This window comes from Saprospiraceae bacterium (assembly GCA_026129545.1).
GTDB lineage: Bacteria > Bacteroidota > Bacteroidia > Chitinophagales > Saprospiraceae > M3007.
The window spans coordinates 457,875-515,545 of the sequence record JAHCHX010000003.1; the positions used below are offsets into that span (position 1 = coordinate 457,875).

Sequence of the window (57,671 nt, forward strand, 5' to 3'; positions counted from 1 at the left end):
CAGGAAAAAAGAGAAAAAATCAGCAGAAAAAGCGGGAAAAAGGGTTTCATCGTCAAAGCAATTGTTTGTGTGTTGCCAACACGAAAACAACGCCGTTCTTAGAAGGTTGAAGAGATGAACTACCTTCGCACGATGCGTCGCGTCCTACCCACCGTCGAGACATTCGTGCAAGGCATCCGCGCTGGCAACCGCGTCGTGCTGGGGCAAGCCATCACCTTGGTGGAAAGTGCCCGCCCCGACCACCAAGCACTCGCCCAAGAAGTCATCGCCGAACTGCTCCACCCCACCAACAGCAACCCCATCCGAACGGATGTTCATCCGGGCGGGCAACAACCAGCAACCAACAACCCTACCCTCCGCATCGCCGTCACCGGAGCGCCGGGCGTGGGCAAAAGCACCTTTATCGAGGCGCTCGGCACCCACCTGACGCAGCAAGGCCAGCGCGTGGCCGTGTTGGCCATTGACCCCACCAGCTCGGTAAGCAAAGGCAGCATTTTGGGCGACAAGACGCGTATGGAACAGCTCTCCGCCAATGATATGGCCTTCATCCGCCCCTCACCATCAGGTGAGTCGCTGGGAGGCGTGGCACGCAAAACACGCGAGACCATCTTACTGGTGGAAGCGGCAGGTTACGGCACGGTCATTATTGAAACGGTGGGAGTGGGTCAATCCGAAATCGCAGCGCACAGCATGACGGATTTGTTCCTGTTGCTGCTATTGCCCGGAGCAGGCGACGAGTTGCAAGGCATCAAACGCGGCATCGTGGAAATGGCCGACATCTTGGCAGTGAACAAGGCCGATGGCGAACGGATGAAATTAGCCAACCAGGCCCGCGCCCACTACCTCAACGCCACCCATCTTTTCCCTCCCAAGCCCAATGGATGGACACCCAAAGTGCTGACTTGCAGCGCCGAACAAGGCACCGGCATCGCGGAAATCTGGCTGACCATCGAAGCCTTCAAGGCACATATCCTCGACAACGGTTTTTTTCAGGAAAACCGAAAACAGCAGGCGAGATATTGGTTCAAAGAAACCCTGCAAGCTGGCATCCAAACGGCCTTTTTCAGCCATCCGAAAGTCAGAAAACAACTGGAAACGCTCGAACCCGCCGTACTCGCCGGGCAGATGTCGCCCTTTGCGGCAGCCGAAGCCGTGCTAAAATCGTGGTCGGAAAAGTTTTAACACACTACCCGACACAAAAGCCGCCGCGTCGCGTTACCTTTCCATTTCAAATTTGCGCTGACACACTCATCATGGCACAAATGGGCTGGGTTTTTCTAGACGACCGAGGCGGTCGGCATCGCGTGGGCTTATACCACGGCGACGAGAGCGGGCATTTGTTGATACACTGCAATATGCGCGTGGTGCAGGTGGATTTTTCGGTGAAAGAGCCGCGTACCTACTCGTTTTTCATCGAAGATGAATTTTGTGAAATTCACCTGCACAAGGAACCCGACGGGCGTTTCGGCTACGAATTCACCGTGAACAAAACGGTGGACACCCCGCGCAATCGTATCCGACGAGTGGACGAGCGCCGCATCCGACGACAAATGGCCTTGTTTCTCTTGGGTTTCGTGGCATTGGTCGGGGCAACCGTGTACGGCTTTCGACAACTCGACCGATGGAACAAGGCCGAACGCCGCTCCCAAACAAGCCTTTTCAGCAGCCTGACCGAGGAGAACGTGCAACGCCTCGCTTCCGAGGGAAAAACAGACACCGCCCAACTGTTCATCGTGCGTGAAGCCATGCAGCGAAAGGTCTTCTACGGCTTCACCACCAACAACAGTATCCGCATCAGCGGTGCCTTCCCGGTGGCCGACACAGGTCAAATTTTGCTGCCCAACGGCTTCCCACTCACCGACCGCGATGCCTTCCTCGTCACCTATCTGCCCTCCGACCCACGCATACACCGCCTCGATTTCTACCAGCCCACTCGTGCCACCATCTCTACCTATTTGCGCATGGCTGGCGACGCGGAACGCAATGCCCATCCCGATATTTCCGACAAACGCAGCATCTGTCTCGCCCTCTCCGCTGCCGAACTGAAAGGCTGGCCAAGTCTCGCCCATTTCATTTTCCAAACAAAATCATCCGCCGAAAACGAACGCCACAACCGCGACTCTTACCTGCGCTTGGTCCGCGACATAGAATATGCCCGCGCAGTGAAAGAGGAATGTTGGGATAAATGAGTGGAATGTGCTAATTTGGGAACATGCCAATGCCAGTTTCCACGCTTGCCGTCGCTCGCGTCCCGCAAGTCAAACGCATCAAAAACGAACAAACCTCGGAGCGGTCAAATGTTGGTAGAAACGCCCCATTTTCGAGATGTTAACGACCCCAGAGGGGTCGAATGTTGGTGGCCTTTTTTCTGTGATAGGCATTTGACCGCTCCTAGGTCATAATTGTTGTCACAAAAAACAACATCTTCCATGCGCTTCTTGCCTTCACTGGTATCCCCACCAACGGACAGCGATTCTCGCTTTGTCGGGTTCTGAGGTGTCATCCCGGAAGCATGGAGAGGCGACATCTCAAAAACAGGCCAAGGTGTCACCTTTTCCGTTCCTCAAAAGATGACACCTCTTACAAACCGAGAATAGCTGCACTGACGACCATCCATCTATTTAGAATAAACAATGGTATTTTATTTTTTTAGGCAGAATATATTTTTAACATCTACTACTTTTGCCGCAGTAAAATTTTTTCTGTTCACCTAAAATCAAAACGTTATGAATACCAAAGTTTTACTCGCAGCCTTGGCAGGGGGTGTCACCTGTTTCCTTTTAGGCTGGCTCTTCTACGGCATCCTGTTGATGGACTTCTTCGCCAACAATCAGGGAAGCGCCACAGGTGTCATGAAAGACGAAGCCTCTATGGGGTGGATTCCGCTCATCTTGGGCAACCTTGCCACAGGATTGCTCTTTGCGATGATTTACAGCCGCTGGGCCAACATTTCCACTTTCCGCACCGGCGCCATCGGCGGGTCGTGGGTAGGGCTGCTCATGGCCTTGGGTTACAACCTGTCCATGCTGGGCACCTCCAATATCATGAACGCCACCGCCGCACTCGTGGACTCCGCCCTGTGGGCCGTGTTCGGTGCGCTCATTGGCGGCGTGGTCGGCTGGACGCTTGGCTACGGCAATCGCACTTGATGCTTTGACTGCCGATTACGGGGGGCATTAAGGGTAATTAAGGGTCATTAGGGGGCATTATGGGTCATTGAGGGGTCATTATGGGCAGGGCAAACGCATCAAAATACAACCGACCTCGGAGAGGTCAAATGTTAGTAGAAACGCCCCATTTTCGCGGTGTTTACGACCCAGCGAGAGAGTGTTTAGAAAACTGTGTCATCCCAAGGGAGACGATAAGAAAACACAGAGGCACGAAGGGCACAGAGTTTTGGTTTTCAATAATTTACATTCCTTTAAGCGCGGCGTGTATTGCGTAAAAAGAAAACATCCGGTATGGTTTGACACACTTTTCTGAACACTCTCCCCAGCGAGGTCGAATGTTGGTGACCTGTTTGCTGCGATAGACATTTGACCTCTCCGAGGTCGGTTGTATTTTGATGCGTTTGCTGCCCCTAATACCCCTCCCAATGACCCTCAATGACCCTTAATTACCCTCAATGACCCTTAATTACCCTCAATGACTCTTAATTACCCTTAATTACCCTCAATAACCCCTAACGCCCTCCAATGCCCCTCACCAACCTTCCCACACCCACCGCCTTGCCACTCCCGCCGCGCAAAATCACCGCGTACGCCCCGGCGGCCAGCCCCTCCAGCGACACCCGCCACCGCTCCCCCGCCGCCGACACCCGCTCCGACCGAACCAAGCGACCCCGAGCGTCGTACATCTCCAGCACCGACGGCATCGCGCCCTCCCACCTCAGCCACGCCGACTCCCCCGCCGGGTTCGGCCAGATGACCAGCGTCGCCACGCCCTCCGCCTCCGTCACGCCCACCAGCGCCTTCACCTCGAACGTCCACGCCGCCTCGCAGCCCCGCGCGTCCGTCACCGTCAGCGCGTAGGTGCCCTCCGACAGCCCCGCAAGTATGGCCTCCATGCTGCCGCCCGGCTCCCACAGGTAGGCGTAGGGCGGCGTGCCGCCCGTCACGCTGTTCACCACGATGCCCCGTCGGCGCTCTGTGGGGTGGAGGGGCGGGTGACGGTGGCGGCGAACTGCAGGGTGTCCGGCTCGGGGATGTCGAAGGAGAAGGTGGCCGTGCAGCCCCAGTCGTCGGTGACGGTGACGGAGGCCGGGCCGGGAGCCGAGCGCCGTGTCCACCGAGTCGGTGGCGCCGGAGGGCGACCACAGGTAGGCGAAGGGGGCTTTCCGGTGAGCGCCCTGACGGAGAGCATGGCGTCGGCGGCGCCGAAGCAGGAGATGGGCTGTCCGTCCACCTGCAGGGTGGGCGCGGGGGCGGCAGGCACGGTGACGGAGGCCGTCAGGGAGTTTCCCAGGCGTCGGTGACGGTGAGCAGGTAGTTGCCGGGCGCGAGGCCGGAGAGGAGTCGCCGGAGAGGGGCGGACTGCCACGCCACGCCATAAGGCTCGCAGCCGTGTTGCGGGGCGATGGCAACGCTCCCGTTGCTCCCGCCGACACAGGCGGGCGACACCCCCGGCTCGGCGGCGAGGGCGAGGGCGGGGTTTCGTAGGCGCCGATGTCCACCGTGCCGTCTGGATGCGGGGGTTCCGGCGAGGTCGGTGGGGATGTTGGCGGCGTGGAGGTTGTTGCCGGCGTTGCGCAGGGGCGAGCAGGCTTGGAGGCGGAAGTCGCCCGCGTCGGGGTCGACGAACATGGGGTCGAGGCCGATAAGGGTGTTGTTGCAGGTCACGTTGGGCGGGGAGCAGTCGAGCGAGTCGAGGGCGCAGTTGTCGAAGGTCACCGACGGATAGGTGCCGAACAGGTTGAGCGGCCCGATGTCCGTGTTCGCGTGGAAGACGCTGTTGCGGTATTTGGTCGGGACGGGGGCGGACGAGCTGTGGTTCTGGCGGTAGTAGAGCCTGTTGCCGACAACGCTGAGGTGGCTGAAGTTGAGCGAGGTGGTGTATTGGGGGGCCGTTCTGTACAGGTGCATGCTGTCGTGGTTGGCAATCTCTATGTTGCGGAACCGCACGTTGGGCGTGTTGTAGCAGACGGCGAAGGCCCGTATGCCGAAGTCGCCCGAAACCAGCCTGTTGTTCCTGATGACCAGGTTGGAATACTCGCAGTCACCGCCGGGCGCGCATTGCGCGCCAATCGCGTGAGAGATGAGGCAGGAATCCACGATGCAATTGGAAACTTCTATTTTGTTCTTTCCGTCAGGAGATATTCCACCGACACAGTTGCGAACGATGCAATTCTTGATTTTGCACTCTTTTTGCCCGTAAGGTGTGAACGGTGTGCCGTTGAGGAACGTAGAGTTCGTCACGTGCGAGGTCTGGGTAAAGTTCCCGGAGGTGACATAATCGTCCCTGAAACAAAAGGACGGGTTCCCGTCGAAGAGGCAGCTGTCAATCCTGGAGTGGTTCCCGGAGAGGTTCTCCAGTACCCAGCGGGTGGAGTCGCCGTTGAGGTAGAAGCGGCAGTTGAGGTATTGCAGGGTGTCGTCTTGCGAGAGCGACTTGTACAGCACCGCCTTGCCGAAACGGGCGGCCTGATTGGCCGTGAAGGTGCAGTTGCCGAAATCCGGGACGCGCTCGACGCCCACATGCCCGGTGCAGTAAACCGCCCCGCCGTCCGCCCCGACGCTGTTGCGCTCGAACACGCAGTCGAGAAACTGGACGGCCATGGAGCCGTCGGCGGCGGCGTGCACGAACACCGCCCCGCCGTGCAGGCGCGCGTGGTTGCGCTCGAAGCGGCAGTTGCGAAACACCGGGTAGGCCACCCCGCCGCCGGCGTTGATGTGGACGGCCGCGCCGCAGGCGTTGCGCGGGAAGGGGAAGCCGGTCAGGATGGGAGGCTCCGCCCTGCCGTGGCGAAAGGTCAGCCCGTCGAAGAGCGTGCCGTCGGCGGCCTCGCCCATCACCAGTATGTTGAAGGAGTTGTCGGTGCTGTCGCCCGCCGCGCCGATGTCGCCGCTCAGCACGGTGGGGTGCGCCTGCCAGTCGCGCTGCGCGAGGTTGGCCTCGGTGCGGCGAAGCCGCCGTAGAGCCGCACGCCGCTGGGCATGAGGAAAAAGGAGTCGCGGTTGCCGTCGCCCGTGGGCTGTACTCGCCCCGGCCACCCACCTCGTCGCCGGGCTGGGCGGCGGCAAAGGCGGCGTGCAGGTCGGCGTAGGCGTCGGCCACGACGAGCCGTTGTTCTGGCGGTGGCGGCATGGTTGACGTGGAGGCGCTTTTGCGAAAGGGCGGGGGCCGAGCGCCCCGAGGAGGAGTATGGAGAGGAGGAGGATGTTTTTCATGAGAATAAAAATTGTGTTCGGTTCGTGTAAGTCATGCGAATCAAGAGTTGGAAAACCCAAAGTGTTGAAAATCATATTTTTTAAGCACCCACGTTTACGAAACTTTTGAAAGTTTCGTAAACGTAAGTCGCTTAAAATGAAGTCAATTTTCTAACCCTTGATTCGCATAAGTCATTGCACATTGAGCATTGGACATCAGATATTTAAATAGACTTGTTGCGGTGGAGGGTTTTGAGTGAAGGGGGTTGTCATTTTTTCGACTGGCGAGGCAAATTTTGCAGTCGAAATTGGGCATATTCGGCGAAAAATTTAACGAAGCCAGTCGGAAAAAGGGCTTTCCCTTCGCCAAAGGCCTCCACCGCAACAAGTCTAATAAATGCCCAATGTCGCCTTTGATTCGTCCGACGATTTCGATTCGTCGGGCGAGTGTCCTGAAAGGGATTGGCTGGCGGCCGGGCGACGCTGTGCCGCCCGGCCACTATATGCCCAAGAGCACTCACTGCCTCACCACGCGGCCCTCGGCCTCGGCGTCGCCCACCCTCACTTTCCAGAAATACACCCCGGCAGGCAGTCGGCGGCCTCCCGGACGATGAAAGAGGTGGTCGGCCCCGTCAGGGGCGTCTCGCGCCGCAGCAGCCTCCTGCCAAACGGGCCGAACGCCAGCACGACGGCCGGTCGGCGCCCTCGGGCGCGGCGATGTCGAGCGCGAACGCCCCGGATGTCGGGTTGGGGGGCAGGCGACGGCGAGGCCGGGGTCGTCGGGGGCGCGTCCTGCCGGGGCTTGGCAGGCTCGCCCAGCCGCAGGCCGTAGCGCCCGCCGCGGGCGTTGAAGGCCATGGCCGGCATCAGGTCGCGCCCGCTTGAATCACGCGCTCGCCGGCGCCGACCGCGGCGCCGGCGCAGGGTGAGCCAAAAGACGCTCTGCCCCTCGCGGGCGTGCTCCTCCGGCAGCCCGGCATACCACGCGAACCTGATTTCGCCGCGGGCGGCATCCGACAGGTTGAAGCAGGCCTCCGTCACCTGTGGCAGGTCGCCGGCGCTCACCCCCACGAACTCCCACCGCTCGGCATCGAAGCGCAGCCTGAGCTGCATGGCGGCCAGCGGCACCGCGCCCTCGTAGCGCAGCGGCAGGCTCAGGTACGCGCCGGCCGCCGCCGCGCCGCCGTCTCGCCGCTCAGGGTCAGCGTCCCCGGGGGCTGGCCGCTGGCGAGGTCGGCGTCGTGCGAGTGGTTCACGTCGCCCACCTTCACGGCCACGAAGTCCACGGACGTGTTCGACGGGTTGCCCACCCAGTTCTCGTCGGGTAGGCCAAATAGGCCGGTGGGGATAGAAGGCAGCGTACCAGTAGAGTACGCGTCGAAATATCGCCACGAGGCATTGTCGGGCAAGGTCAGGTGGATGCCCAGAATCGAAGCTTTCTTATCTCGTCAATGTCGTCGCTCTGAACCTGACCGTTATTGGTCGCGTCCGCCGCCGCGTACTGGTAAATGGAGGTGAAGGGGATGATGTTGTGGATGTGCCGGGAGATGAGCGCGAGGTCGAAGGAGGTCACGCCGTTCACCCAATGCTCGAAGCCCGTGAACCTGACCTGTGGGGTCACCTTATAGGTGGCCATGTCGCAGGGGCACAGGGGCCCACGGGGCGTTGTTGGGCATATACTGATCGGCGGGCAGTTGGGGTCCGTCATGGTACGCTGCACCCGGATGGCCGCGTCGTCTATGTCCGCCCCGTTGGCGTTGCGCACCCAGCCCGCCAGCATGGGGGTGCAAAGCGGGAAATCGTCCTCGAAGATATACACGTCGGCCACGCACCCGTCGCCTCCCGGCGGGTCGGTGGCCACGTCAACCATGGATTCTCGCACGGTGGCGCCGTTGACGCAGTTTATCGGCGCGTCGAAATTGACCGTGAACGACGAGCCCAACTCGACGGGCTGCGCCGTCACGGGAAGAAGCAGAAAGTGACCCTGTTGCCCTCAATCTTGAAACAATCGGTGAAGCCCCCGTCGGGCAGGCATTGCGGGTTGGCCGGGCACCCGAACTCGTTGTCGCTTATGCCGGCAATGGCAGACGCCGGCGGGCAGGTCGAACTCAAGGGCGACGCGGATGCGGTCGAAGTCGAGCGGGTTGGTCGGGTTCGCCCAAGCGAGCGATGCTTTCACGCCCAATTCGCTACAGGTGCTGTTCTCTTGCGCCGCCCGGACGATGACCGTGAACTGGCGGTGGGCAAGGCTCGTCCCCGTCGAACACGGCCTTGGCGCAATCGAGCGGCAGGCAGGCAGTCTTGCAATCGCTGCCGATGCGTATCTGGCCTGCGCGAGGCAAACGTTGGCGCCTGCCTCAAGAGATTCGTTGACGGGCCCATGATTTCGATGTCGAACAACCTCAACTCGTCTTGCCCGGGCACCACAATCCCCGAGCTCTCGTCAAACCTGACATAACCGCGCCAATTGTCCGTGCCCGCTATTGGCTCGATGGATTGCTCGGCGGGCGAGTGCGCGAAATTTGTCATTTTGGGCGGGTCCATGATGTTGTCGGTTTCTATCACGAAGGAAAACGAGAGGTGCCCGACATTGACGGCACCCATCCCGGTGTTGGTTGCCAACACTGGCAGCAACCCGTCGTCATGGTCAAAATCCGCGAACGACACGCAAAGCCCCGATTCGAGGTCGTTGGGGCTTGGCACCGCGAACACGTCCGATTGCAGGGACAGGTTCTGGCAGTGGATGTTGGCCAAGTCATGGTCGTAGGCGGAAAGCACGGTCAAGAACTCCAAATCCTCGCCCGGCACGCCGTCCACAGCAGGACAAAAAGGCTTGCCCGGTATTGGTTGAAGCCGTTGTTGACAAAGGTTATCGTCGGGGAAGAGCAGATACCTTGTTCGTAGGCGGCGCAGAACAAGGCAAGGGTCACTTGGTTGTCGGGGTCAAAGCCAGGCGCCTTGATAGGCTATGGGAAGGCAATTGGCCGTCTCGACCCGGTTGACCGACGACAGCCCGCCCGAGGGGATGGTGGCCACTCGCAGGGATACAATCAACTCATCGTAGCACAAGTCGAACGAGGCTGGGTTGCCCGGCACCGGAGGCTGTTGGTCAGCAGCCCGACACGGAAGAAGAAGCGATTGCACTCGCTTTCCCGCAGGCAGGGGCGGATATTGGCTCCACGAAAATCCCTATGTTGCTGCAACTCGGCGGCACGACGCAAGTCGCCGTGCCTTGCCCCTGACCTCTTCTTTCGCAACCAACAGGAGCGACACAAGGAAAAAGACTGTGCGCAGCAGGTCAAGCCACCCACCCGCATAGCGGGCGGCCGGGAAAGACAAGCGGCGAGACTGGCTGGCGCCGCCTGTCACGGCTCTTGAGACGGGGTTTTCCATGAGCGTGCCGAAAGGGGCAAGGGATTGAGATGGGGTGCCGGGCGATTCAATGTTTTGCCACCCCGTTTTTTTCGGAAGATAATTTTGTCAAGCATGGTAAAAGGTTTTTGAAAAATGAATGAATAACGGTTTGCATGATGCTCAAGGGATGATTGGCCTGCCCCTCGCCGCCGCGTCGTGTCGCGGTAGTCGCCGTGGGGTGCGCCGCGCACTCGAGCACGCGGCGCACCCCGCCGGGCGGGGCATCGGTGAGGATTAAAAAAACTGCCGGGCAAAGAGGCCGCTTCTCGGTGGCGTCGCGCAAAAACGTCGGTTTGCGAGGACGCACGCCCAGCGGTCAGGGTGAGATTAAAGCGTGCCGCCCGTCGTGCCGGGCAACGTGGTGGGAGGGGATTAGGCGCGCCAACGTCTTGGCGAGGGCTAATGTAGGGAGGGGCGGCGACGTGGGCAAGGGGGTGGGGAGATTTAACATACGGGGTGAAAGGTCACGTCGGGCCTAACATCGCAAAGCCAGTCACACAAACCGCAAAATCAACTACTTTTGTCGCCGACAACCGTTCATTTTCACCATTCAAATTGTTCATTTTCAATGAAAACAACCATCATTGCGCTTACCCTGTTCGCCACTGCCTTTCTTTGGCTCGCCTGCAAGCAAACCAAATACACCCCCGGCAATTTCCCCGACAATCAACTCCGCTGGGGCAGCGGCGGCGGCATCGTCGGCAAGGAGACCACTTACACGCTGCTCGACAACGGCCAAATTTTCAAACGCGAAATGGGCGGCGCTTTGACTGAGACCCGCAAGGCAAAGGCCAACAAGGCAAAGGCGCTTTACAAAATGGTGGAAACGCTCGGCCTCGCCCAGCGCGATTTTAAGCACCCCGGCAATGTTTATGACTTCATTGAGATACTCGACGGCGACAGTGTGCATCGCATCAGTTGGGGAGAGGCAAACATTCCCGTTGACCCAAAAATCAAAGACCTGTTCAACGAGTTGAATGGTTTGACAAAAAAGTGATTTTCCTTTCCAAACAATTGTTTTTCAAATCTTTGTAATGAAATCCACACCACTCAAATTCATCCTCCCACTTGCCTCTGTCATATTCCTGGCCTTCGCGTGCAGCCAAAAGCCGACCGACCGCTCGGCTTCCAAACCCGCACCTCCCTCAGCAGCCGGCACAGGGGCTTTCGCCGCCGAAAAGGTCGTGCTCGACACCTTCGCCGACCTCCAAATCCTTCACTACGAACTGCCCGGATGGGACAAACTCTCGCTCCGCCAAAAGACCTTCATCTATTACCTGTCGGAAGCCGCGCTGGCTGGCCGCGATATCATCTACGACCAGCACTGCAAACACAACTTGACCGTGCGCAAGATGCTTGAGGGCATCTATGACTCCTACAAAGGCGACCGCAGCTCGACGGATTGGAAAAAATTCGAGACCTACGCCAAGCGCGTGTGGTTCAGCAACGGCATCCACCATCACTACAACGAGACCAAGATACTCCCCGATTTTTCAAAAGAGTATTTCTACGCCTTGCTGCAAAACTCCGACCCGAACAAACTGCCTTTGGCGCAGGGCGAAAACGCCAACAACCTTATCGCCCGGCTGACTCCCATCGTGTTCGACCCGAACGTGTTGGCCAAACGAACCAATAAGGACAAAGGCGTGGATGTGGTGAAAACGTCCGCCGTCAATTTTTATGAAAACGTGAGTGCCGAGCAGGTGGACGAGTTTTATCAGAAAAAACTCAGTGAAGCAGGGGCCAATCCGCCACAATTCGGCCTCAACTCCAAATTGGTCTCCGATGGGAAACGCACACTCAGCGAGCAAGTATGGAAAGCCGGCGCAGGCAATATGTACGGCGCGGCCATTGACAAAATCGTCGGGTATCTCGAAAAGGCGATTCCTTTCGCCGAAAACGAGCAGCAGAAAAAAGCCATTCGCTTGCTCGTGGAGTACTACAAGACCGGCGACCTCAGAAAGTTTGACGAGTACAATATCGCTTGGGTGCAGGACACCGAAAGCACCATTGACTTCATCAATGGCTTCATCGAAGTCTATCACGACCCGCTCGGCTACAAGGGCGACTGGGAAGCGGTGGTGCAATACAACGACCCCGATGCCACCGCCAAAATGGCAACCGTGAGCCAAAACGCGCAGTATTTTGAGGACAACTCCACCATCCCCGAAGCATACAAAAAGAAAAACGTGAAAGGGGTCTCCTACCGCGTCATCAACGTCGCCATGGAAGGCGGCGACTGCGCCCCCAGCACACCCATCGGTATCAATTTGCCCAACTCCAACTGGGTGCGTGAGCAATACGGCTCCAAATCCATCAGTCTCAACAACATCGAAAACGCCTACGCCAAAGCAGGTGGCGCATTGGCCTTGCAGGAATTCGCCCACGATGCAGAGGAGGTGGAAATCGCCAAAAAATATGGAGAAGCGTGCAGCAAAATGCACACGGCGCTCCACGAGGTCATCGGACACGCAAGCGGCCAGCTCAAGCCCGGCATGCCAGAACCCAACGTCACCCTCAAGCAATACGCCAGCACCCTCGAAGAAGGCCGCGCCGACTTGGTGGCCCTATACTTCATGCCCGACCCCAAACTCGTGGAATGGGGCCTCCTCCCCGATGCCAACGCCTACAAAGCCGAGTACGACCAATACATCCGAAATGGCTTGCTCATGCAACTGCGCCGCATCCCCTCAGGTGCCGACATCGAGGAAGACCACATGCGCAACCGCCAACTCGTGGCCGCTTGGGCTTATGAAAAAGGCAAAAAAGACAACGTCATCGCCAAAGTGGAGCGCAACGGCAAAACCTACTACGACATCCGCGACTACGCCAAACTGCGCGTGCTGTTCGGCCAATTGCTCGCCGAAATCCAGCGCATCAAATCGGAAGGCGACTACCAAGCCGCCCATGACTTGGTGGAAACCTATGGCGTGAAAACCGACGCAGCCACTGGCCGGCAGGTGAAAATGCGCTACGCCAACTTGCCCACCAAGGCCTATTCGGGCTTCGTGCAGCCGCGGTTGGTGGCGGTGCGCGACGCAAGCGGCCACATCACCGACGTGAAGGTGGAGCGCGAACTCGACTTCGTGAAGCAGATGTTGCGCTACGGGAAAGAGTACTCGTTTTTGCCGGTGAACAATTGAAGCAAAAGAGATGCCTTCGTGAGAATGCCCGACCAGCCAATGTCAAAGTGCTAGCCGGGCATTCTGCGAAAAATAGCGCGACAATACTTGGCATCAGTCAAAAAACTGACCAATATCATCGCCTCAAAGAGAACATTTCGAGAGCCATGCCGTTGAATTTCCACAAAATGTTCGTTAACCTCTAAATCACTTTCGTTATGAAACGAGGCAATGTATTGTTAGGCTTTCTGGGCGGCGTAGCCGTAGGCACACTCTTAGGCATCCTGCTCGCTCCCGACAAGGGGGAAAGAACCCGCAGAAAAATTGTTAAAAAAGGCGAAAACTATGTGGACACCCTGAAGGACAAGTTCGATGACATCTTGGAAGAAGCGAGCGAAAAATTTGAGAGCGCCGTCAAAGAGGCAACCAACGCCGTAAAACGCACCAAAGCCAAAGCCAACTCAATGGCTGATGAGGTGCTCGACAAAGCATAAGCTGCGCTGAACAAAATGCTTGTGGGGTGCTCCGGGAGTTTCTTCCGGGGCATTTCTTTTGGGCGGCATGGGGCCTGCCATGCCGCATCCCTTTTAAAAATTGTTCCCAAAACCAATACGCCCGCGAATCCTCAACATACCCAAAACAACCGATACTTGCCAGGCGAATACCCCCACTAACTCGGCTGTGTCGCGACAATCTGCGTTCGGCCAGCAAACACATCCCGCCCCTGCTTGTTTTTTGTGCCTATTTTTGCCCCTCAAACATTTTCACTCTGGCATGAAACACAAATACGCTTACCTGCTCGCCCTCAGCGTTTTCCCCCTTGCGCTACTTGCCCAAAAACCCGCCAAACCCAACGCTGCCGACCTGCACCACGCCATCAAAAAACTCAACGTGCTTGGCTCGGTGCTCTACGTCGCCGCCCACCCCGACGACGAAAACACCCGGATGATTAGCTTTCTGCGCAACGAAAAACTGTACGACGTCACCTACCTCTCCATGACTCGCGGCGACGGCGGCCAAAACCTCATCGGGCCTGAAATCCGCGAGCTGCTCGGCGTGTTACGCACCCAAGAATTGCTCATGGCCCGTTCCATAGACGGCGGTCGGCAACTCTTCACCCGCGCCAACGACTTTGGTTTTTCCAAAAACCCCGAAGAAACCATGCGCATCTGGGACAAAGAAGCCGTGCTCGCCGATGCGGTGTGGGCCTTCCGGCAAACCCAACCCGATGTGGTCATCAACCGCTTTTACCACGATAAAAAATACGACACGCACGGCCACCACACGGCCTCCGCCATGCTCTCCGTGGAAGCCTTCGACCTCGCTGGCAACGCCGACGCATATCCCGAACAACTGACCTACACCAAACTCTGGCAGCCACGCCGCCAATTTTTCAACACCTCGTGGTTCTTCTTCGGAGGCCAGGAAGCCTTTGAGAAAATGGACAAGAGCCACCTCTATGCCCTTGATATGGGCGTGTATCTGCCGCTCAAAGGCAAGAGCAACGGCGAAATCGCCGCCGAAAGCCGCTCCATGCACCGCTGCCAAGGCTTCGGCATGCTGAGCAACCGAGGCTCCTCCATGGAATATCTCGACTTCGTGAAAGGCGACCGACCCAGCTCCAACGACCTGTTCGAGGGCATCAACACCACTTGGGGGCGCGTGGCAGGCGGCGAGCCGATAGGCAGGCTGCTCTACAAAATTGACCAAAACTTCCGCGCCGACCAACCCGCTGCCTCCGTGCCCGACCTCTTGCAAGCCATGCAGATGATGCGGGCGTTGCCCGATGGTTTTTGGAAAACAAAAAAATTGGAAGAAATCAAGGAGGTCATTCGCGGGTGCCTCGGCCTTTATCTGGAAGCCACAGCAGCCGAACCCATCACAACCCCGGGCGAAACGGTCAAAATCCGTTTGGAGGCCATCACCCGCGCCCCTGCGAAAACAAGTGGCATGGCCAACGGCACCAACGGACACAACCCCGAAAACGAAAGCGGTGTCACGCTCCACAGCATCGCTATCGCCCCCGGCCTTTTTGACACCGTTTGCGCCAAAAACATGGATTTGAACAAAGGATTCGTCGTGGAACGCAAAGTGACCATTCCGCACGATGCGCCGTTCACAGCGCCCTATTGGCTGCGCACCGCCTCCACCGAGGGAATGTACAGCGTGGAGGACCAACTTCTGCGCGGCATACCCGAGACGCCGCGTTTCGCCACGGTGCGCTGGTCGCTCAGCATCGCGGGCGTGCCGCTCGAATACGAGACCGACGTGGCTTGGAAAACCAACGAGCCAGCCATCGGAGAGGTTTGGCGGCCCTTCGAGGTGTTACCACCCGTGTTCGTGGAGTTCACCGAACCATCCTACATTTTTTCCCAAAACAACAACAAAGTCGCCGTGCGGGTGAAAGCCGGGCGCGACTCCGTAGCTGGCACGGTATCGGTGATGGTTCCCGATAAAAACTGGAAAATCATTGGTCAAGACCAAGCGTTCAGTTTTACCAGAAAAGGCGAGGAAAAAATCTTCAGCTTCGACGTGCAGACCAATGGCAACACCGCCCAAACCCTGCTCAACGCCGTCGTGAGCATCGGCTCAACGCGCTATTCCGACCGCCTCGTCACCATCAAATACGACCACATCCCACAGCAAAGCGTGCTGTTGCCCTCCGCCGTCAGCGCCGCCCGCCTCGATTTGCAGGTGAAGGCTCGCAACATCGGCTACTACATGGGCGCGGGCGACGATGTTCCCGCGGCGCTGCGCCAAATGGGCTGCCGAGTCACGATTTTGGAGGACAAGGACATGGAGACGGCGGCTCTTGCAAAGTTTGATGCCATCGTGGTCGGGGTGCGAGCTTACAACACTAAGGACAATTTGAGTTTCCAACACGCGCAACTGCTCGAATATGTGAAGAATGGCGGCACCCTGCTGTTGCAATACAACACGAGCCATGCCCTTGTGCGCCCCGACGTGGCACCATACCCGCTGAAATTATCGCGCGCCCGCGTCACCGACGAGGCAGCTGAGGTGCGGTTCCTACTGCCCCAACACCCGGTGCTGAACACGCCCAACAAATTGACATCCAGAGATTTTGATGGCTGGGTGCAAGAGCGCGGCCTCTATTTTCCCGGCGAATGGGACGCGGCCTTCGAAGCGCCCCTATCCATGAACGACCCTGAGGAGAAACCTGCCGATGGTGCCTTGTTGGTGGCTCGGCACGGCAAGGGTTATTTTGTCTATACTGGCTTGTCGTTTTTCCGCGAGTTGCCCGCAGGGGTGCCGGGCGCTTATCGGCTGTTTGCCAATTTGATTTCGCTGGGCAAATAGTCAAACCAATTCCAGCGACAGCTGCTCAATGGCGTTTTCCAAAAAGCCCGGAATCACGGCATCGAAGGTGCGTCGGATTTTCATCGGATTGGCCAAATCGCGTATCATGCGGTGGTAGCGCGATTCGCCGTGTTCCTCCACGATGGACTGGCGGCGCTCCTCTTCCATGAAGTATTCGAGCAAGCCTTCCGGGTCGGCTTCCGGGTGGAATTGCGTGCCGACCATTTCAGGGCTGAATCGAATGCCCATCACCGCCCGCTCGTGGTGGATGTGGGGGCGGAGCTTTTCCATGCAGAGGATACGCGCGCCCATGGCTGCGAGGCGGTCGTGATTGGGGTTCACCACCTGATAGCGGCGAAAATCGGCGATGTAGAACGGGTCGGTCAACTGCTCGAACAGCGGCTCGTCCTTGCCTCCGTGTGTTTTGTGCACCGGGTAGGTGCCAAACGACATCTTGTAGCGTTGCGTCACGTCGCCCACCTGAAAATGATGGCAAGCCATCTGGAAGGAGTGGCAGATGAAGAAGACGTGTTTCTTGGTTTCGTTGCGCAAGTTCCACTGCCAGAGCTGTCCGATGAGGTTGAAGAATGGCTCTTGCCATTGCCCTCCCGATTCGAGCGGGTCACCGGGGCCTCCGGAGAACACATAGATTTCGTAGGAAAGGTCGGGGATTTCGCACTTGGCACGCACGTCGAATCGGTCGAACTCAAGCACGTCGGCGTAGCGGTGCATGATGTTTTGGAGCATCGGAATCCCGCGATTCGACTCGCCGTTGTACATGTCTAAAAGGGCTGCACGGAGGAGCATTTGTTGCAAAAAGTAAAAATGAACGATGAACAATCGGCGGGATAACGGATAGCGAAGGTCGTGAGCCAGCGCCAAAGTTGGAGCGCGTCGTCTTGTTTTTATTTTGCAAAGCCCTGCCAACAACGTAGGTTTGCAGCCCTTTTCACCCCACGAACCTTTTCATTTTCAAAGACTTGAACGCATGAAATTTGTTTCGGAAAAAATCATAGACTCGGTCATTGAGGAATTGGAGAATCTTCCCGACGAGCAGTACGAGCAGCGCATGGAAGCCTTCGCCGAGGCGCAACCGATGCTGGTCGCGTGGTTGTTTAGCGACAACTTTGATTTGCTGAACGAGGACGAAAAAGGATACCTGCAATACCTCGCGCTGATTGCTTGGCTTTCCTTCGAAAAAGTGAACGGCCCGACGGAACCCATCTCGGAAGAACAAATCGGGCTGGCCGAGGAGAAAAACTACGAGATACTGGAAGGCTCCACGGCCAAGAAGTTCCGCGAGCGTCTCAACCCGTTTTTTGAAAACACCCCACAAGAAGACCTGCTCGCCTTTGCCGAGGATGCCGTGATGGAAGAAGAGGACGACCCGAACGCGCTGGTCACGAAGGAGGGTCGCGAGCCTATTTTTGTGGCCATCAAGACGTTGGTGGATGTGCTTGGCGAGGGTTGATTCACGGCACGTCCGCTCGCGCCATGCTCAAATCAAATCGCGCAACACGATTTTTTTCTTGAGTATCTTTCCATCGCGGCGTACCACTATTCTGAGCGTTTTCCCCGCTTTTTTTTGGAGTTTGTGTTGCAAATCCGCCAAAGAAGACAATGCAAGGGGGAACACACCCACTCGCAGTATTTCGTCGCCCTTTCGAATATCAGCCTCCGACGCTGGCGAGTTGGGCACCACGCTCTGCACCATGTATCGGTCAAAATTGGCCCCTGTTGCGATGAGGTTGAGGCCGCTCCGGTCGTAGCCATACTCGGCTTTGAAGTAGCGGGCGGGCTTGAGCCATACGAGCGCCTTGTGGTAGTCCAACACGATGATGAAGCGGCTTAGAAGCGTGTTCCCGAGCAGCCCATTTCGTTTGTTGAGATGGTCGGAGACGTAGGCAGCGGAGTCGAGTGTCTGAAAATAAGTGATGACGTTTTGCTGCGTGAATGTGCCCATCTCGATTTGGCGGATACGTCCCGTGAACCCTTCCAAATAACCGCCCAAACCCATGCCGATGTTTGAGGAAATAGTGTTGGCGGGCGGGTGTAGCATGGGGTGCGTGTCGCTGAAAAGCAGCAACGGCAAGCCTGCGCCCGTGTCGAGCAAGAGTTTTACTGGCACTGTGGAATCCGGCACTATGTTGAGGCGGGTGTTGAGATACAACTTGTTGCGATAGATTTCGACAGGCACCGCCACATAGCCTTCGTCTTTCATTTGGAAAAACTCGCGGTCGTAGAGTGTGATGATGTGGCGGTCGTAGTTGATTTTGATGATGTATTTTGAAAACACATTGGCAGACATAATGCCGTGCACGTTGATGCCCGCGTATTCCTCGAACCGAAAATAATCCTCCTGTAGCACCAAAATGTCTTCTCGCGGCGCGAGTGCTTTCCCGACGATTTCAAAACGAACACGCCGCGCCAGATACGCCACCAATTCGGTCTTCAAATCAGAACCCGTGACCCGAAACTCCCGCTCATACGTCACTTTGAGCATATCGCTGATTTCGCGCTTGCTCAAAATGGTGTGTTCCGCGCCCGTGTCGAGGATGAACCTCAAGGGCAACAAGCCATTGAAAAGCACCGTGACGATGATGAAATTGTTGGTGTATTCAAACGGTATGTCCACCTGTCGCTGCCCCTCGGGTATGTAAAACCCAGCCTGTGCCGCCGTGCGAAATTTCGGCCAGCCAATTAAAAGCAACAAGAGCAGTACGGCTTTGGACATTTTGATAAATTTGGTCTGTGTAAGGGAGTGGGTCTATGTGTGCAAACAGCAGCCATCAAAGCGATATGCCCCAAACAAACGGCAACACCGCGTAAAGAAATATCAACAACAACACAATCGCCACCGCATCAAGTATAAAACCCGCCTTTGCCATGTCGCGTGTGGTCAGATAGCCCGAGCTATACACAATCGTGTTGGGTGCCGTCGCCACTGGCAAGCCAAACCCGAACGACGCGGCCAACGTCGCGCTGAGCAGCAACCCAAACGGGTGCATACCGATGCTCACCGCCAACGCTGCCAACACAGGCATCATCATGCTCGCCGTGGCGATATTGCTCGCCACTTCGCTCAACAGCACCACCACCGTCAGCACGGTCAGCAAGATGAGCAGGTGCGAAAGGGTGCTCAGCCCCGTCATGCGTTCGCCCAGCCACGCCGCAAGGCCGCTCTGGTCGAAGCCTTTGGCCAAAGCCAGTCCGCCACCAAACAACAGAATAATGCCCCAAGGTATTCGCAAGGCGGTGTCCCAATCCAGAAGCGGCTTGCTCCCGTCGCCGGAAGGCACCAAAAAAAGCAAGATGCCGCCAGCCACCGCTACCACCACGTCGTTGCAATTGGGCACCCATTTGTACCAAACCAGCGAGCCTGTTATCCACGCCAAGATGACCACCCCGAACAACCACATCAAGCGACGCTCCGGCATGGTGACACGACCTAGCATGGCCAAGTCCTCACGAATAGCGTCGCGGCTATCGTGCGAGGTATCCATCGTCTTGCCCAGCGGGAAGAGCCATAGCAACAGGCCCCAACAAGCCACGAGCAACACCGTCGTGAAAGGCAAACCAAACAAAAACCATTGCCAGAACGACACGGCTATATCCATTTTCTGCTTCACATAAGAGACAAAAATGGCGTTGGTGGGTGTGCCGATGAGTGTCGCCAACCCTCCGATGGAGCAGGCATACCCCACCCCGAGCAACAAAGCCTTTTGAAAATGGCGCGCATCCTTGTCTATCCCGCCCGATTGCACCGCCACCGCAATCGCCACAGGTGTCATCATCACCGCGGTGGCCGTGTTCGATACCCACATCGAAATAAAAGCAGATGCCACCATGAAACCCAGCACCACCCGCGATGGTTTGCTACCCAACCACATCACCAGCCGAAGCGCGATGCGGCGGTGCAGATGCCAGCGTTCGATGGTCTTGCCAAAGAAAAATCCTGCGATGAATAGAAAGATAATTTCGTTGCCATATTCGCCCGACACGTCTTTGAGCCGCGCCACGCCAGTGAGGGGAAACAAGACCAAGGGAAGCAAAGAAGTGACTGCCAAATCCACTGGTTCCGTAATCCACCAGACGGCAATCCAAAGCGTGATAGCGGTAGTCAGCTTGGCGGCCTCGGGCATACCTGCGGGCGCAGGCAATGCGGCGATGAGCAGAAAGAGAAGCGGGCCAGCGAGCAAGGCGAGGGTGCGTTGGTTCATATCGCAAAAGGACAAAACGAACCGCAAAACTTGCGCACCAAAAGGAATATATTTTTGGAGCGGTTGGCTTTTATGCCTTGATTCGCCGAGATTTTTTGGTTCACCATAATTGATGCCCTGAATTTGAATGAGTTACATCAATCATGGGGGGAACCTGACGGCACGCGGCATGAAAGCCAACCGCTCGGCGTATTCAGCAGAACTGCTCGTAAGCCATTTTCAGGTTTTCGGCAATGCTTTCTGCCGGGCGGCCTTCTATGTGGCGACGCTCCAAGAAGTGCACGAGTTTGCCGTCTTTGAAAAGCGCGATGCTGGGCGACGATGGCGGGTATGGCAACAGGTACTCCCGTGCTTTGGCCGTCGCTTCCGTGTCCACGCCAGCAAAAACGGTGTAGAGCTTTTCCGGGCGCTTGGTGTTTTCGAGCGAGCGTTTGGCTCCGGGACGCGCCATAGCAGCCGCGCAACCGCACACGCTATTGACCACCAAGAGTGCCGTTCCTTTCTGATTTTCAAAAATTTGTTCCACTGCTTCAGGCGTTTGCAAGGCTTCAAACCCAAAATTGGTGAGGTCTTGCGCCATGGGGGTTGTGAGTTGTATCGGATACATGATGTTGCGTTGATTTGTGGATTTGTGGTTGGCGAATGTTTGAAGAGGCAAAGATAAATTGCTTCGCAAAAACAGTAGTGTCGCTACTTTGTTCAGCCACTAACTTCGCGGCAGCAAGTTTGGAGCAATATCCGCAAACAACTATCACAAAGTGAACATTGCACAAAAATCACTCATGCTCGGCTCGGCCCAATGGGGCTGGAACGTCGCCCGCGAGGAAGCTTTTCGCCTGCTCGACGCTTGGCTCGCCACGGGACGCCGCGAGGTGGACTGCGCCACCAATTATCCCATCAATCGAAATCCCGCCGATTTTAGAGGTGCAGAGAAAATTTTGCTTGAATATGTGCGGGCGCATGGGTTGCGCGATTTGCGCATCACCATGAAAATCGGCAGCCTCGACAATATGCGCTCCCCCGAAGTGAACCTGTCGCCGTCTTTCATCCTGATGATGGGCGAGGAATATCATCGTCTCTTCGAGGCCAATTTGCATTGCCTCATGTTTCATTGGGACAACCGCGATGACGTGTCGGCGATTCACGCCTCTTTGGAGAGCCTGGCCACCCTGCAAAAAGATGCGCACATCCGCCCCGGATTGTCGGGCATCAAGCATCCCGAGGCCTACCTTGAAGCCAACGCATCGCTCCATCTCTCTTTCGACATTCAGCTAAAACACAACATTTTCCGCTCGGACCTCCTTCGCTACTCTCCTCTACTCTCTGTCCGGCCAGACAACCCCTCAAAAAACTCAACCACTCTTTTCGCCTACGGCATTAATGGGGGCGGCGTAAAACTCGACCAGCACTATGCGCCCGATAGCGTTTTTCTTGCTCGCGGCGGTCAGCCAGAACAAGTGGGGGCTACGTTGGAAAAAGTGCGTGCATTGCTGCCAGACTGGAGCACCGCCTTTGTGCGCCCTCCGGTGAAGACGATGAACCACATCGGTCTTATTTACGCGGGATTGCACCCCGAATTGAGCGGAGTGCTGCTCGGGGTGTCGTCGAGCAGCCAATTGCGCGAGACGCTGGATTTTTGGCGCAATTTGGAAACCTTCGACTACGGGGATATTTTTCAGGCTTTAAACAAAATTGCCCGCTAAACCCAATATATGGGCCAGCAGGCAATCATTAGAACCATGAAAATTTTTTCTTCGCTACAAATGGAGCCGCGCTTTTCGCTCAAGCAACACTTCTTCTGACTCCACCCTATCTGGGTCTGGCACACAACAATCCACAGGACATACGGCAGCGCATTGCGGCTCTTCGTGAAATCCGACACATTCCGTACACTTGTCCGGCACGATGTAGTAGTAGTCGTTTGACACTGGGCTGTTTTTCTGGCTCGCATCCACTTTGATGCCGTTCTCCAACACATACTCTCCTTTCACTGTGTTGCCATCGGAAATGGCCCACTCCACCCCACCTTCATATATGGCGTTGTTGGGGCATTCCGGTTCGCAGGCTCCGCAGTTGATGCACTCATCGGTAATCATTATTGCCATGATGTACTCCTCCTATTGATTTTTGTAAGGAAACAAGCGGCGTTTCCGAAAGTTGGGGCAAAGGTAAACCATCATTCGTCAAGATTTTTCAGATGCCCTTGATTGATGCCCTGATTTGAAATAGATTGCGATTTCAATCATGCAGAGAGTGTATGACGGCGCGGGGCATAGAGAAGACCGGCGAGCAAGCGCGTTTCTCCACCACTTGTCATTGCACGGCACGCACAAAGGCATCAATGCCATTGTCTTCCAACCGCTTTTTGAGGATGTCAGCCTCACGGCGCGATTTGAATTTGCCCACGCTGACGGAAAAATAGGTGGAGTTGGGAAAGCGCACGATTTGAGCGGCGCTGAACCCTGCTTTGTGGATGTTGAGCAGCTGATTTTGCGCACGCTCTTCCATGAGGAACGAGCCTGCCACGACGTGGTAAGTGTCGCGCTCGGCATTGCTCACCGTCACTTTGCCGCTGGTGCCGGGCGGGATGTTGACGGGAGGCTGCGGCTGCCCTGAGGAAGCGGTGGCGGGCGCAGTAGCGATTTGACCGTCCACATACACCATAGCCGCGCCTTGCACACCTGTCAGGATGCGCACTTCGGTGCGGCGGTTGCGAGCGTGTTCTTGTTCGGTACATTGCACGCCGTCGCGACAGCGGTTGCGCGGCTCGCTTTCGCCGTAGCCAACTGGGCGCAGGCGCGAGCGTGGGATGCCTTGCGACACGAGGTAGTCCACCACACCCTCTGCGCGACGCTGGCTGAGGTCTTGGTTGTATTTGTTGTTGCCTCGACAATCGGTGTGGCTGGCAAGCTCGACTTTGATGGTGGGGTGCTGTTTCATCAGCGTCACGAGCAAGTCAAGGTCTTGCCGACCATCGGGACGCAGGGTAGCGTCGTTGAAGTTGTAATAGATGTTGGGCAGTTCGATGATGGAACCCGGCAGCAGGGGAGCGACCGATATGTTCTGCATGGTCAGTTGGTTGGGCAGCCATCCTTGCGTATCTATGTCGGTGCTGCCGATGAGCCGCCCGGCTTGGAACATATCGAGCTTATACTGCGTGTTTGGGTCGAGGAAGTGGTCCACCATGCCATTCACGTCGGTCACGAGGGTGTCTTGCTGTTTGGTGGTTTTGTTGGTCAGCACCAACACGGCGCCTGCCAAAGGCGCATTGGTCACATAGTTGAACACCGAGGGGTTCCATTGCACGCGATTGGTTTTGAGTGCCTTTTCGAGCTGGATAGCCACCTCATTGCCCGTTTTTGAAATCGGGACACGAATTTGCTTGGTCTGATAGCCCTGTTTCGTGACACTGATGGCATAGTTTCCGGGTTTGAGCTCCGTGAGGAAACGGCCTCTGGCATCCGTCTGGCCATTGATGCCTTTGTCGGGTGGCAGGGATTTCATTATTTCCTTGCCGTCAATGGTTTGGATGGTGATGAGGTTGCCTTGTTCGTCGCGTCCAATCACGTTGTTTTTGCCATAGTCGAGGATTTGCACCGCTGCTTCTCCTATGGGAGAGTTGCTGGCTTTGTCGGTCACCACCACGCGCAGGTCGAGTTTGCGGTCGGGCACTCGTTCGTTTTGAAGCAGGAAGTCATCGAGGTTGCCATTTTCCACATGGAAGCTGAAAATATCGTCGGCGCCAGCGCCTCCGTTCCCGTTGGAAGAGAAATAGCCGTTGATTTTGTTCAGGTCAACTATCAGTCCAAAGTCGTCGCCCGAAGTGTTGAAAGGCGCTCCCATGTTGACTGGCTTGGTCCATTTTGTCTCGTTTTCCGGGATGACATAATAGAGGTCGAAGCCGCCTTTGCCGCCGGGCAATCCTTTGGAAGCATAGTACAAGGTGTTGTCGGCATGGATGAAGGGGAAGGCTTCGTCTTTGGAGGTGTTGACGCTTGGGCCAAGGTTGACTGGTTCGCTCCACGATTCGCCGACGCGATATGACACATAGATGTCCATGCCGCCACGGCTGCCGGGCCGATTGGACGCAAAGAACAATTTGTCTCCGTCAATGCTGATGGCGGGGTGGCAATCCGCGTAGGATTCGTCGTTGACCGGGAAAATCGGCTTCGGCTCGCTCCATGTGAAGCCTTCCAGCGTGGAATAATAAATCCGCATCATCAGGCTTCCGTCTTTGCTGAGTTTTTCTTTGCCGTTGACGATGATATTGCGCGAAAAATAGACAGTCTCTGCGGTGCGGTCGAAACAGACAGGCCCTTCGTTGTATTGGGTCGAGATTTCTTTGGCAAAAGGTTCGGCAGCGCTCAATTCCCCATCGGCATTGCGCTGAGAACGCAAGATGGATGTGTAATGCTGCTTGTTTTTGTCGGTCAGTTTTTTCAAGCCGGCATTGTTGGTGGAGATGAAAACGATGCCGTCTTCATAGAAAGTAGGGCTGAATTCCAACTCCGCAGAATTGACGGCATATTCGTTTTTGACCTGCACGGTGGCTGGCACCACATCGGATTGAGCGAACAAAAGGCAGGCAGGCAGCCAAAAGGCCGTGAGTAAAGATGTACGGTAACGGGTTTTCATGATTCCCATGATTTTCGGTAAAAAAGAAAGAGATTACAAAATTTCAATTGACTTTAAAAGGGTTAACATTGGCTAAATGTTGTGGCTCGCGAGCATTGTTTTACATGAAAAATCGCGGATGGAACACGTCCTTCTTCTTGCCGCCGCCGTTCTTGGGTTTTTTCAGGTCGGCCTGCAAGAGTATTTCCACCGAGCCAGCGTTGTAATCCTTGATGCTCGAAAGCGTGAAATCGTAAGCAGCGCCCACGCCAATTTGGGGCGTTGCCTGCCACATGGCCAGCAAACTAACCGACTCGCCCGCGCCGTTGCCACCCACACGATAAGACAGCCCTGCGGTCACTATCTTGCGGATGTCTATGTTGACGTTCACGTCGGCATCAATCGGGGCGTGCTCGACGTATTTTACCAATACGGCAGGCATCAGGTTGATGTCTTCGCTCAAAGGCACGATGCCGCCTGTGACGGCGTAGAAGTGGGGCGATTCCTTGGCCACGAGATTGGCTTGGTCGTTGGAGAAGCCAAGCGTGTTTTTGTAGATGCGCGGTATCGAGAAACCCACATAGTATTTGCCCATGAAAGTGCCATACACGCCAGCCCCTACGTTGCCGCGCACGGAATTGACCCGCTGGTTGTCCAGCGAGGGGTCGCCGATGTTGATGGGATTGGCCTCGTTGAAGGCAAAGCTCACCGAGCGGATGGAGCCTTGAATGCCCGCGCGAACGGAGACCATTTCGGTTTTTAGCAACTCATAGGAGTATGCCAGCGAGCCATAAAAATCGCGCTGCAAGCCGATTTTCAGGCCCGAAAAAACCACGCCCACTCCGACACGCGGCGTGAGGAAAGGCGAGTTGAAACTCATCAGGGCGGAGGCAGGCGCACCGTCGAAACCAATCCATTGGTTCCGATAGATGCCTGTCACGGAGGGTACACCCCTTGTGCCGGAGTAGGCGGGGTTGTACATCAGTTTATTGTACATAAACTGCGTGTAGTGGTGTTCCTGCTGAGCAGAAAGCCGAACGCAAGCGGCCAGTATAAGCGAAAGGAATAAGAGTTTTTTCATCGTAAAAAGTTTGATGGTTGGCAGGTTTTCGGGTTAACAAGCGCTTTTCTTGCCTTGTTAACCCGAAAAAACCCTAAACCCCATTTAACGGAAAATTTCAATGAAGCCTTTGATGGCCGGCTCGCTTGGCCCTGGTTTGAAAATGTAGAAGTAAGTGGCATCCGGCAAGTGTTGGCCGGGGTTGCCGAAGAGCGTGCCGCGCCACGGCACACGGACGTTGCCTGCTTGCGGCGTGTTGTAATAAGGCGATGCCTCATAGACCTTGTCGCCCCATTGGTTATAGACCACTAAGGAATTGTTCGGATAGGCTCGCGGGTCGGCGAGGCATGGTATCTCCAACCAATCGTTGATTTCGTCGCCGTTGGGCGTGAAGATGTTGGGCAGCTTGCACGATTCTTCGCCGCGAATGGTCACGGCTGCGTCGTCGCACAGGTTGGGACACGACTTGGAGCAAACCCTGTATCTGAAAAAGCCTCCACTCTGGCCAGCGTAGGCAAAATTGCCTTCTCCCAGATAGACAAGCCCTTGCAAGCTGTCGAAGAACACCACTTCAAAATCGGATGGCGGCATCAGTTGGTCATTCTCAAACACATTGAACACTGTCGTGTCGCCGGGCGTAAAGAAGATGTTGGTGTCGTCTATGGCATCAGGCATTTTGGCCAACATCACCGTTGTGGACGATGCCGGAATGGTGCAGCCATTCACAATCGCCGACACGGAGTAAACGCCTTCGTTTGCGGAGGCAAACGACTGCACGATGTGCGTGTTTCCTGTGGTATTGAGCGGTTGGTTGTTCAGCGTCCAAGTGTAGGTGGCCCCTGCGATGGCGGTGGCTGTTATCGTGACAGGTTGGTTGAGGCAGCCAAACGTGGGTTGAGACATCACGCTGAGTGCCGGAAGCCCCAATACTTCGATATTGATGTTGCATATTGACGTATTGCCCGATGAATCCACCGCTATGTAGGTAATGGTGGTCAGACCCGGCAAGAAGGTAGCGCCCGACAATGGGCCGCTTGTTTGCATGAATGAGTCTATCCCGCAATTGTCGGTCGCTGTCACTGCATCAAGTTCCAAAATCACCCCGCTGCAGTTGTTTGTGGTGACGGCCGACAGGATGAAATCGCTGGAGTCTTGCGCAACGCCACCGCCCACGTTCACCACGATAGGGCTGATTGGGCAAGTGATATTGGGCGGTTCGGTTTCCAATATCGTCACGCTAAATGTCGCCGAGGTGGGCAATTGGGTCGTTCCTTCTATCCAAGTATAGGTCACGACGGTGGTGCCGTTAGGGAAAAAGTCGCCCGGCTGATGCGAGGAGAAGACAGTGTCGAGCTCGCAGAATCCGGTGGGTGTCGGCGGGGTCCACGATACTGTCTGCGGGCAGCCGGGTATGACGATGTTCTGCGGGATGTTGAGGAAGCCCGGCGGGTTGCCAGTGTTGACCGTGATGACGAAATGGCAAGAATCAAAGTTGCCGTTTGCATCAAAAACGATGATGACTACCGTCGTCTGACCATTGTAGAAAGTATCGCCCGGCGCGTGCGATGAGACGAAAACAAGGCTGTCCGTGCAATTGTCGGTCGCGGTGGGCGGGTCCCATGTGACGGGCGCGCCACAAGGGGTCGCGTTGGAGACGGTCACATCCGGGGGGCAAGCGCCCATTACTGGTGGCACATTGTCCCCTAGTATCACGTTGAAAGAGCAAACCGTCTCATTCCCTGCCGCATCTATCGCCGTGTAGGTCACGATGGTTATTCCTGCTTTGAAGACGGCACCGGGGTTGTGGCTGGCGATGAACGAAATCAAGAAGCAATTGTCAGAAGCAACTGGCGGTGTCCAAGTGGCGGTCGTTTCGCACACACCTTGCGGTAGCGTAATGCTGATGTCACTTGGGCATCCGAGCACAAGCGGCGGGGTGCTTTCTGTCACGGTTATTTCAAAACTACAAGTCCCGATATTGGAAGAAGCGTCAGTGGCGCTGTAAAGCACAATCGTCACGCCGATTTCAAAATAGTCGCCGGAGTTGTAGTTAGAAGTCGGAGTGAGGGTGCCATCACAGGCATCGGTGGCCGTCACGTCGTCCCAAATCACAAAAGCGCCACAAGTATCTGGGGCAGTCGTGATGGTGACATTGGGAGGGCAAGTCAATATTGGCGAGGTGAAATCCGTCACAGTCACCACGAAAGAGCAAGTGGCGACATTGTTGAAATCGTCTGCGGCGGTGTAAGTCACCGTGGTCGGGCCGGGTGGGAATATGCCGGGCGATGGCACACTTGTCACCACAACGGCATTGTCGCAATTGTCCGTCACAAAAGCCGAAGGGTATTGAACAAAAGCGCCGCAGTTGGGGCTTCCATCGGGGGGCACCGTTTGGCTGGGCGGACATTCTATCGAAGGTGCAATCGTATCCTGAATCGTCACGACGAAGCTACAAGTGCCCGTGTTGCCCGAAGGGTCAGTCACTGTGTAAACCACCTGCGTTTGGCCGACCGGGAAAAGGCTATCTTGATTGAAGTTAGAGGTCACTACCAAACCCACCTGACCGCATGGGTCGAATGGAATAGGCGGTGCCCAATTCGTTTGCCCTGCACAAACTGTGCTTAGCGCAAAACCCATCGCTCCTGTGGGACAGTCTATCAATGAAGGAGGTGTGTTGTCCTTCACCGTCACCGTCAGCACGCAAGTGGCCGAATTGCCTGCGCTGTCCGTCACCGTGTAGGTCACATTGGTCACCCCGGCAAAGAACACGTCGCTCGAAGGCACACGCACAATGGTGTCAATGCCGCTACAAGCATCCACAACGGTTGGGAATGGCACGTTCACGTTGGTGTTGCATTCGTTGCCAATGATGTCCACGGTGATGTTCGGCGGACACTCGACACTTGGCGGCGTGTTGTCGTCAGAGGCGGAAAAAAGGCCGTTCACCGTCGTCACCGGCACCACGTTGATACTGCTGTTGATGGCTTCGATGAACCCCGTATAGAAAATGGATGAGGTGCCAGTCGGGTTCAGCACATTAAAAACGATGGTGAAAATGACACTGCCATCGGGCAATATGTCGGGCCAGCCGCTGTTTGGGCCACCCGCAAAGAAAGAGAGGATGCCCAAGTCTGTTTGTGTCGTGCCAAAATCGGTAAGCATCAGCCCCAAGGCGGGGTTGAAGTTGTTCACGGTGCTGTATTGCAGCACGGCGGGGTCCCATCCTACCTGAAACTGCAGCCCCACGATGTCGTTCCAGTTTTCCACAAAAAGATTGACCGCTATTTGGTCTGGGCCGCCCTGACAGTCCACGGCGACGGTGTCAATGAGCAGGGTCAGGATGCCGGGAGCATTCACCGTGACGGTGAAAGAACAAGTGCTGGTGTTGCCAGCCACGTCTGTCGCGGTGTAAGTCACGGTGGTCACGCCGGGATTGTATGTGCCATTCGCATTGCCAGTGCCCGAGCCAGTGGTGGCACCCGTGCGGACGTAATTCAACGTCGGCACGCCGGGGCAGTTGTCGAGCAAGGCCAAGGGCTGCAAGTTGTTCACTTGCACATTCACGTTGCCCGGGGGCAGGTCAATGCTGACGTTGCCCGGGCATTCGAGAATGGGCGGGATGAGGTCGGCCACGTTGACCGCGCCATTCACCCAGATCGCGCCGATTTCTTCGGGGGTGCCGCTGGCGTTGGAGAACACTTCTCTTATCACCGGGCTATCGCCAAAGGTCAGTGGGATGCTCGCGCCACCGCCCGTCAGCACATTCAGGTTGAGGGTAAACAAAATAGCACCCGGAGGCAAAGTCACCCCTTCTGCCGCATTGGCCGTCCAGAGGAAAGCCAGCAAGCCATTGTTGGTTTGTAGTGTGTTGAAATTATCAACTAAAACAAGTTGCAAAGCGGGGTTGAAATTGCTGACAGAGCTGAATTGCAGCGCCGCCGGGTTCCAGCCCAAAGAGAATTGCAAAGAACCTATCGAATCAAAGTTGAGCGCGGTGATGTTGATGCTCACCGTTTGGCTGCAAGAGGTAGTGGCTGTTTGCGCGATGATGGTCAGCGAATCGGTATTGAGCGAAAACTCAACCGTCACATTGAAGGAACAAGTGGCGGTGTGGTTGCCCACATCGGTCGCCGTGTAGGTCACGGTGGATTGGCCGATGTTGAACGGGCTTCCGCTGGCATCGGGGTCATTGGGTTGATTTTGCACGGTAGCGCCGACCGAAGCCCACCCGACGTTGGCCAGCGGCAAACAGTTGTCAGCCAAATTTGCCGGCGCGATGCCGTTCACGGGCGTGGGGCCAAAACCCTGCACCGTCACGTTGGCCGGACAAGTGATGGATGGCGGCTCATCGTCAATCGGCAAGGTGCCACCCGGCCCCGCGATGAAAGTCAGGATGTTGACATTCACATCGGCAGCCTCAATGACGACAGGGCTATTGACAAAGGTCAAGGCGGCGAAATTGCCCGCTTTGCGCTGAAAGGCCAGATTGAAAATGACCGTGCTGTCAGGCAAGCTGGCTCCCAATGTTTTTGTCCAGATGTAGGCGATTCTGCCCGCGTTGATTTGCAGTTTGTTGGAATCGAAATCAACGCCTGCGCCCAACAGTTCGGGTATGATGGGTGTCGTGTAGGCATAATTAAGCTTAGCGGTGTCCCACGCCAGTGTGAACTGGAACGCGCCGATGCTGTCAAAATCCACGACCCGAATAGGTATCAGGAACGTATCGGTTGAGGAACAGCTGATACTGACCGTATCGGCTTTGAATGTGACCGTCTGAGCAGTGGTTTCTCGTGCATACAAGAACGATGCGAAGATAGTCAGGATTAGTAGGATATTTCTCATGGTCTTAAAATCAAGCAATTATGATAGTTGCTGTTTAAAAAATTGAGGGCTCGGAAGAGGTTGTCCCGCAAGGTTGACAAAAGCACGCAAGGGCATTGTCAATCTTGCAAGACAACCTTCTTCGAAACCATGCCTTAATCAATCAAAATCATCTTCTTCCGCGCGCTGTGCTTGGCTGTCTCGAGCTCATAATAATAGACACCCGGAGCACCGAGCTCATCGCGGCGGAATCGCAGCTCGTTGTAGCCTTGCTCAAAACTGCCCACGACGGTTTTCACCAACTGTCCCGAAACGCTGAACACACGGAAGGTGGCGCGACCTGCTTCTGGCAGGCGGAAACCGACAGCAGTCCAGCTGTCAAATGGGTTGGGTTGGTTCTGGTATAGCGCGAAGGTAGCGTTTTCGGTACCGCCTTGCCCATTCACGAACTCAAAGTCGAGCTTCAGCGCATTGCCGTCGCGGTCATAGCCCTCTGCTCGCGTGATATCCGAACCCGGACGCAACACCTCAGCAAGCGAGCTGCCATTGCGGAGCACCTTGAATCGGAGGGTGAAAAGCGTTTCGCCATCGGCAATCGTCATGGGTTCGGCTGTTACCCAAAGCGTGGTCAGCAAGCCTGCGTTCAAACGCATCGTGCCAAAGTTGGCATCGCCCATTTCAGGCAACACACCCGGCTCAATGCTTTCGAGTTTGAACACCTTCGGGTCGAAGTGCAGGGTCATCTGATAGCCCGAGCGCTCCGTGAAGTCGGTAGCCTTAAATGGCACTTCAATGATTTCGCCTGCGGAGAAGGTGCGTTCTTCGAGTCTGAAGCGGAAAGCGCCAAAGCGGTCGTCCGCGTCGTCGTCGCCCGTGAAGCTTGGCGTGATGTTGCCATTCACGTCGCCCATGCGCACCGCCACGAAGTCATCGTCGAGGAAGTCCATGTTGGCGGGCGTATGGCTGATGCTTTGCGGCGGTGCCACGCTGATTGGGTTCGGAGACGGGAAAGTGTATGATTTCGGGATAAACTTCCAGTCCGGCGAGCCAGTGATGTGGTCTTGGAGACCAAGCGCCACTTGTTGGATGCGGGCATAGTCAAGCAACGACAGCTGGCCGTCGCCGCTGACATCCGCCGCCACGAACTGGTAAGGCGAGGTCAGGGATTGGATGTTCAGCACATGACGCTTGATGAGCAGGATGTCTGCCCCTGTGATGCCATTGTTCCCCGGGGTACTTTTCTCACAGGCTACGGTCGTGTTGGAGTTGTTGGGCACCCCAAAGAGATAGGTGCCCGGGAGGCCCGTTGTCTGAGCAGCCATCACGTCGCCCGTAAGCGACACATTCACGCCCGGCACGGGTTTAGGGTTGTTCCAAGTCTGGATGTCGCCACCAATTTGCAGGTCAGCCACGTTGCAGGCTATTTCTACCTTTCCAGCTTGTGTGTTCACCATCACAGAGATAGGTGCGCCCGCGCTGTCAACGGTCACAATCAAATCTACCGGCATATCGGTGATGGATACGGCGGTCATGGAACCAATGGGCGCATCGGCATCCATCAGGATATCCACGCTGAACAATACGGTGCCGTTGGGCAAGGTGAGCGGGTTGCCCACCCAGATGATGCCCAGATTGTTGCCCGGTTGCAGCGTTGCGACCAAATCCGAAACCGCTGGGTTGAGGCTGCCTGCGGTGAGGCCAAGAATGGTGCCCACCATGTCATCCGCGACATTCAACGTGAATTGGAAGCCCGTCACGTCCTCGCAATTGTCAATCGTCACGGGCACCGACACGATTTGGTCGTTGCAACCATCGGCAGACCCTACCACAAACTTGATTTGGTCGCCCGCTTCCACTACCGCCGTGTCCACTTGCAAGCAGCCGCTTGCGGAGTCAACAACCGTCACTGAGTAAATGCCTGCCGACAAACCTGTAATGGCGGGTGTGGTGCCTGCGTTGCTCCATGTGTAGGAGAACTGGCCCGAGCCGCCTGTCACGATGGCCGTGGCAGTGCCGTCGTTGGCACCGAAGAACGATTCGGGGGTGCCTGTGACCGAGAGCGTGAAGCCTGCGTTGTTGCCAAGCGTCACTTCCACGTTGACGGTGCAAAGGTTGGAATTGCCAGCCGCGTCCACTGCGGTCAACGTCACGGCATTGATGCCCAAGTCTTGGCAGTCGAAGTTGGTTTTCGACAGGAACATAGTGTCAATGCCGCAGTTGTCGGTGCTACCGAGGTCAATATCGGTGGGTTTTAGGATGGCCTCGCCGTTGGTGCCAAGTGCGATGACGATATTGTTGTTGCAGATGAGCGTCGGTATGCTGTTGTCAACCACATTCACCACGATGGAATCCGTGTTCACGTTGCCGCAAGCATCGGTGGCAGTGAAAAGAATGTGATATAGGCCAACCGAATAGTTGCCGCTAATGTCGAAGCCGCCGTTTCCTTGAGGAGCGTTGTTTGTCACATCCAGCAAAGAGTCGGGCTGGCAATCGGTAATGTACTGGCTGATATTGAGCGAAACTGGCACGAGGCAATTCAGATTGGGCGGATAATCGGCAGACCGCACTGTAATCGTGTCGGGCATGCCGAGGAACAAGGGTGCCTCGTTGTCCACTACCGTGATTTTGCGAGTGTGGGTTTCCACGTTGCCGCAATCATCCACTGCTGTGCGCGTGCGCACCACAGTGTAGGAGAATTGACCGCATGGCCCTTGCGCGAAGTCAATCGTGTCTTGTTGGAACTGCACGTCCACGTTCTGCGAGCAGTTGTCGGTCGCCGTCACCAAAGAGGGTGCGGGCAGACCCGCAGAGCAGCTCACCGTATCGTCGGGTGGATAGGCGCTCAGGATGGGTTTCACCGTGTCTTGCACGCTGAACACCTGCACGCAGGTAGCAGCGTTGTTGGCTTGGTCGAGCGCCTTCCAGATGCGATAGACGAAGTTGCAATAAGCGCCTGTGCTATCCACTCCCGTCGAGTCGGTAAAATTGATGGAGGCGACCGTGCAGTTGTCCGATGCCAGAGGAGAGCCATTGGCTGCCGGAGAGAAATCCGCAGTGCATTGAATCACCTTGTTTTGTGGGCAGGAAGTGATGGTGGGCACCACGTTGTCTTGCACCACGACGAAGGTTTCGCAGACAGATTGGTTGCCAGCGAGGTCTTTCACATGGAGCCTTACCGGGTGCTGCGTCGTACCATCCGCGTCGGCGCAACCAAACGTGATGCTGTTTGCGATGCCGCCCGGCGGGTTGAGGCGCTGGATTTTCAAATCCAACTGATTTTGCGGCGTGCAGTTGTCGCTGCTGCTTGCATTGATGTTGGCCGAGGTCACCGTGACGGTACCCGACGATTGCAGCGCGATACTGATGCCGTTGATGCAGGCCGCAATGGGGTTGGTGCCATCTTTCACTTGCAACACGATGGTTTTCGTGGAGACGTTGTTGTTGCCATCTATTGCGGTAAACACAAGGGTGTAGGTGCCTTGCGCAAGAATTTCGCTGTAGTTCGCGCCCTGATTCGTTCGGTTGTTCGTAATCACCAGCGTCGTCGAATCGCAATCGCTGACAAACGGAGCGATATTAATAGCCACCGTGTCTTTGCAGTCAAGATTGTTCGGGTCGGTGAACACCACCAAGGTGTCAGGCGCGTTAGCGGCGAAAACGGGCGCTTGAGTGTCCTGAATGACGATGATTTGTGTGCCAGTAGTCACGTTGCCCTCGTCGTCGGTCGCTTTCCATGTGCGGCGCAGGGTGTATTTGTAAATATTCGTGAAAGAGGTAGTGTCTTGCACGAAATCAATGGCCACATTCGGGTCGCAAGCATCCACTGCCGTGATGTTAGCTACATTAGGAATAGGCGTGCACGCCTCCAAGGTGATGTCTGCCGGAATGGGCGACAACACGGGAGCTGTCACGTCTTTCACCAAAACCTGTGTGATGCACTGTTCAAAGTTGTTGGCCACGTCCGTCACCGTGAGCGTCACGTCCACCGGATTGTTCAGGTTGGCACAAGTCAGCACCGACGGGCTAAGGCTCAGCGTCACCGGGCCGCAATTGTGCTGGTCGAAGCTGCCGTTGTTAATTTCCGAAAGTGAAAGTGCGTAGTCGCCTGCCGGTGTTAGGTTCACCGTGAACGCAGGTTTGCACAATGAAATCGGCGGGAAAGTGTCATTGAAAATCTGAACACTTTGCAGCTGCGTGGTGGTGTTGTTCTGCGGGTCGGTGTACGACCATGTAATGGCGTAGTTGCCCGAATTAAGCACATAACGCGGCGGGCCACCCGGCATGAATGGAGGCAGAATGTCAATGACTGGCACAGAGGGCGTGCCGTAGATGGTGATGAACATATTGCCATCGCAATCGGTCGCGGAGGGTGCTTCCACCGTATCCTTTCCGCAGTAGCTGATTATGGGAGGCAAAATCGGCTCGTCGGGCACTGGTGCGGTGCCATCAAACAAGGTTACCGTGAAGGTGCAGGAGTCCGCCAGATTATTTGCTTTGCCATCGGTAGCCACTATTTTCACTTCAAAAGTTTCGCCTGCCTGAACGGGGTTGACCACGCTGGAAAGCGCCGTGCCAGCTGCCGGGAACTGCGTGAGCACCACGCCATTCAGACAGTTGTCGGTCACTTGTGCGCCATTGAGATAGTTGGGCACCACCGTCGTGCCTACACAGCTCGCAGCGATGGAGAGATTCTGCGGCGAGGGGCAAGCTACTGTGGGCGCTTGCGTGTCCAGTACTCTCACCGTGAAAGAACAAACAGTTGTGTTACCCACCACATCGGTAGCAGTGTAGGTAATCACCGTCTCGCCCACAGGGAAGAAAGTGGTTGGGAAGGTCCCGAACACAGGAGGATTGTTATACACAAACGGAGAAGAAGCATTGATGGAGCTTTGCACTGAGGCATTGCTGATGGTCTCCGTCACTGTGTAAGTGGAACAGTCGCGGAAGCTTTCCTCAAAGGGTGTGGTGCGGCGGAATGGGCGATACCACGAGAAGATATTGCCACAGTTGCCCGTTGCGTTCTGAATCGTGATGACGCTGTCGCAAACAAAGTTGGTGTTGCCCAATGATGCGCCGAATGGCTCGTACACCACAGGGCCGTTTCCGTCAGTCACCACTACTGTTATCGTGATTTGGCTGGCATTGGCACATGGGTCAGCCACCGTGAACGTCACTGTGGAGGTGCCGATGGGGAAATTCGTAGAAACCGAGGGGCCTGAGCCACTCATGCTTCCTATCGGGAAATTGACTACGTAATTAATCGTATAGCCGCCAAAAAGTACGTTGCAATTGTCTTGAATGTTGGCAGGTGTCAGTTGCACCAAAAATGGGGCCACGCATTGGGGGGCGCCGTTTTGGTTGTTGGCTTGCAGATTGACCAACGTCTGCACACCAGAGAAAGTAGGCGCTTGGGTATCCACCACAGAGAACACTTGCACATGGGTCGTGGTGTTGCCCGCTTTGTCGGTCACTGTCCATGTACGGGTCACGACGCTTGAGTTGAGGCAAGAGCCGGCAGTGGTCGCGTCGTTGTAGGTGATGGAAAGCGCATCGTTGCAAGCGTCGTCGCAAGCATCCGTTACATCAGCCAAAGTGATTTGCCCCAACACCGCGAAGTCCGTTGGGTTGTAGGCATTGCACTGCACGGTGACGGCAGGAGGAGCCACCGCGTTGGCATTGATGATGACAGGTGGTGTCACATCGTTCACCGTGATGGTTTTGGTGCAAACGGCGGTGTTGCCAAACACATCCATCGCGCGGAACGTCACCACGTTGGTGCCCACATCGTTGCAATTCCATTGATAGGTTGGCGCAAACCCGCTTCCATCCACACTGACCGCAAAGCTAAGGGGGCAGGAAGGAGTGGAGTTGAGCGTGTTGTCCGTGATAGTGAAGTTGGCCGCATAAATATCGGCATCCAAAACGCCGGAGCAATTGGCATTCAGGCTGACCGAAGACGGCGTGAAAGAGCCGCAGTTGGTGATGCTAGGTGTTAGTGTGTCTGTCACTGTCACCGTGGCATTGCAAGTGGCGGACAAGCCGCCGCCATCGGTCACGATGAGGGTGTAGGTATTGGCCCCGATGTTCGCGCAAGTATATACCGCAGGGGCGCTGGTGAAGGAGAAAAAGCAGTTGTCCGTGCTGTTGTTGTTTACTTGGCTGGGTGTCACGGTGACAGTGCCGCCAGCGTTCAACGCAACGGTGATGTTTTTGCAGTTAGCCACTGGCGGCTGCACATCCGTCACCACCACATTGAAGGTGCAAAGGCCAACGTTGCCTGCCGCATCGAGTGCCGTATAGGTTACTTGGGTTGTCCCAAAAAAGAAGAATGCGCCTGGGTTGTGAGAAGCAATCACCGTGATATTGCCCGGGCAGTTGTCTGTGAAAGTTGGTGGGGTCCACGTCACGGAAGCCAAACAGCCGCCGAGATTCGCATTTACGGGAGGGGGATTGGGGCAGTTAGCCGTGGTCGGCGGCTGCAAGTCTGTGATGTTCACGTTGAAGCTGCAAGCAGAAGAGTTGCCAGCGGCATCAATAAAGGTGTAGGTCACGGGAGTAAGTCCCTTTTTGAAATTCACGGAGTTCGGAATCGGATAAGCACCCGATGCTGGGCCGCTGAAGTTGGCACCCGTCAGTTGATAGTTGAGCACCGTGACCCCGCAGTTGTCCTGATATTGGCCGGGGCCATTCAGGGCGCTGCCGTTGGGTTGCATAGTGAGTGCCAGGCCGGGAATGGCCGAAGCGTTGGTCTCGCAGCTGGCATCCGCGGTGATGGCGATGTTGGTGGGGCAGTTGGCGACGGGCGGCAACACATCCACCACAGTAATCGTGGTATTGCAGGTGCTTGAGGGCGAGAGCGGCGAAAGGTCATCAACCGTCAAAGTGACGGCATTGCTGCCGAGATTGGCGCAGGTGAACGTGCTAGGCGCGACCGACAAGGTCACGGCACCACAGTTGTCGTTGGAGCCATTGTCCACTTGAGAGGCCAACAAGGTGCCCTGCCCGTTGGCACCCAATTGCACCACCACTGTTCCGGCGGGTTTGCAAAGCGCATTGGGTGCTTGGGGTTCATTCACCACCACCTCTATGGTGATGGTGGTGCAGTTGTTGTAAGCATCGCACCAAGTGTAGGGGATTCTGGTGGTGCCCACCGGAAACTGAATCGCCAAGAACTTGTGCGCAGGGGTACATACATTGAGAGCCGGAATGAGCGGGAATGAGCTGACCGGGTTGTTATTGATATCGAAAACAGTAGCAACGCCTTCTACTGGCGCAAAGCTGGGCAAGTCGCAGTCGCTCACCGTGTAGTTGTCGAACACTGGGCCGACGCAGTTCGATACCACTGGCCGCTCAATAGTAACAGTGGCTGAGCAGTCCCCTGGTGTCACATTCACATTGTAGGAAGTCGGGAACGACACAGTGACTGCCGGAGGGGTAGTGTCTTGCACCGTGATGGTATAAGAGCAAGTACCCGTCAATCCCGCGCCATCCGTCACGGTCCATATCACGGTAGTGGTGGTGCCTTGTGCGAAAGCAGCCCCTGCCAGTGTGGCCGAGGCGTTCCAGTCATTGGTTATGGAAGCCAATGAGCAATTGTCGTTCGCGTTGGCAAAAGTCACATCGAACTCAGTGCCTACCACATCGTAGTCGCAATCCAAATCGGCCTGCCGCGTGAAGTTCGCGGGGCAAGCGACGGTTGGCGGCTCGTCATCCACGACTGTAATTTGAAAATTGCAGGTTGCCGTAGCCCCTGTGCCATCGGTTGCTTTGTGTTCGACAATGGTGGTACCCACATTGAAAGTCACTGACCATTGCGCCCCGCTCCCGGCAGCCACTGTCGCGCCGGTCATGCTCCACGAAGCCACGGCGCCCGGGCAATTGTCACTGAAAGGGAAGGAGCTGTTTGTGAACAAGTTGACCACACAATCCCCGCTTACATCATCGGAGGTGCCAAATATCAGGCTGGGGTCTTGGGCGGGTGGCGCAGGCAATCCAAAACACCCAACGGTAGGTGCCTCTGCGTCCACCACCGTCACGGTGAATTGGTCGCTGGCGGTGTTGCCTTTCCCATCGGTCACGGTGTAGGTCACGGTAGTCACGCCCACATTGAACGTAAGCGCGCTCACATCGCCGGCACCGCTGCCAGTGGTGGCTCCGGTCAAAACATAAGTGAGGTTGGCCAAACAGTTGTCGCCATATTGGCCGGGAGTCACCGTGGCCGGTGGCACCACAGGCCACACGATTTGCGTCATGGCTGCGCCCGGCACTCCCATTTTGGAACAGAGGCCGGGATCGGCATTGAAAGGCCCTTGGTTGGCAGGCGCGTCAATGAGAGGTATGATGTTGTCGTTGACCGTGATGCTCAGTTGGCGAAAATTGGCTGGGGTGCTGGGGCCCGCCGGACCATTCACCCGTACATACCAAGTCTGGGCTGGCCCCACGTCTGCACAGGTAAATGTGTATGGCAGTGCCACCACACCAGAAGAGAAGTTGGGCACGGGAGAAATTTCATAAGTACACGCAGCGTCCTTAGCAAAGCCGTTGGCAGTCATCACCATATCATTGAGAGTCGCCTCCGTGCCATTCATGGCAGTCAGGTTGAGGGTGATGTTGACAATGCCGGGCGCTGGCACGGTGAGAAAATCACCGCACTGCGCAAAGGTGTCCTGCGCCAGCAGTAGGCAAATAGCAGTCGTTGCCGCCAGCGCCCAACGGCGTGGAGTTGTAGAGTTGTTCATGGTCTGCAATTTTGATAAAAGGAAAAGAAGGGTAAACGAGAGGGATTCTTTGAAGAAAGGTAAGGGTTTCTTCATGCAGGCAAATCGGTTTGGAATGAAAAGTTGCTGTTTACAAATAACAAGTCTTCGCATAAAAAATAGGATTTTTCAGTGTTCGACTGAAATTCACTTTTACACGAGAGACCAACCGTAGTGGCGGAAGGATTAAAAAAATGCCTGCCCGCGAGCGCGGACTTGTGATTGAAAAAACCGGGCGCAAGGTTACAGCGAATTTCGGAAAACGGAACAAGCCAATTTCGGGGCAAAGCCAATTCAACTATTCACAAAAAGTTGCCAATCAATCCGATACGCACTTTTTGAAATTTTTCAGCACACTACTTGCATGAAACTATCGCCGCATTTGTCGCCCATCTTGCACAATCAGCCGGGCTTTGCCAAAAACCGTACCAAACTGAAAAATAGTGTTAATATGTTCCGTGTCAACACCCGGATGTTGAGATATGCACATTCTCACAGGAACGAATAAAAAACGAGCTGACGATTTGACTAATCCCGCGCTTTAGCGCCAGTGGAAGGAAACGGCCAAAAAAGAAATGGGCTACACAGTCAATGCAAACCATCTCCGTCCACTTCGCTTGGCCGGACAAGCCCCCTAAAACGGGTTCTGACAAAGTGGCTTTGAACGAACAACGCTTGCAATCCTTTGAAAATCACGCAAATCAATCAAGGCAATCCTCAAATCCTCGTTAATCAAGGTATAACTTTGCCGCATGGGAAAAAAGAAACGCCGACAATTCAAAATCAGCAAAAGAGGGTTGCCTCCCGGCACCCTTGTCTATACGGGCGACCGCACGGAGACCTCCTCACACATTGTCACGCTGTGCTATGGAGAGGCTCAATATGCAGAGCAGCCTGCCTACGCACCCGAATTGCGCAATCAAGTAGAAGGCTTGCTTTGGGTGGATGTGCGCAGCCTTACCGATACCCATCTCATCGAAAAAGTCGGGAACGGGTTCCAAATGCACCCTTTGGCGCTTGAAGATGTGCTCAACACGCACCAACGCGCCAAGCTGGAAGAGTATGACAACGGGCTTTTTTTCGTGCTGCACAACCTTCGCCTCGACGCTGGAACGCTTGAGCTGGTCAGTGAGCAAATTTCCCTGTTCATCGGCCACAACTTTGTCGTCTCGTTCCAAGAAGACCCTGACGACACCTTCGCCACTATCCGAAAACGCGCCCAAGAGGGCATCGGCAGAATGCGCAAGAAAGGCTCTGACTACCTTGCTTACGCTTTGATAGACAACATCGTGGACGGATACTACATCCTGCTGGACGAGATTGAGACTCAGGTGCTCGACCTGGAAGAAACCATGTTCAGCAATGGCTCCGACCCTTCCTACAAAGCACGCATTTTCAACTTGAAGCGCTTGGTCAACCAATTTCGACACCGCATCATGCCGCTGCGCGACGCAGTCGCCCGGCTTTTCCGCTCGGAGAGCGAAATCGTCGAAGACGCCAATCGGCTCTATCTCCGCGATGTGGTGGACCACGTTGACCAAATCCTCGACAGCGTGGACAACCAACGCGATATTCTCGACAGCATGGAGGCGCTTTACCACGCCGAATCGGCCAACCGACTCAACGAGGTTATGCGCATCCTCACTGTCATTAGTGTCATCTTTATGCCCTTGACTTTCATTGTCGGTATCTATGGCATGAACTTCGACAATATGCCTGAGCTGCACTGGCACTATGGCTATTTCATCACGCTGGGGTTCATGTTCGTGCTCACGGTGGGGATGCTGGTTTACTTCAGGCGCAAACGTTGGTTTTGAGGGTGAGCACCTCAAATTGAAAGCGCCCGCCCGACCATACAGTCGAGCAGGCGCTTTCTCTATTGTGCCCCACATTCTGGCGTTTATCGTTCAGAATTGAACCCGCAAGCCAGCGTTCGCGTAGAACAGGTTGTTGCGGTGCGATGAGTTTAGGTCTTTGAACACATCCGAAAGACCAAACTGGTAGCCGAGGTCAACGAACAGAATAGAGAGAAAATCCACGCCCACCCCGGCGTTCCATCCCCAGATGATGTTGTTGAGGTCGAGATTCTCAAAAGCTGATTCGTCTTCCGGCTTGTTGCTTAGGTTGAAGGTGGCGTTGGGACCAGTGAACACACGAGCGGCCCAAGCCGCGTCCACACCGCCAAACGAGTAGCCCACCATGACGGGGATGCGCAGGTTGGTGCGCCGATAATCCGACTCTTGCAACACTCTGGGCTGTATCCGATTCTTGACGAACTCGAACTGAATGCCCGGTTGGACGTAGAACTTGGTGCCGATTTGAACGTCGGCCCCTAGCTGATAGCCAATTTTGCTTTTGAAATTGGCCGAGTCAAGCTCGGTGATAGTGGAGGAGTTGAGGCCGACGAAGGGACGAAGCGTTATTTGTGCGTTGACCACGCCAAATAGCAGCCATGCGAAGACCGATGAAAAAAGAATCTTTTTCATAATTCGGAAATGGTTTGAGTTTGAAATGTTTTGCAAAAAAGAGCCTGAGCCAGAATGTTTTGCAGCAGCAAATGTATATCGCCGAATAAATTTTGCAAGCTGAATTTTTGAGCGCAATGCGTCTCGATAGGCGCTACTTTTCCCCCCCCCCGCTTTGGAGGGCATTTCACCTGTCTTGTCCGGACAAACCTCTCCCACTATTTGAACCATGAGGAGTAGAAGACATAGTTGTTGGCGATGCGTTCGATTTGGCCTTTGAACAATTCTGGGGTGAGTTCTTTCACACGCCGGGCAGGCACTCCGGCATAGACTCCCCCTTCGTGACAAACTGTTTTTTCCAAAACAACAGCCCCCGCCGCAATGAGGCAATTCTGCTCCACCACCGCCTCATCCATGATGATGGCGCCCATTCCTACGAGCACGTTGTCGTGCAAGGTGCAGCCATGCACTAGTGCCCTATGGCCGATGCTCACGTTGTTGCCGATGGTGGTGCCACACTTCTGGTAGGTGCCGTGCAGAATCGCGCCGTCTTGAATGTTGACTTTGTTGCCGATGCGGATGAAATTCACGTCGCCGCGCACGACGGCCTGAAACCACACGGAGCAGTCGTCGCCCATGACCACGTCGCCGATGATGGTGGCGTTTTCGGCCAAAAAGCAATTTTGGCCAAATTGAGGAATGAAGTCTCGGCAGGGAAGTATCAATGCCATGGTTCGATTTGCGATTTACGATTGGTTCGATTTACGATTGCCCGCCCGGCCAAGCGCAGCGGACTGGATTCGATTTGCGAGCCACGCGATGGCTGCCCCTATTGCATTGGCGAGCATATCGTCTATTTCATAAAATCTGCCGGGTATAAGAAATCCTTGCACCAGTTCCATCAGCACCCCATAGCAGGAGGTCAGCAGGAAAACAACCAACGCCTCTTTCCAACCAACGCGGCGGCCAGAAGTGCGGGTGTAGCCCCACAAAAACAACCAAGCAAGCACACCATAAGCGACGGCATGGCCCAATTTGTCGGGCGAAAGCAGGTCGAACTTGGGCAGGGGCACCCCCGGCGTGACCGACAGAACGGTGACAAAGATAAGCCAAAGCAGAGCGGGGAGATAGTGTTTGTTCATAGCAAGTTGTAACGACGAGCGCCGGCGAGTGTTGCTCAAATCACGGCATGACCTGGCGCGTCGGGCAGTTCGGGTATTTTGTCCACGAATTTTTCGCGGTCGCTGATGATTTCCACCAAGCGTCGAATGGTGCGCCGCCGAATTTGGCGCTCCAAGTCTTTGTTTGGCTCTTTCAGGATATATTGAAATTTGAGCGACACACTGTCTTTTTTCACTTCCGCCACTCGCAGGTAGTAGCTGTCGGGTTTGATGACATCCTTGAACGGGACGAGTGCCTCCGTCAGGCTTTGCTCCAATTCTTCCACCGTTTTGAGGTGTTTGAGGTCAATATCGAATTCGATGCTGGTGCGCTTGATGCTGCGCTTGGTGTAGTTGACGACTTCCGAATTGAGCACCACGTTGTTGGGGATGTAGATGATGTCGTCGTCGTCGTTGAGCAGATGTATGTTTTGGAGGGTAATGTCGGTGATTTTGCCGCGATGCTGGCCGATACGGATGTTGTCACCGATGCTGAACTGCCCCGAAAAAGTCATAATCATCCCGTTTATCATGTTCGAGATGTAGTCTTTTGTGAGGATGGCAAAACCCGCAAAAATGATGGACAGGGAGGTGAAAAGTTCCCTTGCCTGAATTTTGAACAGCGACAATATGCCCACGATAATCCCCACGGCCAGCAACAACGAGTAGATATGGCTGACACCGATGATGAAGTTGTCTTCGCCGCGCACCTTGTGTCGCCGGCGATACCACCACACCGCCGTGAACTGCACAAAATCGAGGAACATGAGAAAACTGGCGATGCCTGCGATGGCAAAAACATAGTAGTCGAGGGCTTCGCGATACTTCGACCTTGCATACAGCCCCGATACGTCCCACTCGCCCAAGCGAATGAGTACGAGGGCTATAAAAATGAAAACCTTGAGCAGTAAAATGAAGTATTTCATAACGGAGGGGGAAATGGCGGGTTAACGGGAACGTCGAATGGATTATTTTTTCGCCCTGAGCAGCGGGCTTATCGCACGGGCATTCTGATTTCCACTCGTGTGCCCTCGCCCACTTGGCTGTGCAGGTCGAGTTTCCACTTGTGTTCCTTGCATATCGTTTTGACGTAAAACAATCCGAGACCAAATCCCTTCACGTTGTGCACGTTGCCAGTGGGGACGCGGTAAAACTTGTCAAAAACGTGTTTTTGGTGTTCCTTCGAGATGCCGATGCCGTTGTCTTGGACGCTGAGCACCAGTTCGTTGCCTTCGTTTCGGAGGCCGACGTGTATTTCGGGAGCGCCCTTGCTGTATTTCACGCCGTTGTCCACGAGGTTGTGGATGATGTTCGTCAAGTGCAGGCGGTCGGCTTTGACAAGCGCGTTGGTCGCCTCCAAATCGAGGCTCAAGCGCCCCCCTTCTTTTTCGGCGACTTTCATTTCGATGGAGGGCGATACGCCCCTCACGAGTTCCGTCAAATCAAGTTCTTCGAGGTTGAGTTCTATCTTGTCGCGTTCTATTTTGGCGAGTTGCAACACCTTTTCCACTTGAGTGTTGAGGCGCATCACCTGTTCCTTGATGATGTGGGAGTAGCGGTTGAGGCGCGAGTCTTCCTTGATTTTTTCGTTGTTGAGAAAAACGTCTGTCGAGATGTTGATGGTCGAAATCGGCGTTTTGAACTCGTGGGTCATGTTGTTGATAAAATCGCGCTGTAGCTCCGAGAGTTGTTTTTGCCTCAAAATGACAAACATCGTGTAAATGAAGAACGCCAGCGTGACGAGCATCAGCGCCGTGAAAATGATGACGAGCCACATATTGCTCAGAATAGCGGCATTTTTGTCGGGGAAACGCACCCCGAAATAGTAGTTCAGTTCGGTCTTGGTGTGCGGCGGCAAGGCTTCGTCCTGCTTCAGTTGCACTGCTCCGAAGGGTGTGGATTTGTTGTATTCGATGGTCTTCCCCGTCACCATTTGTTTGCTCGAACAGTCGAACACGCCATATTGGAAGTCTTCGTGCAGCCCTTGTTTTTCAAAAGATTTTCGCAGAAAAAACTCCAACGTGTTGGGGTCAAAGTCGTTGTCCACGTTCACCACATAGTAATTGGACGAGAGCCGGTCAATCAAGTCCTGAGAAGGCAACTCGAAAGGCGTGGCCTGTGAAAGGTCATTGGCCGCGTCTATCAGTGCCAGCGTCACCTTGCGGCTAAACTCTTGCTCCTGCAAATCCCATGTGCGCAACACCCAATAGGACTGCACGGCAAGCAGGCTCAACATGGAGACCGCCCCCAACACGATAACGCGACGAATGATTTTGTTGGTCATTTTTCTAAAAGCAGTTTGGCAAACCAGAACATTTGGAACCTTCGAACAAATCCCGTCCGCTGCGTTCAGCCATGCGAGCAATCACAAATCCCAAATCGTAAATCGTAAATCGTAAATCGTAAATCGTAAATCGTAAATCGCAAATCGTAAATCCCAAATCGTAAATCCCAAATCCCCCTACCCTCTCCACACTTCCAGATACTTCTTGATGGCCTCCTTGTTTTCACGATACACTTTTGCGCCGCGAGTGGCGGTCACGATGCTGCACGGGACTTCGGCAGCGGTGGCACGCTGTGTCAGGCCGCGGTCGAAGGCATCGAAGATTTTCCAGCGCTCCAGCATCATGGCACGTTCGTGTTCAGTAAACGTCAGGTGGAGCAATTCGTTGAATTCGGCTTCGTTGCGGATGGACTTGAAAAGTTTGTAGAGCATTGGCAAGGCATTTTTCGCTGCCGCGAAGGTCGGGAGCCTTTCCGAAATCCAAAGGTATTTTGCAATCCGTTCAGATTCAGCCGCATCGCGCTCATGCACGCTTTTTGTAAGTCCAGATAGCCAGCCCGTTCACGGCAGCCGCGTAAGTCAGCACCGTGAAAAAATTGCCTTTGATGTCCTGAATGCCTGCGCCTTTGAGCAACACAAGCCGCATAAACTCCACAAAATATGCCACAGGATTGAGTTTGTTCAGCCACTGCGCCCACTGCGGCATACTTTCCACCGGCGTGAAAAGTCCGCACATCAGGATAAAAATCAGGAGGAAAAACCAGGCGGTGAACATGGCTTGTTGCTGCGAATCGGAAAAATTGGAAATCAAAAAACCAAGACCGAGCATACAGGGCGTGAACGCCGCCGTGTAACCGAACACCAGCCACAGGCTGCCGAGCATCGGGATGTCGAACACGAGTTTGCCCACTGCCAGCCCCAAGGTCATCATCACCAGAGAGAGCAGCCAAAACGGGAGCAATTTCCCGAGAATGAACTGCCATTTGCGCAAGGGGGTCACGTTGAGTTGTTCGATGGTGCCCAGCTCGCGCTCGCGCACGATGTTCAGTGCCGTTAAAAAGCAAATTATCAAGGCCACAATTTCACCCAGAATACCCGGCACCATGAAGGTTTTGTAATCGAGGCGGGGGTTGTACCAATTGGAGTATTCGATGTTGATAGTTGTCCGTTGTTCGTTGTTCGTCAGAGAGGATACCAAGCGCGGTGTCCATTTTTGAGAAAAATCCACGTTGAAATCGCGGACGATGTTTTGCGCATAGCCCATGCCGAGGCCGGCTTTGGTGGCATTGATGGCGTTGGCCGTCAGCGAAATGCTCGCTTTGTTTTCGCGCACGAGGTCGCGCTCGAAGTTTACAGGTATTTCCAAAATCAAATCCACCTTGTCAGCGGCCATAGAGCGGTCCGCATCTTTGGCGGCGAGCGAAAATTGTTTCACCTGAAAATAACCCGACGCGCTGAATTTGTCGGTCAACTGCCGCGAAGCAGGCGACAGGTCGTGGTCCACGACGGCGAGCGCGAGGTTTTTCACCTCATAATTGGCCGCGAACGAGAGCAGCAGCGTCTGCACCACCGGCATCACGAGCAGCAGGGGCAGCATCGTTTTGTTGCGGAAAACTTGCAAAAATTCTTTTTGGACGAGAAAAAGGATGGTACGCATTGTCAGAAAATGTCTTTATTTTTGGAGCGAAATTTTTTATCGAAAAATGGAAGAAGTACTCACTTTATCGGATTACGAAATCGAACGCGGTAAGCCCATGCCAAGTAAAAATCATGCTATCGTCCAAGCCAACCTGCTTTTGGCTATCCAGCCCCGCAACCCTCAATTCAGGATTCTCCCCGAACTCACCATTGACTTTCCCGTACGCGACCGGGTGCCAGATTTGGCTTTTTACCGCCAAGTAGAATTCACGCCTGGCGACGACGAAACCGCAATGACCGAGATGCCTTTGGGGCTTGTCGAGATTTTGTCGCCCAGCCAAAGCACCTCCGAACTGATGCAAAAACTCAAAGAGTATTTCGGCGCGGGTGTTCAGTCGTATTGGATTGTGCTGCCTGATTTCCTGACGGTTTATGTCTATTACTCTCCCGATGATTTTGAGGTTTTTACCAAAAAAGAAACCTTAACAGATAAAAAACTCGGCATCGAATTGAACTTGGGAGAAATTTTCAAGTGAGCCTGTCTTTAAAATTCTTCATGCTCAACCCCAGAAAAAACAAAGCCATTCCGCCCAACACGAGCGTCTCTTTCCACAACACTTCGAGGCCCACGCCTTTTATCATAATGCCTTTCACGATAGGGTTGAACCACGTCGCAGGTATCGCATTACCAATCACTTGCAGCGGCAAAGGCATACTCTCGCGGGGAAAAATGAAACCCGACAGCAACATCGTCGGCATCATCAGGCCGAGCGCCGACATGAACATGGCCGTCATCTGGTCTTTCGCCCGTGTGCTGATAAAAATGCCGAGCGACAAAGCGACGAACATGTAGAGCAAACACTCCGCCGCCAGCAACAACACCGAGCCACTCATTGGCATTCCGAACACGACAATGCCGAGCAACACAACGACGACGGCGTTCAGAAACGAGAGCGCGAGATAGGGCGCCGTTTTTCCCAAAATGATTTGAATCGGCTTCAAAGGCGACACGAGCAGGACTTCCATCGTGCCCAATTCCTTTTCCCGCGCAATCGTGATGGAAGTCATCATGGCCGACACGAGCATCAGAATCAGCGTCATCACGCCCGGCACAAAGTTGAAAGCACCCTTCTGTTCCGGGTTGTAGCGCATACGCGACTCTGTCTGAATGATAAATGATGAATGATGGATGATGCCGCTCGTTTCTGTTTTTTCTTGTTGAAAATCAGCGACGATGGCGTTGGCGTAGTTGACTAAAGTTGTCGCCGTGTTTGGGTCGCTGGCGTCGCCGACGAGTTGGAGTTGGGCTTCGCCGGTCTGGAGTTTTTGGGAAAAATTGTCGGGAAACACGACGGCCATTTTGATTTTACCCGTGCGAAAAGCGGGTTCTAAATCCTCTGCCGAAGTCAGATTTTTTTCCAACTTGAAATAACCGCTCGACGTGAGTTTGTTCACCAGCGCAATGCTCTCCGAATCCTTCGAAGGGTCGAGCACGGCGACGGCGGCGTCCTTGATTTCGTTGGTGAGCACAAAACCGAAGAGCAACACCTGCATCACCGGCATCCCGAACAGGATGAGCAAAGTGCGCCGGTCGCGCAGGATGTGGCGAAATTCTTTTTTGATAAAGGCTGCGAAGCGATTCATTTTTCGACAGGTTTGGGGCGTTTTTTTGACAGGATAAAGATGATTTCGGACTCAAATCCAGCGCGGCACTTTACGGCAATATTCTTCATAAGTTTCTCCAAATTGTTTTTTCAAAAACGGCTCTTCAATCGCTTTTACATACACATGAAAAATGGCGGAAACGACAAGGCTGTAAGCCAGCACTTGCCAACTCGCGTACCACACCGACCAGCCTACTAAAGCCGTCATAATGCCGAGATACATCGGGTTGCGCGAGTATTGGTACAGTTGCGCCGTGACCAATTTTTTCGGCGGATCGAGCGGGAAAGGCGTACCCTCGCCTTTTTTCATAAAGTCCCAGACGCAAATCAGCAAAATGGTGAGGCCGAACAGGATTACGGGCAATCCGAGCCAAGTCCACCAGCCGTGCAAGCCGTCGCTTCGACGGCCCAACCATATCGGCAAATAGACCGCCACCGTGCCGGGAATGACGAGTGTGAAGAGCAGATTCTTAATTAGTAACTTCATTGCCTGTTGGTTATTTGAACGTTTACGAAACCTCAAAAAGGTTTCGTAAACGTATTTTCAGAGACATCAAATTCATCATTTAAGTACCGGAACAGATTTGTTTCACACAACGACACGGCGACACTACGATTTTATTCTTCTGATAATCAATTTTTTGTGCCGTTTTGTCGTCGTGTGAAATGCTTGAATACCTTCGTCTCGGTACTTATCATTCATAACTCATCACTATACGCCCCTCGCCAATTTCCGAAACACCTCGTCCATGTCTTCCGCGCCGAAACTGGCCTTCATCGCGCGCGGCGTGTCGAGCGCTTCGATTTTGCCGCTGACCATGATACTAACTCGGTCGCAATATTCGGCCTCGTCCATGTAGTGCGTCGTCACCATGAGCGTCACGCCGTTGGCGGCGGCTTCGTAAATCAGTTCCCAAAACTGCCGCCGGGTGAGCGGGTCCACGCCGCTCGTGGGTTCGTCGAGGAATACGATTTTCGGTTCGTGGAGCAGGGCGACGGAGAAGGCGAGTTTTTGTTTCCAGCCCAGCGGCAGCGAGCCGACGAGTTTGTCCGCCTCCTCCGTGATTTGCAGTTTTTCGAGCAAAACAGCCGTTTTTGACTTGATTTCCGACATTTTAAGGCCGTAAATCCCGCCATAGAGCCGAATGTTTTCGCGCACGGTGAGGTCTTCGTAAAGGCTGAATTTCTGGCTCATGTAGCCGATGCGGCGTTTGATTTGTTCCGGCTGTTTGCCCACATCAAAACCCGCCACCGTCGCCGAACCGCTCGAAGGCGAGAGCAGGCCGGTGAGGATTTTCAGGGCGGTTGTTTTGCCTGCACCGTTGGCGCCGAGAAAGCCGAAGATTTCGCCTTCGCGTACCTCGAACGTGATGGCATCCACGGCGGTGAATTTGCCGAAGGTGCGGGTGAGTTGGTGGGTGGAGATGATGTTGGTCATGGCTGTTTTTTTGACAGGATTTGCAGGATTTTTTATTTGTTGAGTTCGGGGAAAAAATGCTTTGCCCAAATAGCGAGTTCGTGTATTCTTTTTTCTTGAAAATGCGATTTGTTTAAAGCCACATCATCGGGGAAAAACAAGTGACTGAGTTGATAGAGGTACATCCATTCGAGCATTTTTCTGACTTGAAATGCTTTCAATGCTGTGTCTTCAACCCTTGGCAGCCGAAAACCCGAATCGAAGTTTATGCTTATCGCAGCCGCTTGTTTTCCGTCTTTTAAAAACTGAATTTCCAACCAGTGATAGCTGCAATCGTCACAGGTGCGGTAGTTGCTCCATCTTTCCCGAATCAAATGAGTCAAGTCTGTTCGGAACTTTGATTTTACATATCCAAAATCGGATTCGTTCCAATATGGGGAAGGTTGTTGAATGTTTTTAAGCACCGAGGACAAGTGTTCTGATTGGAAACTTCGCTTAAAAAATGTGTCGCTTACAACCGCCCCTTCTCCCTTCCGCTTAGGCGGATAAACTCTTCCGCTGTATTGGTAGCGAGCACTGCGAGTGGCAAAAAACGTGTCTCGGCGTTCGTATTCAATTGCAAATTCTTCATCGCCGGCGCCCCAACTGTGATTTACTTTCAAAGTGATTTTTATTGCCGCGAGTTGGCGCATGGTTGAGTCTGCCATTGTACTGGGGTTCCATCCAAACGGGCTCAAGCCATACCAGCCTTGTGGCATGAGACATTTTTCCTGTGCGCTTGCAATACTTCCACAAGACAAACTCAGGAAAATCAGGATGGTGGCGACTCTCATCATGTCAAACTTTGCTGTTTATCGGATAATAGCAAGGGGCGTTCGGGTATAGTCGAATGCTTGTGAATTTCCTGTCTGCTTCAGCACCATGAATTTCGCAGAAGCAAGGGGTATATTTTCCACTCTTCCAACGCTCCCTTCTGCGGCGACGGGCACGATGAAGCGGATGCAGTTTTCGGTCAGTTCGATGATGTTTTCTTCCTTGATAAAACAATGACCTTGTTGGCAGGGAATGCCTATCCATGTTTTTTCAGAGAGCAGATATTGGCCTTCCACGGTCACTACCTGCGCTGAACCGGCTGCCACTGTATCGGGGTGGAAGCGGTCTATTCGGGGTTTTAAAAAATAACTGAGCAGCACATCGGGCAGCGTCGCGGTGCGGATGTGGCGATACGGCACAATTGTATTTTTTTCATAGTCAAAGTGGCGGTTTTGCTCTTCCCAATCAGATGGAATCATCAACTGTAAACCTGATTTGGCCTCATAGTTTTGTATTTTAATTGTAAAATCCAGCCATGGGAAGCCATCCGTATAAGGTAACATGACAGGTTGGGTTATAGAGTCATTTCGCTGGAAGCGAATCATCAAAGTAGAATCGTCGCTGTCTCGAACGGTCACTTCATAGGAGCGGGGGAAAACCGCCCGGTGCAATTTTTCAGCGCCAAATGAATAGTTGGAGACCTGAGTAGAGTAAACGGCTGTTTTGTTGCTTATCGCTTTTTTGCCGAATACAATGGGATTGTAGCGAAGTCGTATTTCGCCTTGCACAGGGTAGGTGTTGTCCAACTCTGATTGGAGCTTCAATCGCAGATGGAACACATCCGGCTGTTTCGCATCAATTTTAGCGTATTGAAATGTATATTGAATGCCCGGTTCTTCCCAATATTCTGGTTTTTTTTCGTTGTCGGGAGGCATTTTTTCAAGATGCCAAATGGGGTGACCCAAAATCTGACGGGGTTGTCCGGTTATTCTTTCCAAGTTTTTATATAGGTTGTCTTCGATATGCACCATTTCCCAAGCAGGCGGCAAATCAGGGGCTGTGATAAAAATTGAGTTTTCGACACCTGCCCATTTGGGGTAGCGGTTGAGACGTGCGCCCATGTCGTGATATTCTTTTTCCTGAAAATCGGCCAAAAAAAGTATCGCCCGTTGACCCGGATCCGGCAAGTCAAGCATACCGTGCGAAAGGCTTACATCACTCCCGTCGGGCAATCTTCCTCCGTAACGAATCGCTACTATTGTGTCACCCATTGGTTCGCCTTTGAACACTTTGAACACTTTTATCAAATGCGGCGTGTACGCGGAGGGCCAATTGCCGGCAGTTTTTTTGTATGCTGGCGCTTGTTCTATACATTCTCCTTCTATGACCAAAGCCGCTGTTTTGACACGCTCTTCCAGCTTTGTACAAAAAGACCATTTTAACATTGTGTCGCTCAACGTGACTGTTCCTGTGGAAGCATCTACTACGGCTATTTGCCTGCCACAGTCGCTGATGGTCTTGCTTATTTTGATTCGGTTCGACCGAGGCTCAAACTCGGGGTACAACCAAGTGTTCTCGTCAGCAAAACCAGATTGGCGGAGTCTTACAACTGCTTCATTGAGCGTAGTCTGGGCATTGATTTTTGCAAACAGAAAAAACATGAGGCTTGATAAAAAGAGTGAGCGGAACATGGCAGTTTTTCAATTTTTCATCAGTTCAATAAAACAATCCTCCACCGTCGCTTCGGCGGGTTTTACTTCGATGTTGCGGTGGTTTCTGGAAAGTAAAAACTCATGAATCGAACTTTCCGAAAGTTGGAAACTTTCGGAAAGTTGCTCCAACTTCAAATGCGCATACTCCCCAAAGGCATAACAATCCGCCACGCCTTCGAACTCGCGCAAGTCTTTGATTAACTGGTACATATTGTCGGAACGCACGGCGTACAACGGCTGCCGGAACGAGGCAGTGATGCCCTGCGGCGTGTCGAGCGCCATGATTTCGCCTTTTTGAATCAAGGCCACGCGGTCGCATAATTCGGCTTCGTCCATGTAAGGCGTGCTGACGAGCATGGTCAGTCCTTGCTGCCGCAAATTGCGGAGCATATCCCAAAATTCCTTGCGCGACACAGGGTCAACGCCAGTGCCGGGTTCGTCGAGAAACAACACTTCGGGCTTGTGAATGAGGGCGCAACACAAGGCGAGTTTTTGCTTCATGCCGCCGGAAAGCGCCCCGGCGCGACGGTCTTTGAACGGCTCGATTTGCACATAAATCGGTGCGATGAGAGCGTAGTTTTCCCGAATGCTCGTGCCAAAAACGGAAGCGAAAAACTCGAGATTTTCCTCCACCGTCAAATCCTGATAGAGCGAAAACCGCCCCGGCATGTAGCCGATGACCGTGCGCAATCGCTTGTAATCCTTGACGATATCCAAGCCAGCCACTGTCGCAGCGCCACTGTCGGGCAACAACAGCGAGGTGAGGATGCGGAACAAGGTCGTCTTGCCCGCGCCGTCGGGGCCGATGAGTCCGAAGATTTCGCCCTCCTGCACCGACAGATTTATGTCTTTGATGGCCTGCACGCTGCCGTAGGATTTCGACAGGTTCTCGGCTGTTATTTTTGCTTTTGACATAGCGTAGAGTGGTTTTTTGACAGGATTTACATGGTTTACAGGATATTTGGATTTTTAATTTCAAAATGAAAACTTGCCATGAATGACCCGCTCACTTCCAAAATCATCGCTGCTGCTTATAAGGTTTACAACACTTTGGGTTTCGGTTTTTCAGAAAAAATCTATGAGAACTCTATGGTGATTGAGTTGCCTAAACATGGCCTCTTATGTGCACAACAAGTGGCTCTTACGGTGTTTTATGAAGAACATATCGTCGGCGAGTTTGCGATGGATTTGGTTGTGAATAAACAAATTATCGTCGAATTGAAATCTGTTCGCCACCTATTGGAAGAGCATGAAGTCCAACTTGTCAATTACCTGACCGCTACCAAAACCGATGTCGGGCTGCTTATCAATTTTGGTCCTGATGGAGTTGAAGTCAAGCGCAAGTACCGTGTCTATCGCCCTAAAGGGGGGGGACAGGAGTAGTGTTTTTTTGACAGGGTTTACAGGATTTGAAGGACATTTTTTGAGAAAGGTCGGCGAAGCCGACAAAGAAAAAACCTGTTAATCATGTAAATCCTGTCAAAAAACTACTCTACGCTTGTCAAAGCCGCACCTCGGCAGGCATTCCGATTTTCAAAATACCGTCGGAGTTGGGAACGCTGATTTTCATGGCATAAACAAGATTCACGCGCTCGTCTTTCGTCTGAACGACTTTTGGCGTGAACTCGGCTTTCGGCGAAATCCAGATGATTTTTCCCGAAAGTTCTCGCTGCGCGCCACCTGCTTCGTCTATAAAAACTTTGACTTGTTGGCCGACTTTCACCGTGCCCAATTGGTTGCCTGCGACGTAAGCGCGCAAGGTCATCTTGTTCAAATCGGCGATTTTGTACAGCGGTTTTCCAAAGGCCGTGACCTCGCTCGGCTCAGCGTATTTTACCAGCACCGTGCCGTCCAATGGGTTGACAATGCGGCACTTGGCAATCTGGTCGTCGAGTTGGGCGATTTGTTTTTGGAGCGGAAGGATTTCGGCGAGCAGGCCGCTTTGCTGGGTCGTGAGCGAGGAGTTCGTGGCCGATTTTTGCTCCAGAATCACGTCCATTTGTTTGCGCATCACTTCGATTTGAGCGTTCAGGTCGTCGAGTTGTTTGGGTGTGGCCGCGTCGCTTTTCAGGAGATTTTCCACGCGGTGTTTTTCGCGTTCGAGCGTGGCGAGTTGCTGGCGGACGGAAGCCATTTGTTTTTCATAAACAGCGAGTTGCGTGCGGATGGCCGGGCTTTTGGCGGCGACGGCGCGAATGCTGGCGTGCAGCTGTTCGCGCTTCAGCAGCAGTTGGACGGAATCTATCGCGCCTACCTGCTGGCCTGCTTTCAAGGTTTGGCCTTCCTCAATATCCAACACGAGAATTTTGCCGGAGGCCTCGGCGCTGACGACGCGTTCGTCGGCTTCAAAGTTGCCGTAGGCATCGGCTTTGGGAGCAGCGCTTTGACAGGCGTAGAAGGCGACTCCGACGAAGAGAATGTATTTTAAGAGACTGGTTTTCATGATTCTAAATTTTGAAAATCAACATTTTAGTTTCCGAGTTTGGCAGCCAGCATTTCCCGTGCCTGCGCCGCTTGCAGTTCGTGCGTTTTTCGCAGCAGCCGCGCCTGCGTGAGCAAATTCAGTTGAGTCAGGTAGTCCGTCGCGGTCATCACGCCGTTTTTTACCTGAGCGTCAGCACGACTTACGATGTCTTCTTGCAGTCGAACGATGGCCTCATCTTTTTCCAGCTGTTCGCGGTATTTCACATTCAAATCCCAAAAGTCCTTGATGGTGCTTGCCTCCAGTCGTTGGTCAAAAGCAAGGCGTTGCGCTTCCACGGTTTTTATCTGCAAATCAAGCACTTGCGCGTCGCGTTTGCGAGTGCCCCAATCGAATGGTGTCCATGTGGCGCGTAGTCCGACAAGCGCAAAAGGCTCAAAACCGGTTTCAAAAAAATTGAAGGGATTGGGGCGGCCAAAGCCGCCTTGGGCGAAGGCTTCGATACGCGGCTGTAGCGACAGGTTAAGGCGGTCTTTTTGTAGTTGAAACATGCTTTGCTGAAGGGTGAACAGCCTGTGTTCCGGGCGTTTTTCGATGTTTAAAGGCATCTCTGACCACAGCGGAGCCGCCAGTTGGAAGTCCGTATTTTCCCGACCGACCCACTTGGCCAAAATCTCCATGAGCGTCTGTTTGTCCACTTGCAGCTCAGCGATTTGCTGCTCCGTTCTAAGCAGTTGAATTTTCACTTGGTCGGCTGTGGTGCGCAAGGCTGCGCCCTCCGTCACGGCGGCCTCCGCTTGCCTGAGTCGTGCTGCCAATTCTGATTTTGACAAATCAAGCACGGCAGCGTTCTCTTGCAACAAGAGGGTTTTGAAATACAAATCCGTCACGACCTCGCGGAGCTGAAACACGTCCACCTCCACCTGTGCGGCGGCGAGGTCGCGTTCGAGGTCGCGTTGACGACGCGCGTAGTGGTCAGCGCCACCGTCCCAGATGCGTTGCGCCACATCCACCGAGAGCCTGTATTGGTCTTTGGGAATGTCGGGGACGGCGAACAACGGGTTTTCGACGGGAAACCTGAACACGTCGCTCTGCCACGAAGCCTGTGCGCCGATGTGGATGCGCGGCAGGCTGTTGCTTTGCAAGTTCCTGATTTGCAGGGCCGCAATACTCTCCGCGTAAAGTTTTTTTTGTTGCAAAGGGCTGTTCCGCACGGCGAGTTCGCGGCATTGCTGCACAGTGAGTGTGTCGCCAGAAAGTCCCTTGGACACGACCAACAAGGTCAGGCCAAGGACAAAGAGGACGATTTTCATAGCTTAATTTTTAGTCTGCGTTTTTCTGTTTTCCGATGAAGCCCAGATGCGTGTGATGGAAACTGTCCTCATATTTCAGCCCGTAGCCCAAGGCCCGGTCCATCGAAATATGCGCAAAGAGGATGAGGGCGGCCAACTTCCAATGGGCTTTGTCCGACCAAAGCGCGTAGGCCGCGACAATAGCCGCCACTGCTCTGTGATGCAACAAGTTGTAGGCAAAAGCACCGACTTGGGGGCCTGCGAGGTAGCCCAGCATCCCGATGTCAGGCAGCAACAGTAGGGCGGGAAACCACCACCACGCAAAGGGCAGGCGGCTGAAAAGAAAAATGCACAGCAAAAAGATGCCCCATTCCTCGATGTTCAGAAGTGTTTTCATGATTCAAAAATTGTTGTTAATGAGATAGTTTGTCTGACAAAATTCCGTGATGCTCAGGGGCGCAAAGCCGCCATCACAAACTGCGTCACTTCTTCTTTTCTTTCTTCCAGAAAGACTCGCATTTCCCCGGAGCTCATGCCCAATAGCATACGCATCATGGGCTTGCCCACAAAGGGGAACACGCACATCGAAATCACATTGACAATCAGATGCTGTGGTCTGACGGGGCGGATGCGCCCGGCGGCGATTTCGGCCTCCACTTGATTGAAAAAGAACTGCGGTTTGGGCAAGTCGCTCGGCAAGATGCTGTTTATGAATCGCTCCGGGTGTTTGTTGACCTCCGAAATGATGAACAAAGGGATGAAAGGATTGCGGGAAATGATGCTGATGTAGGCATCAATGAAGCGCCTGATTTTTTCCTCCAAAGGCAGCTCGCTTTCTATGATTTGCCGAATCGCCGGAATCGCCCTGCCGATAATCGCCCGCGCCACCGACTCGTACAGTTTCTCCTTCGTGCGGTAGTAATAGTGCAACAATGCCTTGTTGATACCCGCATGGTCGGCTATTTCCTGCATGGTAGCGCCATCCATGCCTTTTTGGGTGAAGACTTCGTGCGCCGCATCGAAGATTTTTTGCTCGGTGCTGTCGCCGGGGGCCTGACTTTCTCGTTTAGCCATCAAGTTTATCTTTTAGGTTTAACCATTTGGTCAAACA

At 54.4% G+C, this 57,671-nt stretch carries 49 protein-coding genes (1 of these 49 only partly in view); 14 read left to right on the forward strand and 35 right to left on the reverse strand.

Annotation, left to right across the window (positions count from 1 at the left end):
• A protein-coding gene (locus KIS77_19835; GenBank protein MCW5924579.1) for an arylesterase crosses the window boundary here: on the reverse strand, positions 1-62 show its 5' end (the start). Its footprint begins 628 nt before the window's first position; only the first 62 of its 690 coding nucleotides appear in the window; it begins with the start codon at positions 60-62; its stop codon lies off the left edge, out of view.
• Between the two features lie 52 nt (positions 63-114).
• Here KIS77_19835 and meaB point away from each other — a divergent pair, with 52 nt between their 5' ends.
• The 3 genes from meaB to KIS77_19850 all read left to right on the forward strand — a co-directional run bounded on the left by meaB (position 115) and on the right by KIS77_19850 (position 3,149).
• The gene (meaB, locus tag KIS77_19840; protein ID MCW5924580.1) at positions 115-1,182 is read left to right on the forward strand and encodes a methylmalonyl Co-A mutase-associated GTPase MeaB; all 1,068 of its coding nucleotides are present in this window, start codon (positions 115-117) and stop codon (positions 1,180-1,182) included.
• Positions 1,183-1,253: 71 nt separating this feature from the next.
• Positions 1,254-2,189 (forward strand): hypothetical protein, encoded by a 936-nt coding sequence (locus tag KIS77_19845; protein MCW5924581.1) that lies wholly within the window; start codon positions 1,254-1,256, stop codon positions 2,187-2,189.
• Between the two features lie 537 nt (positions 2,190-2,726).
• Positions 2,727-3,149: a hypothetical protein gene (locus tag KIS77_19850; GenBank protein MCW5924582.1), complete on the forward strand. Its 423-nt coding sequence runs from the start codon at positions 2,727-2,729 to the stop codon at positions 3,147-3,149.
• Positions 3,150-3,682: 533 nt separating this feature from the next.
• On the opposite strand, the gene KIS77_19855 is transcribed toward KIS77_19850, so the two are convergent.
• From KIS77_19855 to KIS77_19865, 3 genes are read right to left on the reverse strand one after another with little or no spacing between them, the layout of a single operon-like run.
• Positions 3,683-4,129, reverse strand: coding sequence for a hypothetical protein (locus tag KIS77_19855; protein MCW5924583.1), 447 nt, complete (start codon positions 4,127-4,129; stop codon positions 3,683-3,685).
• Positions 4,123-4,404: a hypothetical protein gene (locus tag KIS77_19860; protein MCW5924584.1), complete on the reverse strand. Its 282-nt coding sequence runs from the start codon at positions 4,402-4,404 to the stop codon at positions 4,123-4,125. The genes KIS77_19855 and KIS77_19860 overlap by 7 nt, the downstream gene beginning before the upstream one ends.
• A 44-nt stretch (positions 4,405-4,448) precedes the next feature.
• Positions 4,449-6,386 (reverse strand): right-handed parallel beta-helix repeat-containing protein, encoded by a 1,938-nt coding sequence (locus KIS77_19865; GenBank protein MCW5924585.1) that lies wholly within the window; start codon positions 6,384-6,386, stop codon positions 4,449-4,451.
• Positions 6,387-6,661: 275 nt separating this feature from the next.
• Between KIS77_19865 and KIS77_19870 the strand changes: the two genes are divergently transcribed.
• Positions 6,662-6,979, forward strand: a complete 318-nt coding sequence (locus KIS77_19870; protein MCW5924586.1) for a hypothetical protein — start codon at positions 6,662-6,664, stop codon at positions 6,977-6,979.
• On the opposite strand, the gene KIS77_19875 is transcribed toward KIS77_19870, so the two are convergent.
• The 5 genes from KIS77_19875 to KIS77_19895 form a co-directional block, all read right to left on the reverse strand.
• Positions 6,927-7,478: a hypothetical protein gene (locus KIS77_19875; protein MCW5924587.1), complete on the reverse strand. Its 552-nt coding sequence runs from the start codon at positions 7,476-7,478 to the stop codon at positions 6,927-6,929. The two genes, KIS77_19870 and KIS77_19875, sit on opposite strands and share 53 nt — an antisense overlap.
• Before the next feature lie 298 nt (positions 7,479-7,776).
• Positions 7,777-8,328, reverse strand: coding sequence for a hypothetical protein (locus KIS77_19880; protein MCW5924588.1), 552 nt, complete (start codon positions 8,326-8,328; stop codon positions 7,777-7,779).
• 30 nt (positions 8,329-8,358) lie between these two features.
• Complete coding sequence (locus tag KIS77_19885) at positions 8,359-8,544, reverse strand: hypothetical protein (GenBank protein MCW5924589.1); 186 nt, start codon at positions 8,542-8,544, stop codon at positions 8,359-8,361.
• Positions 8,541-9,182 carry a hypothetical protein gene (locus KIS77_19890; GenBank protein ID MCW5924590.1) on the reverse strand — a complete coding sequence of 214 codons (642 nt, stop codon included), beginning with the start codon at positions 9,180-9,182 and terminating at the stop codon, positions 8,541-8,543. The genes KIS77_19885 and KIS77_19890 overlap by 4 nt, the downstream gene beginning before the upstream one ends.
• A 126-nt stretch (positions 9,183-9,308) precedes the next feature.
• A complete protein-coding gene (locus KIS77_19895; protein MCW5924591.1) occupies positions 9,309-9,509 on the reverse strand; it encodes a hypothetical protein in 201 nt (66 codons plus the stop codon).
• Positions 9,510-10,347: 838 nt separating this feature from the next.
• On the opposite strand from KIS77_19895, the gene KIS77_19900 reads away from it, so the two are divergent.
• The 4 genes from KIS77_19900 to KIS77_19915 all read left to right on the forward strand — a co-directional run bounded on the left by KIS77_19900 (position 10,348) and on the right by KIS77_19915 (position 16,222).
• Complete coding sequence (locus KIS77_19900; GenBank protein ID MCW5924592.1) at positions 10,348-10,776, forward strand: hypothetical protein; 429 nt, start codon at positions 10,348-10,350, stop codon at positions 10,774-10,776.
• Positions 10,777-10,813: 37 nt separating this feature from the next.
• Positions 10,814-12,922, forward strand: coding sequence for a dihydrofolate reductase (locus KIS77_19905; GenBank protein MCW5924593.1), 2,109 nt, complete (start codon positions 10,814-10,816; stop codon positions 12,920-12,922).
• 197 nt (positions 12,923-13,119) lie between these two features.
• A complete protein-coding gene (locus KIS77_19910) occupies positions 13,120-13,395 on the forward strand; it encodes a YtxH domain-containing protein (GenBank protein MCW5924594.1) in 276 nt (91 codons plus the stop codon).
• A gap of 280 nt (positions 13,396-13,675) precedes the next feature.
• Entirely contained in the window at positions 13,676-16,222 is a 2,547-nt protein-coding gene (locus KIS77_19915) for a PIG-L family deacetylase (GenBank protein MCW5924595.1), read from the forward strand.
• Here KIS77_19915 and KIS77_19920 read toward each other — a convergent pair whose 3' ends face one another.
• Positions 16,223-17,029, reverse strand: coding sequence for a GMP synthase (locus tag KIS77_19920; GenBank protein MCW5924596.1), 807 nt, complete (start codon positions 17,027-17,029; stop codon positions 16,223-16,225).
• Positions 17,030-17,210: 181 nt separating this feature from the next.
• Between KIS77_19920 and KIS77_19925 the strand changes: the two genes are divergently transcribed.
• Positions 17,211-17,693 carry a hypothetical protein gene (locus KIS77_19925; GenBank protein ID MCW5924597.1) on the forward strand — a complete coding sequence of 161 codons (483 nt, stop codon included), beginning with the start codon at positions 17,211-17,213 and terminating at the stop codon, positions 17,691-17,693.
• Positions 17,694-17,720: 27 nt separating this feature from the next.
• Here KIS77_19925 and KIS77_19930 read toward each other — a convergent pair whose 3' ends face one another.
• The 3 genes from KIS77_19930 to KIS77_19940 form a co-directional block, all read right to left on the reverse strand.
• Positions 17,721-18,956 (reverse strand): aspartyl protease family protein, encoded by a 1,236-nt coding sequence (locus tag KIS77_19930; protein ID MCW5924598.1) that lies wholly within the window; start codon positions 18,954-18,956, stop codon positions 17,721-17,723.
• Positions 18,957-19,011: 55 nt separating this feature from the next.
• Positions 19,012-20,442 (reverse strand): DASS family sodium-coupled anion symporter, encoded by a 1,431-nt coding sequence (locus tag KIS77_19935; protein ID MCW5924599.1) that lies wholly within the window; start codon positions 20,440-20,442, stop codon positions 19,012-19,014.
• A gap of 193 nt (positions 20,443-20,635) precedes the next feature.
• Positions 20,636-21,049, reverse strand: a complete 414-nt coding sequence (locus KIS77_19940) for a BrxA/BrxB family bacilliredoxin (protein MCW5924600.1) — start codon at positions 21,047-21,049, stop codon at positions 20,636-20,638.
• 151 nt (positions 21,050-21,200) lie between these two features.
• On the opposite strand from KIS77_19940, the gene KIS77_19945 reads away from it, so the two are divergent.
• Entirely contained in the window at positions 21,201-22,145 is a 945-nt protein-coding gene (locus KIS77_19945; protein ID MCW5924601.1) for an aldo/keto reductase, read from the forward strand.
• Between the two features lie 54 nt (positions 22,146-22,199).
• On the opposite strand, the gene KIS77_19950 is transcribed toward KIS77_19945, so the two are convergent.
• From KIS77_19950 to KIS77_19970, 5 genes are all read right to left on the reverse strand, one after another.
• Positions 22,200-22,547: a 4Fe-4S dicluster domain-containing protein gene (locus tag KIS77_19950; GenBank protein ID MCW5924602.1), complete on the reverse strand. Its 348-nt coding sequence runs from the start codon at positions 22,545-22,547 to the stop codon at positions 22,200-22,202.
• A 208-nt stretch (positions 22,548-22,755) separates the two neighbouring features.
• Positions 22,756-25,077 (reverse strand): OmpA family protein, encoded by a 2,322-nt coding sequence (locus KIS77_19955; GenBank protein MCW5924603.1) that lies wholly within the window; start codon positions 25,075-25,077, stop codon positions 22,756-22,758.
• Between the two features lie 100 nt (positions 25,078-25,177).
• Positions 25,178-26,137 (reverse strand): type IX secretion system membrane protein PorP/SprF, encoded by a 960-nt coding sequence (locus KIS77_19960; GenBank protein MCW5924604.1) that lies wholly within the window; start codon positions 26,135-26,137, stop codon positions 25,178-25,180.
• Between the two features lie 84 nt (positions 26,138-26,221).
• On the reverse strand, positions 26,222-30,958 hold the full coding sequence (locus tag KIS77_19965; protein MCW5924605.1) for an HYR domain-containing protein: 4,737 nt from the start codon (positions 30,956-30,958) through the stop codon (positions 26,222-26,224).
• A gap of 134 nt (positions 30,959-31,092) precedes the next feature.
• Complete coding sequence (locus tag KIS77_19970) at positions 31,093-39,675, reverse strand: HYR domain-containing protein (GenBank protein MCW5924606.1); 8,583 nt, start codon at positions 39,673-39,675, stop codon at positions 31,093-31,095.
• Positions 39,676-39,887: 212 nt separating this feature from the next.
• On the opposite strand from KIS77_19970, the gene KIS77_19975 reads away from it, so the two are divergent.
• Both KIS77_19975 and corA read left to right on the forward strand, forming a co-directional pair.
• Entirely contained in the window at positions 39,888-40,061 is a 174-nt protein-coding gene (locus tag KIS77_19975) for a hypothetical protein (protein ID MCW5924607.1), read from the forward strand.
• A 384-nt stretch (positions 40,062-40,445) separates the two neighbouring features.
• Positions 40,446-41,510, forward strand: coding sequence for a magnesium/cobalt transporter CorA (corA, locus tag KIS77_19980; GenBank protein MCW5924608.1), 1,065 nt, complete (start codon positions 40,446-40,448; stop codon positions 41,508-41,510).
• A 90-nt stretch (positions 41,511-41,600) separates the two neighbouring features.
• Here corA and KIS77_19985 read toward each other — a convergent pair whose 3' ends face one another.
• From KIS77_19985 to KIS77_20015, 7 genes are all read right to left on the reverse strand, one after another.
• Complete coding sequence (locus tag KIS77_19985; GenBank protein ID MCW5924609.1) at positions 41,601-42,179, reverse strand: PorT family protein; 579 nt, start codon at positions 42,177-42,179, stop codon at positions 41,601-41,603.
• Between the two features lie 197 nt (positions 42,180-42,376).
• Positions 42,377-42,889: a gamma carbonic anhydrase family protein gene (locus tag KIS77_19990; protein ID MCW5924610.1), complete on the reverse strand. Its 513-nt coding sequence runs from the start codon at positions 42,887-42,889 to the stop codon at positions 42,377-42,379.
• Positions 42,890-42,904: 15 nt separating this feature from the next.
• Entirely contained in the window at positions 42,905-43,300 is a 396-nt protein-coding gene (locus KIS77_19995; GenBank protein ID MCW5924611.1) for a VanZ family protein, read from the reverse strand.
• Between the two features lie 35 nt (positions 43,301-43,335).
• Positions 43,336-44,244, reverse strand: a complete 909-nt coding sequence (locus KIS77_20000; GenBank protein ID MCW5924612.1) for a mechanosensitive ion channel — start codon at positions 44,242-44,244, stop codon at positions 43,336-43,338.
• A 68-nt stretch (positions 44,245-44,312) separates the two neighbouring features.
• The gene (locus KIS77_20005) at positions 44,313-45,602 is read right to left on the reverse strand and encodes a HAMP domain-containing histidine kinase (protein MCW5924613.1); all 1,290 of its coding nucleotides are present in this window, start codon (positions 45,600-45,602) and stop codon (positions 44,313-44,315) included.
• Positions 45,603-45,779: 177 nt separating this feature from the next.
• A complete protein-coding gene (locus tag KIS77_20010; GenBank protein ID MCW5924614.1) occupies positions 45,780-46,034 on the reverse strand; it encodes a hypothetical protein in 255 nt (84 codons plus the stop codon).
• 91 nt (positions 46,035-46,125) lie between these two features.
• Entirely contained in the window at positions 46,126-47,259 is a 1,134-nt protein-coding gene (locus tag KIS77_20015; protein MCW5924615.1) for an ABC transporter permease, read from the reverse strand.
• A gap of 46 nt (positions 47,260-47,305) precedes the next feature.
• Between KIS77_20015 and KIS77_20020 the strand changes: the two genes are divergently transcribed.
• Positions 47,306-47,776 (forward strand): Uma2 family endonuclease, encoded by a 471-nt coding sequence (locus KIS77_20020; GenBank protein ID MCW5924616.1) that lies wholly within the window; start codon positions 47,306-47,308, stop codon positions 47,774-47,776.
• Here the strand turns inward: KIS77_20020 and KIS77_20025 are convergent.
• The 6 genes from KIS77_20025 to KIS77_20050 form a co-directional block, all read right to left on the reverse strand.
• Positions 47,769-48,884: an ABC transporter permease gene (locus tag KIS77_20025; protein ID MCW5924617.1), complete on the reverse strand. Its 1,116-nt coding sequence runs from the start codon at positions 48,882-48,884 to the stop codon at positions 47,769-47,771. The genes KIS77_20020 and KIS77_20025 overlap by 8 nt on opposite strands.
• A gap of 51 nt (positions 48,885-48,935) precedes the next feature.
• A complete protein-coding gene (locus KIS77_20030) occupies positions 48,936-49,391 on the reverse strand; it encodes an isoprenylcysteine carboxylmethyltransferase family protein (protein MCW5924618.1) in 456 nt (151 codons plus the stop codon).
• Between the two features lie 225 nt (positions 49,392-49,616).
• Complete coding sequence (locus KIS77_20035; GenBank protein MCW5924619.1) at positions 49,617-50,342, reverse strand: ABC transporter ATP-binding protein; 726 nt, start codon at positions 50,340-50,342, stop codon at positions 49,617-49,619.
• Positions 50,343-50,374: 32 nt separating this feature from the next.
• Positions 50,375-51,028, reverse strand: coding sequence for a hypothetical protein (locus KIS77_20040; protein ID MCW5924620.1), 654 nt, complete (start codon positions 51,026-51,028; stop codon positions 50,375-50,377).
• A gap of 144 nt (positions 51,029-51,172) precedes the next feature.
• Complete coding sequence (locus KIS77_20045; GenBank protein MCW5924621.1) at positions 51,173-52,825, reverse strand: hypothetical protein; 1,653 nt, start codon at positions 52,823-52,825, stop codon at positions 51,173-51,175.
• Between the two features lie 9 nt (positions 52,826-52,834).
• On the reverse strand, positions 52,835-53,761 hold the full coding sequence (locus KIS77_20050; GenBank protein MCW5924622.1) for an ABC transporter ATP-binding protein: 927 nt from the start codon (positions 53,759-53,761) through the stop codon (positions 52,835-52,837).
• A gap of 78 nt (positions 53,762-53,839) precedes the next feature.
• Between KIS77_20050 and KIS77_20055 the strand changes: the two genes are divergently transcribed.
• Positions 53,840-54,229, forward strand: coding sequence for a GxxExxY protein (locus KIS77_20055; GenBank protein ID MCW5924623.1), 390 nt, complete (start codon positions 53,840-53,842; stop codon positions 54,227-54,229).
• A 118-nt stretch (positions 54,230-54,347) separates the two neighbouring features.
• Here the strand turns inward: KIS77_20055 and KIS77_20060 are convergent, their stop codons facing one another.
• Genes KIS77_20060 through KIS77_20075 form a run of 4 tightly spaced genes read right to left on the reverse strand, consistent with a single transcriptional unit; the run spans position 54,348 to position 57,634 of the window.
• On the reverse strand, positions 54,348-55,289 hold the full coding sequence (locus KIS77_20060; protein ID MCW5924624.1) for an HlyD family efflux transporter periplasmic adaptor subunit: 942 nt from the start codon (positions 55,287-55,289) through the stop codon (positions 54,348-54,350).
• A 26-nt stretch (positions 55,290-55,315) separates the two neighbouring features.
• Entirely contained in the window at positions 55,316-56,581 is a 1,266-nt protein-coding gene (locus KIS77_20065) for a TolC family protein (GenBank protein ID MCW5924625.1), read from the reverse strand.
• 10 nt (positions 56,582-56,591) lie between these two features.
• Positions 56,592-56,957 (reverse strand): DUF4260 domain-containing protein, encoded by a 366-nt coding sequence (locus KIS77_20070; GenBank protein ID MCW5924626.1) that lies wholly within the window; start codon positions 56,955-56,957, stop codon positions 56,592-56,594.
• 53 nt (positions 56,958-57,010) lie between these two features.
• A complete protein-coding gene (locus KIS77_20075; GenBank protein ID MCW5924627.1) occupies positions 57,011-57,634 on the reverse strand; it encodes a TetR/AcrR family transcriptional regulator in 624 nt (207 codons plus the stop codon).
• Positions 57,635-57,671 lie beyond the last annotated feature (37 nt).

Excerpts from the sequence above, each read along its gene's own strand:
- KIS77_20050 (MCW5924622.1), bottom strand. The coding sequence starts at position 53,761 with ATGTCAAAAGCAAAAATAACAGCCGAGAACCTGTCGAAATCCTACGGC.
- KIS77_19850 (MCW5924582.1), top strand. The coding sequence starts at position 2,727 with ATGAATACCAAAGTTTTACTCGCAGCCTTGGCAGGGGGTGTCACCTGT.
- KIS77_20020 (MCW5924616.1), top strand. The coding sequence starts at position 47,306 with ATGGAAGAAGTACTCACTTTATCGGATTACGAAATCGAACGCGGTAAG.
- KIS77_19955 (MCW5924603.1), bottom strand. The coding sequence starts at position 25,077 with ATGAAAACCCGTTACCGTACATCTTTACTCACGGCCTTTTGGCTGCCT.
- KIS77_19865 (MCW5924585.1), bottom strand. The coding sequence starts at position 6,386 with ATGAAAAACATCCTCCTCCTCTCCATACTCCTCCTCGGGGCGCTCGGC.
- KIS77_20030 (MCW5924618.1), bottom strand. The coding sequence starts at position 49,391 with ATGAAGTTACTAATTAAGAATCTGCTCTTCACACTCGTCATTCCCGGC.
- KIS77_19950 (MCW5924602.1), bottom strand. The coding sequence starts at position 22,547 with ATGGCAATAATGATTACCGATGAGTGCATCAACTGCGGAGCCTGCGAA.
- KIS77_19935 (MCW5924599.1), bottom strand. The coding sequence starts at position 20,442 with ATGAACCAACGCACCCTCGCCTTGCTCGCTGGCCCGCTTCTCTTTCTG.
- KIS77_19900 (MCW5924592.1), top strand. The coding sequence starts at position 10,348 with ATGAAAACAACCATCATTGCGCTTACCCTGTTCGCCACTGCCTTTCTT.
- KIS77_19990 (MCW5924610.1), bottom strand. The coding sequence starts at position 42,889 with ATGGCATTGATACTTCCCTGCCGAGACTTCATTCCTCAATTTGGCCAA.
- KIS77_19995 (MCW5924611.1), bottom strand. The coding sequence starts at position 43,300 with ATGAACAAACACTATCTCCCCGCTCTGCTTTGGCTTATCTTTGTCACC.
- KIS77_20055 (MCW5924623.1), top strand. The coding sequence starts at position 53,840 with ATGAATGACCCGCTCACTTCCAAAATCATCGCTGCTGCTTATAAGGTT.
- KIS77_19930 (MCW5924598.1), bottom strand. The coding sequence starts at position 18,956 with ATGTCCAAAGCCGTACTGCTCTTGTTGCTTTTAATTGGCTGGCCGAAA.
- KIS77_19875 (MCW5924587.1), bottom strand. The coding sequence starts at position 7,478 with ATGCAGCTCAGGCTGCGCTTCGATGCCGAGCGGTGGGAGTTCGTGGGG.
- KIS77_20000 (MCW5924612.1), bottom strand. The coding sequence starts at position 44,244 with ATGAAATACTTCATTTTACTGCTCAAGGTTTTCATTTTTATAGCCCTC.
- KIS77_20005 (MCW5924613.1), bottom strand. The coding sequence starts at position 45,602 with ATGACCAACAAAATCATTCGTCGCGTTATCGTGTTGGGGGCGGTCTCC.
- KIS77_19920 (MCW5924596.1), bottom strand. The coding sequence starts at position 17,029 with ATGCTCCTCCGTGCAGCCCTTTTAGACATGTACAACGGCGAGTCGAAT.
- KIS77_19970 (MCW5924606.1), bottom strand. The coding sequence starts at position 39,675 with ATGAACAACTCTACAACTCCACGCCGTTGGGCGCTGGCGGCAACGACT.
- KIS77_20070 (MCW5924626.1), bottom strand. The coding sequence starts at position 56,957 with ATGAAAACACTTCTGAACATCGAGGAATGGGGCATCTTTTTGCTGTGC.
- KIS77_19915 (MCW5924595.1), top strand. The coding sequence starts at position 13,676 with ATGAAACACAAATACGCTTACCTGCTCGCCCTCAGCGTTTTCCCCCTT.
- KIS77_19975 (MCW5924607.1), top strand. The coding sequence starts at position 39,888 with ATGCCTGCCCGCGAGCGCGGACTTGTGATTGAAAAAACCGGGCGCAAG.
- KIS77_19925 (MCW5924597.1), top strand. The coding sequence starts at position 17,211 with ATGAAATTTGTTTCGGAAAAAATCATAGACTCGGTCATTGAGGAATTG.
- KIS77_19985 (MCW5924609.1), bottom strand. The coding sequence starts at position 42,179 with ATGAAAAAGATTCTTTTTTCATCGGTCTTCGCATGGCTGCTATTTGGC.
- KIS77_20065 (MCW5924625.1), bottom strand. The coding sequence starts at position 56,581 with ATGAAAATCGTCCTCTTTGTCCTTGGCCTGACCTTGTTGGTCGTGTCC.
- KIS77_19910 (MCW5924594.1), top strand. The coding sequence starts at position 13,120 with ATGAAACGAGGCAATGTATTGTTAGGCTTTCTGGGCGGCGTAGCCGTA.
- KIS77_19940 (MCW5924600.1), bottom strand. The coding sequence starts at position 21,049 with ATGTATCCGATACAACTCACAACCCCCATGGCGCAAGACCTCACCAAT.
- KIS77_20010 (MCW5924614.1), bottom strand. The coding sequence starts at position 46,034 with ATGCTCTACAAACTTTTCAAGTCCATCCGCAACGAAGCCGAATTCAAC.
- KIS77_19965 (MCW5924605.1), bottom strand. The coding sequence starts at position 30,958 with ATGAGAAATATCCTACTAATCCTGACTATCTTCGCATCGTTCTTGTAT.
- KIS77_19905 (MCW5924593.1), top strand. The coding sequence starts at position 10,814 with ATGAAATCCACACCACTCAAATTCATCCTCCCACTTGCCTCTGTCATA.
- KIS77_20040 (MCW5924620.1), bottom strand. The coding sequence starts at position 51,028 with ATGGCAGACTCAACCATGCGCCAACTCGCGGCAATAAAAATCACTTTG.
- KIS77_20035 (MCW5924619.1), bottom strand. The coding sequence starts at position 50,342 with ATGACCAACATCATCTCCACCCACCAACTCACCCGCACCTTCGGCAAA.
- KIS77_19960 (MCW5924604.1), bottom strand. The coding sequence starts at position 26,137 with ATGAAAAAACTCTTATTCCTTTCGCTTATACTGGCCGCTTGCGTTCGG.
- KIS77_20060 (MCW5924624.1), bottom strand. The coding sequence starts at position 55,289 with ATGAAAACCAGTCTCTTAAAATACATTCTCTTCGTCGGAGTCGCCTTC.
- KIS77_20075 (MCW5924627.1), bottom strand. The coding sequence starts at position 57,634 with ATGGCTAAACGAGAAAGTCAGGCCCCCGGCGACAGCACCGAGCAAAAA.
- KIS77_19845 (MCW5924581.1), top strand. The coding sequence starts at position 1,254 with ATGGCACAAATGGGCTGGGTTTTTCTAGACGACCGAGGCGGTCGGCAT.
- corA (MCW5924608.1), top strand. The coding sequence starts at position 40,446 with ATGGGAAAAAAGAAACGCCGACAATTCAAAATCAGCAAAAGAGGGTTG.
- KIS77_20025 (MCW5924617.1), bottom strand. The coding sequence starts at position 48,884 with ATGAATCGCTTCGCAGCCTTTATCAAAAAAGAATTTCGCCACATCCTG.
- KIS77_20045 (MCW5924621.1), bottom strand. The coding sequence starts at position 52,825 with ATGTTCCGCTCACTCTTTTTATCAAGCCTCATGTTTTTTCTGTTTGCA.
- KIS77_20015 (MCW5924615.1), bottom strand. The coding sequence starts at position 47,259 with ATGCGTACCATCCTTTTTCTCGTCCAAAAAGAATTTTTGCAAGTTTTC.
- meaB (MCW5924580.1), top strand. The coding sequence starts at position 115 with ATGAACTACCTTCGCACGATGCGTCGCGTCCTACCCACCGTCGAGACA.